The sequence below is a fragment of the Exiguobacterium sp. s130 genome (genome assembly GCF_018619055.1).
GTDB lineage: Bacteria > Bacillota > Bacilli > Exiguobacteriales > Exiguobacteriaceae > Exiguobacterium_A.
In genome coordinates this window covers 1-57671 of record NZ_JACSNI010000004.1, presented here as the reverse complement: position 1 = coordinate 57671, position 57671 = coordinate 1, and the positions used below count along the sequence as shown (strand labels likewise).

Here is a 57671-nt window from a genome sequence, read left to right as displayed (position 1 = left end):
GAGTGAAGTCGAGGGACTGTTCGATCGATTAAGTTTGTCGACGGATTTAGCAACAGCTGCACAACAAGCGGATCTCGTCATTGAGGCGGTACCGGAACAACTCAGCATTAAACAGCAAGTCTTTGAAACGTTAGAAGCGAATGCACGTCCGGACTGTTACTTTGCGACGAACACGTCGACGATGAGTCCGACGGAAATTGCCTCTTTTACGAACCGGGCGGACCGGGTCATGGCGATGCATTTCTTCAATCCGGTTCATTTGATGCCACTGATCGAGCTCGTTCGTGGTCTTGAGACGTCGGATGAGACGGTTGCTGCCTTAGAGAAAGTGGCGCGTCAGATGCAAAAGGAAACGGTCGTCATCCGTGAGTTTCCCGGTTTTGTGACTTCACGGATCAGTGCGCTCGTCGGAAACGAAGCGTTTTATATGTTGCAAGAAGGGCTTGGAACACCGGAAGAGATCGATAAAGCAATCAAACTCGGCTTGAATTATCCGATGGGACCCTTTGAACTGGGTGACTTGGTCGGACTCGATACTCGACTCCACAACTTAAAGTATCTCCATGAGAAACTCGGTGAAAAATACCGTCCGGCACCACTGCTTGAACAGTATGTCAAAGCCGGTCGACTCGGTCGTAAAACAGGTCGTGGGGTTTACGACTACACGAATCGTGAGGTGACGTCATGAAACGTGTTGCCATCATCGATGCCGTTCGGACACCAATCGGTCGCTATAACGGCGCGTTGCGTCAAGTTCGCCCGGATGATTTAGGGGCACGTGTCATCGAAGCGTTGCTGAAGCGCAATCCACAAGTCGATCCAAAGACGATCGAGGAAGTCATTTTCGGCAATGCGAATCAGGCGGGGGAAGATAACCGGAACGTCGCCCGGATGTCCGGACTGCTGGCTGGTCTACCGGTCGAAGTCGCCGGTACGACGATCAATCGCTTATGTGGATCAGGACTCGATGCTGTCATCGCAGCCGCTCGCGGAATTGCCTTAGGTGAAGGGGACATCTATATCGCTGGAGGAACGGAAAGCATGACACGTGCACCGTTCGTCCTCGCGAAGCCGGATCAAGCCAACCCGCGTGGCAATCAGACGATGTATGATACGACGATTGGCTGGCGGTTCGTCAATGATCGCTTAGCAGATAAATATGGAACGGATTCGATGCCAGAGACAGCTGAGAACGTCGCCCGTCAGTACGGCATCTCACGCGAAGCACAGGATGACTTTGCGTTTGAGAGTCAGCAACGCGCAAAACGAGCCATCGAGGCAGAGCGCTTCACGGAAGAACTAGTTGCGGTTACGCAAATGGATCGAAAAGGCAACGTCAGCGTCTTTGATCAAGATGAACACCCACGCCCTGAGACGACACGTGAGAAACTCGCGACGCTTCGTCCTTTATTCCCGAACGGTACCGTGACGGCGGGAAATGCATCTGGCGTCAACGATGGTGCGTCGGCGCTGTTATTGATGAGTGAAGAAAAAGCAAACGAACTCGGCTTGACACCGCTTGGGTATTACCGAGCGAGTGCGACAGCAGGCGTTGAACCCGCCATCATGGGCATCGGACCGATCGACGCGACGGAAAAAGTTCTCCGGCGGGCAGGATTGACGGTCGAACAGCTCGATCAGATTGAGTTGAACGAAGCGTTTGCGGCTCAAAGTCTTGCTTGTATTGAAGCACTCGGTCTACCGAGCGAAAAAGTCAACGTCAACGGCGGAGCGATTGCCTTCGGTCATCCGCTCGGCGCAAGTGGAGCGCGGATTTTGACGACGCTACTGCATGAGATGCGCCGGACGAACCGGACATATGGTCTTGCCACGATGTGTGTCGGAGTTGGACAAGGGATCGCACTCGTCGTCGATCGGGAGGGACTCGTATGATTCATTTGGAACGAGAAGGCTATATCGCGATCGTCCGGATCGATCGCCCAGAACGGTTGAACTGTCTCGATTATCCGACACTTGTCGCCTTACAGGAACAAGTCGATATGTTGTCGGTCGACTCGGAAGCGCGGGTCGTCCTGTTCACCGGAACCGGTAAAGCTTTCAGTGCCGGCGCCGATTTAAAGGAACGCGTACATTTGAATGAAGAAGAAGTCCGACGTAATGTCCTTGCGATTCGCAACGTCTTCACCTCGATTGCACAATTACCTCAACCGACGATCGCTGCCGTCAATGGGCACGCGCTCGGTGGTGGCTTTGAATGGATTCTTGCCTGTGATTTCCGCTTTCTCGTCGAGGATGCACTCGTCGGGTTGACGGAGACTAGCTTCGGAATCATTCCTGGGGCTGGCGGAACACAACGCTTGCCACGATTGATTGGGGAGACCCGGGCAAAGGAATTGATCTTCACGGCGAAAAAAATCGATGCGATGACAGCAGAACGGTACGGACTCGCGACAGCCGTCGTCGCCCGGGAAGCGTTGATGACGACCTGTCTTGAGTTTGCCCATCAAATGTTACAGAACGGACCAATCGCCTTGCGCCAGGCGAAGCGAGCGATTGATCAAGGGCGGGACGTCTCGCTCGAACAAGGACTGCAGCTCGAAACGGAAGCTTATGAAGTCGTCATTCCGACGGCTGATCGTCAGGAAGCGCTACAAGCCTTCGCTGAAAAACGACCACCACGCTTTGAAGGAAGATGAGGATGGTCGACGTTTGAAATAACCCGTATACTAACGATACACACTATGAACGACTGAAGAGAGAGTGAATACCATGAGTGCGAACACCCAATCAATGATCTTTACGATTTACGGCGATTATATCCGTCATTACGGAAACAAAATCTGGGTCGGGAGTTTAATTCGACTCGTCAAAGAGTTCGGACATAACGAACAAGCCGTTCGGGTCGCAGTATCCCGGATGGTCAAACAAGGCTGGCTCGTCTCCGAGAAGCAGGGGAGTAAAAGCTTCTATTCGTTGACGCCGCGTGGGGTGGAACGGATGGAAGAAGCAGCGCGCCGGATCTATAAATCAACACCGCACGACTGGGACGGGAAGTGGCGGACGTTAATGTACACGATTCCTGAGGATAAGCGACAGATTCGCGATGAGCTTCGTAAAGAACTGACGTGGAGTGGGTTTGGCAACTTATCAAACGGGGTCTGGATTTCGCCGAATCCGCTTGAAAAAGAGGCGGAACGATTGATTGAAGCGTACGAAATCGAAGAGTATGTCGATTTCTTCGTCGGTGAATACCACGGTCCAAAGCAAGACCAATCCCTTGTTGAGCGCGCTTTTCCACTAGAGGAATTGCAGGAACGTTACGAAACGTTCATCACGGATTATAGCCGGCAATACATCGTCCATCAGAGTCAGCTCCAACTAGGAGAAATGACGGATGAGCAATGTTTCGTCGAACGGACGATGCTCGTACATGAGTACCGGAAATTCCTCTTCACGGATCCGGGACTCCCCCAAGAACTATTACCGGATGCTTGGAGCGGACACCATGCGGCACTGTTGTTCGAGCAATATTACCGTCTGCTTGCGCAACCAGCGAGTCGGTTCTTTGAATCAATCTTTGAAGAGACACACGATGTGTCACAACGTAGCGCTTCGTATGATGCAACAGAACACCCGCTGTTTGCGGAACGATGATATACAAAAAAGCGGGACGGATCGCGCGATCCGCCCCGCATTCGTGTCATTCAGATGTGTTCTGTTCAGCTGATCCTGCGAGGATATTTCGGAAAGCATATCCTTTATCGACGTAGGAATCAATCGACTCCTGAATCATCGCGAGATCCGCTTCCGTCAGTTCACGCACGACTTTACCGGGTGAGCCGATGATCAGCGAACGGGGTGGGAAGACTTTTCCTGATGGAATCAACGTGTTCGCCCCGATGATGCATTCTTCACCGATGTCTGCATGATCAAGAACGGTCGCGCCCATTCCGACGATCGAACGACGTCCGATTTTACAGCCGTGTAAAATCGCGTTATGTCCGACCGTCACTTCATCCTCGATGACGACAGGTGCGCCTTCGTACAGATGAATCGTTGCGTTGTCTTGGATACTGCAGCGTTTGCCGATTGTAATCGGTCCTTCGTCACCGCGTAAGACAGCGTTGAACCAGATGGTAGACTCGGAACCGATCGTGACGTCTCCAATCAGATAAGCGCCAGGAGCGATGAATACATCGGATGCTACGTTCGGATGAATCGATTGATACGGAATCTTCATAACAGAACGACCTCATTTCTAGGATAAGATGAACTACTATTCATTCCCTGTCAGTATATCATGCGGTGGGAGTCGAGAACGGAGGAAAGATATGTTTCCGATTTGTGAGCTATTCAACATTCGTTATCCATTGATCCAAGGAGGGATGGGTAACATTAGTCATGCAGCACTCACGGCAGCGGTGTCGAATGCCGGAGGACTCGGAACGCTTGGGTGCGGTACGTTGTCGGTCGATGAAGTAAAGTCTCGGATTCAGGAGACACGAATCCTGACGGAGCAACCATTTGCCTTGAACATCGCGATTCGTGTATCTCCTTATACGGAAGCACTGATTGATCTCGCGATTGCAGAAAAGATTCCGGTCGTCTCTTTGTCGGCGGGAAATCCAGCACCGTACATAGAGCGACTTCAAGCCGCTGGTATCAAAACGATCGCGGTTGTCGCTTCAGTCAAACAGGCAGTAAAGGCAGAACAGGCAGGGGCAGATGTACTCGTAGCGGAGGGAGTTGAAGCGGCAGGCATCAATTCACCGCTCGAGTTGACGACACTGACCTTGATTCCGCAACTTGTCGATCGGGTCAACATTCCGGTCCTTGCAGCAGGTGGGATTGGCGATGGGCGTGGACTAGCAGCTGTCCTGTTGCTTGGTGCTGCCGGCGTCCAGCTCGGAACACGGTTGATCGCGACGGAAGATGCGAAGGTCCATCCAGTTTATAAATCGCGCTTAACGGATGCGACAGATACCGATACACGCATCATCGGGCGCTCCGTTGGATTTGTCCGACGTGTCCTTGATGGTCCTTACGTCGAACACCTCACAGCCAAGACACCTGCTGCTTTTCTCGATCAGACGAATGAGTCGTATCATATTACAGGCGCTCTTGAAGGCGATGAAGAGAAAGGATATGTCAACGCTGGACTGGTTGCCGGTTTGATTCGTGATGTGCCAACGGTTGCTGAGTTGTTTACGCGCATGATGGAGGAAACAGAGGAACAGCTGAAGCGGACGACTGCTCGTTTTGCGACATGAACATACAATGATGACCCGTAAACCCGCTTGTGGAAAGCGGGTTTTTTCATGTTTTTTTGAAAATGGGACATTTGTCCTTTTCAAGTGAGGCACGAATAAGGTCTACTCTAGTGTAGAGATTAAAGGAGGAGATGACGTGCAAGGAGTCGTGTTTGCTTTGATGAGCGGTCTGTTCATCGCCCTGCAAGGCATATTCAATGCGCGCCTTGCGACAGGCGTCGGACCGTGGTTATCCGTATTGATCGTCCACTTTGTTGGTCTGATGGGTTGTTTAGTCATTTATAGCTTCGTACGAGATCGGAAAATCGGCGGATTCCGTCAGTTACCGTGGATTTATGCGAGCGGTGGTTTGATTGGCGTGCTAGTCGTCGTAACGGAACTGACAGCGATCCAAAAACTCGGCATGACATGGGCGATGTGTTTGTTACTCGTCGCGCAGATTTTTTGTGCCTTTCTGATTGATTTAAAAGGATGGTTCGGTGTCTTAAAAAAACAAGGAAATCGTGGTCAGTGGGTTGGTGTGGGTCTCATGCTTGCAGGAGTTGCGATTTTCTCACTTGCCTAAAGGGAGGGAACGAACATGGAAACCGTCATCCAACAGTATGGACTAGATACGATTTTAACGGAAGAGACGCGCGCTTGGTTGCGTGAAGAAACCTTCCGAAAAGGAGAACTCCTCTGTACGACCGGTGCGACAATCGACCGGATGTACTTCATCGTCGCAGGCAAGGTCAAGATTTCTGCTGCTTCGTCAGAAGGAAAACAACGGATTTTACGATTCAAAACACCACTGACAGTGATTGGTGACGCTGAATTCATCAACGAACGGGAAGTGCTGAATACGGTCGAAGCAGTGACCGATGTCGATGTGTTGAGCGTGCCGTATACGATTTTACGCGAGCACAATACAACGAACGTCTTTCTGCAATTTTTACTAAGAACAATTACAGCGAAGTGGTATGCCGATTCGAAATCAGCGTCGCACCACGTACTCTATACGGTCGAGGAGCGATTTGCAGGCTACTTATTATCGATTGCGTCCGAAGCTAGTGACAGTTTGTTTTATCAGGAGATGCGGACGTCGAACCTGCATGACGTCGCTGACTGGCTTGGAACGAGTTATCGCCATCTCAACCGGATCATCACGAAATTATGTGAAGAGGAGATTCTCGTTCGACGACGCGGGAAAATCATCATCGTCGATTTGGAGCGGATTCGCGAGAAGGCGAACGGCAACAGCTATGAGTAAGGAGGAACGAACATGGTAATAGGAATCGTGTGTGCCGTGTTGGCAGGGATGTTAATCAGTTTACAGACGGTATTGAATGCTCGGATGAGTGACGCGTTCGGTGCTTGGGCGACAACGACGCTGGTCTTCTTCGTCGGTTTCATCGGAGCAAGTGTCACGTATGTTCTGTTTCGTGGTGGAACAATCGGACAGATCCAAAACGTATCGCCACTCTATTGGTTTGGTGGACTTGTCGGTGTCGGCGTCGTTTTTTGTGTCATGCGTGGGATTCAGTTGCTTGGTCCGTCCATCGCGATCTCTGTCGTTCTGATTTCGCAGTTAAGCTTTGCTCTTGCTGTTGATACGTTCGGCTGGTTCGGTTTACCACAAATTGATTTATCGTTCGGTCAGCTCGTCGGTCTCGCCGTCATGGTATGTGGGATCTTCGTTTTGAAGCGGTATCAAGTCGTCGCGCCGGAAGAGAGGGCGAAGGATCAAGTAGAACGTGTTTCATGACTTATTTTTTTCATAACAATGGAACAGGTCAGCAAACAAATGTTTACTGACCTGTTTTTTATATGCATTTTTTGAATTAGACCGTCGTCGTATCTTTCCATTCCTGCTCGATGAAAGCATCGCGACCAGAAGCAGCACGATCTTTTTTATAGTGTTCTGGATTTTTCTTATGGAAGTCTTGATGGTACTCTTCCGCCGGATAAAATTCAGAAGCGGCATCAATCCGCGTCACGATCGGTTGTTTGAAACGATTGCTTGCAGCAAGGGCGTCACGGGAAGCGATCGCTGCTTCGTGCTGTGCATCCGTATGATAGAAGATCGCTGGTGCGTACTGCGTGCCGCGATCTTGGAATTGACCTTCTGCATCCGTCGGATCCGTTTGTGGCCAGTAGAGTTCGAGCAGACGCTCGTACGGGAACAGGCTCGGATCAAACGTGATTTGGACGACTTCGAGATGTCCCGTCGTTCCTGTTTTGACTTGCTCGTATGTCGGATTGTCGACGTGTCCGCCCATGTAACCTGATACGATTCCCTCGATTCCTGGTAATTCTTCAAACGGTGTCACCATGCACCAAAAACATCCACCTGCAAATGTTGCTTTTTCCATCTGTCTCTTCCTCTCCGTGGGAAATCCCCATTGTATGTCTGACAGCGAGAAAACGAAAACGACTCCTTCGCTTGGTTGCAAAAGGAGTCGCCGCTTTTTATCAACCAAAGCTTTCGCTTTGCTGGTCGTAGCACCTTGCTATGCGCAGGTTGCTGGGACGTCATCGATCCAGATCTCTCGGTCCACTCTTGATAAGGGTATATGAAGTTGATGTCATTCGTTATCATTGTTGTGATGATACCATTCACACAGAAATAAAGTCAATCCTTAGGTTTCAAGGCACGTAAAACCGTCGCTCCGAGTGTCTTCGCACCAATCAACAACGCCTGTTCGTTAATTTCGTACTGCGGATGATGCTGTGGGTAGTTGACGCGACCGTCCGTATATCCGGAGCCAGTAAAGAAATAACTTCCCGGGACATGTGTTAGATAATGCGCGAAGTCATCCGCAGCCATCATTGGTGTGAGTGCCCGGACGGATGCTTCCGGTAAGAAAGAAGCGGCTTCCTGAACAAGTTTTGTCTCGTCCGGATGATTCCAGAGCGCCGGGTAACCAGTCGTGAAGTCGATTGAATAGGTGGCCCCAATGCCGGCACATGTCGTTTTGGCGACAAGATCGACTTCTTGCCGGAGCTGATGCCGCAGTGTCTCATTGAACGTCCGAATTTCGCCGACGATGCGTGCTTCACCCGTAACGATGTTCGGCGCCGTTCCCGCATGGAAGGATCCGATTGCAAGAACTGCCGGCTCGAACGGATCGACCCGTCGACTGACGAGATGCTGTAAGTTACAGACGAGCTGCGCTCCAGCGACGAGCGCATCTTTTGTTTTGTGCGGTGCTTGCGCATGTCCACCTTGACCATGAACGATGATTTCGAATTCGTCGATTGCACATAATGTATGTCCTTTCCGAAACCCAATCGTGCCAACCGGTAAATCATTTTCGAGATGTGTCGCGAAAATTGCATCGACCCCTTCGAGGACGCCGGCTTCGATCATTTGGATTGCTCCACCGGGAAAGACCTCTTCGCCATGCTGGTGGATGATCCGAATCGTTCCTTGCAATTGATTACGTAACGGATAGAGCGTAGCAGCGAGTGCCATCACCATCGCCGTATGACCATCGTGTCCACAAGCATGCATGACCCCGGGATGGATCGACCGGAAGGCAAGCGTCGTCTCTTCCTGAAGCGGTAAAGCATCAAAATCGGCACGGACAGCAATCGTCGGACCAGGCTGTTTGCCTTCGATCGTCGCGACGACACCACGACCTCCGACGGCTGTTTGATGAGGAATGCTTTGTTCTGCGTAAAAGGCGGCAATCCGTTCTGGTGTGCGGACTTCCTGGAAGGATAGTTCCGGATGGCGGTGGAAATCACGGCGTAATGCGATCATCGTCGGTTCGAATTGTTCGAGTGCTTCAAAAAGTTGAGTTTGCATGTTCTAGCTCCTTTAACGTGTGTCTTTTTGTGAAAATGGGTACAGATACAGGTAATCACGAAAGGGGATAATGTAACATGGGAGAAATCGTCGTTAATGCTGTACTTACCATCAAAGCTGGACTTGCGGATCAAGTCTTCCCGATTTTACAAACGGTTTATCATGCTTCACAAAAAGAAGAAGGATGCTTACGTTATTCCTTGCACCAATCGATCGAGGATGAGCATCAATTCATGCTGTATGAAGTGTATCGGGACGAAGAAGCGCTTGAAGCGCATATCGCATCCGACCACTATAAAGCCTATCGTGAACAGATCGAATTATACTTGATGGACCGACAAGTGGCGAAATACGTCGAGATGACTTTCTGACGTGTTGCGATAAGAAGAGACGAACCCGTCGAAACCGACGGATTCGTCTTTTTTATTACATCGATTTAAAGCCGAGGAAATGCTCCTGCCAACGCGGTTCGTAAATCGAGTTGATTTGAAGCTGTGAACCGCCTGCATGGATGAAGTGTTCGCTATCGAGCATGATTCCGATATGCGATGGACCATCCGTGTAGGTGTTCTGGAAGAAGACGATATCCGAGCGTTTACCACTCGAGATACTCGTCCGGCGATTCGTAAAGAAAGCACCATACCAGTAGCCACGAACATTCGTCCGACCACCGTATTTTCCAGCCTTGTTCGTCGCGTAGTGAATCAAACCGGAACAGTCAAAACCACCGTTCACGGCATCTTGCGAACCCCATGTGTATGGTGTGCCGATATGTTGGACGGCTGCTTGGATCAGCTTTTCACCACGCGTATTATTCTTTTTAACGACCCGTTTATCGGACGTGATCGTCACAGCGGATACAGGAAGATAAACAGGTGTCCAGCCTGACTGGATGACATAGAAGTTTCCGACTCGATGACGCGGATAAACGCGTTTGCCTTGTTCAACGAGTCCGCTATCTTTAGGACTAGTTGGACTTGCGAAGAACGACGTCGTCTGTTTGACGGTATAGATTTTCGCCCGGTCGATCGCTTTTTGTGTCAGTTTCATATCGGGTTTGCTCGTGCTGATATAAGGGTTGAGGACGTAACCCGTTTGACCATTTGCCAGGCGAACTTGCCAAAAATCATCATCAATTGATTTTAGACCAATTAGTTTCGTCCCTTTCTTCAAATAGGCAGCTGGGCGACTGTAAGCGACGTCAGCAGAGAAGAGTGGAGTTTGATCTAGATGAACATAAAATGTCGTGCCTTTTTTTGCTTTTGCCGTCGGCTTGTTCAGTCCGATGCGACTCGAATCGACGAAACCAAAGGTGTTTTTATATTTGACGCGTGTATAATAACCGCTTTTTCCGTAGATCGAAATCGAGGTACCTTTTTTTAGTGTGCCGATTTTTTTGCTCGAAAGTTTTGCCTGCGAACGAATGACGACATCGTCTTCCGTCACGTAGCGTTGACCAGTGACGTCATACAGATCCGGCTTTTTCGTGACGAGATCCGTCGTTTTGACGTAACCGTAGACCGATCCTTTTTTCAAGCGTGTGTAACTGCCGCTTGTGCCGTAAATCGTTAGCTTGTCAGCTCGTTTGACGGAATACATGATTTTGCTCTTCGTCGACGCAGATGTGTAGACGGACAAGTTGCGTTTCGCGTATCGTGTCCCGGTTGATGCATAAACTTTTCCAGTACCGAGATCAGCTGTCTTGACGTAAGCGTGAACTCCACGGAAGATGATCCGGCTATAGGCACCGCTTGTGCCATACACCGTCAGCAGCGTATTCGTTTGATGTTGCTTTAAGACAGGACTTGAAGATTTGGCATCCGAATAGATCGGTGTAGCACGCTGAACATAGAGGCGTGCAGTCTTCGAATAGTATTTCAATGTACCAAGATGTGCCGTCAGCACATAGGCATACTCGTCGTTTCGTTTGATTCGTGTAAATGAACCCTCGATGCCGTACGTCTGAAGCGAAGTATTCACAGGAAGCGATTGTACGACTTTTCCTTTCGTAGTCGCAGTAGCATAGACCGTCGTCTGCTGTTGGGCATAACGTAGCCCTGTTTCTGGATGGTTCACGACCGGCGCATCAGCTAAATCAGCCGTCAATACGAAGGCGTAACCCGTTTTAGTCGCCACGCGTGTAAAAGTACCGATCGTACCGAACGTTTCGAATGCTTGATTTTGAGTGACAGCTGTCTTCGCGCTCGTCGTCTTCGGCTCAACGAAAAGAGAAGTCGCTCGTTTGGCATAACGCGTTCCAACTAATTTCGGAAGTTGCTCGAGTTGTGTCGTAGAGACGTAGACGTATTGCTCGTTCCATTTCAGACGCGTGAACGTGTCGAAAGTGCCGTATGTATCAATTCGCTGATAGGCGGGAAGTGTCGTCACGACGGTGGAATCAAATGGTGAAGCAACTAATGAGAGTGGACTTTTCGACGTCAGTGTTGCTTGTTTTTGAAAGACAGGTGCTGTTTGCGTTAACGCGTTTGTTGCGACATAAGCAGCACCTTCTTGCCAACTGACACGGGTAAAGTCACCGTCCGTACCGAGCGTCTTCAGTGTCGTTCCTGCTGGTAGTTGTTGAATGACCGTTGCGGAATCAGCCGTTTGTAGCAACGCGGTATCCTCTTTCACATAAGCCATCCCGGTCGTCTCAGTGACTGTTTGTGTTTCTGCTGTCGGTTGAGCAGGTGGCGATTCAGCGAAAGCGGGTGCGGGTAAAACCGAGCTCAACATTAACGTTGCGGCAAGTCCAGCAACATGAGCAGTCCATTTTTTCATCAAGAGGTTCACTCCAATTCTTAAAATTTGTCATTATGAATAGTGTAGCATGTGATTGTTTAAAAATTGATGAAAATCAAAAAAATAGGAGATTGTCCATAAAAAAACGGTATGCCTCGGCACACCGTTTGAAGTCATATGTTAGTTATCTTCTTCGTGATCCACTTGCCATTCCCAGTCAAGCATGCCGTAAATCAAAGAATCGCGCCAGTGGTCTTCTAAATAGACCGTCTCGCGAAGCTGTCCTTCCTTTGTCATACCGACTTTTTGTAAGACACGTTCAGAAGCGACGTTCCGTGGATCACATGTCGCTGTAATTCGGTGTAATTCTAGTTTTTCAAAACCGAATTGGAGAAGGAAGGAAGCGATCGACGTCGCGTATCCGTTCCCCCATTCATCAGGGGAGAGGACGTATCCGATTTCGGCGATTTTATTCTCAACGTCTGTGATAACGAGTTCACCAGCACCGATGACGACGTCACTTGGAAACGTCACGGCAAAGACATAACGACGTCTTGGTGTCTCGAGTTCACTTTCAAGCGCATCGTGTAGGAATTGTTTCGTATCCGTTTCGGTATTCGGTCCCCATGACTGGAATTGACTGACTATGGGTTGTGAGGCATAGGCGTGAACCGCTTCTACATCTTCTGGTGTAAAACGACGAATCCGAAGTTGATCATTGATTTTATAACGCATGCAGCATCCTCCTCATTCAGATGAAGTCACTTTGATTCTATTTGACAGATGGGGAACAGATTCCTGTTTGACATGGGAAAAAGGGCATGCTAGGGTGGTTGTATCGAATGGAATAGGGAGTATCCTCTAGGGTTCCGTACGGCTGGACCGAGGGAGGAACATGGACGGTTGTCCATGCAACGGAGGGATAAAAGCCCGGGAGTAAAGCGAATCGTCTCGCTTGCTCCCGGGCTTTTTCATTTGAATTTACCTATCAGGAGGCAATTACTATGGCAAAGTATTGGATTGGCATCATCGTCGCAGCGTGTTTTGAAGTGGGCTGGGTCATCGGATTAAAACATGCGGCAACACCACTTGAGTGGGCTGCAACGATCGTCTGTATCATCGTTAGCTTTACCGTGCTCATTAAAGCGAGTAACCATTTACCAGTCGGAACGGTCTATGCTGTTTTCGTCGGCCTCGGAACAGCAGGAACGGTCGTGACGGATATCGTCTTGTTCGATCAAACCGCTTCCGTGATGAAATTAGCATTGATTGCTGTCTTACTCGTCGGCGTCATCGGTCTGAAATTAGTCAGTGGAGAGGAGAAATCAGCATGAGTTGGATTTATTTAATCATTGCCGGAATCTTTGAGATGTTTGGTGTCGTCTTGATCAATACGTTCAATCAAAATAAGAATGCGAAGAATCTACTGTTGATGGGAACAGGATTCGGACTCAGTTTTCTATTTTTGACACTTGCGATGAATGGTTTACCGATGGGAACGGCGTATGCGGTATGGACGGGAATCGGAGCAGCGGGTGGTGCGATTCTCAGCATGGTGCTCTATAACGAATCAAAAGACTGGAAGCGACTGGTCTGCATTGGTCTTGTCTTGAGTGCGACAATCGGCTTGAAACTCGTCGGCGAATGATCGTTTACATGTCAAACAGATGACGTTTTAATGGAACGCATGTTTTTTGGCATATTTTAACGCAAAAGAGGAAATACTCCTTATAGAAGTCACGCATGACAAATCGTGTTAATAAGGGGAGAACATCCATGAAAACGAAACAATATATCGGAACGTTCTATTCAGAGGAAGAATTGATCTCAAAAATGGACGAACTGCACATTCAAGGACACCGGGAGGAAGACTTCTACGTCATCGTCAAGGAGAAATCGAACATCGCACTCGTCCGTAGCCAAATGGACGCAGAAATCGCGACGACGAGACCGTCTTGGATTGATCGGATTCGTGGGAACAAAGGACGCGATCAAGAAGTCGATGATCTGTTCGGGTCACTTGATCTATCAGACAATGAAATCGAACAACGCAAAACGGAAGTCGAAGGTGGGGGCTTCGTTCTGTTACTTGAAGTCCAAGACATCCAGTTCGATCCACATTTAAATACAGACAATACGCATCCTGATGTAAAAGTCCGTTATGGTAGTGGCGAAGAGACACATACGTCATCAGATGCGAACTCCAATGCACAGCTCGGCTCCGGTAATCCGCTTGATGTTGATAAAGATTCGAAGGAAGAGCATGCAGAGATTGATTTGCACCGTGCCGGTACGGATAAGATGCCGCAAGACGAGCAGGCAATCGATCATTCAAAAAAACTCGACGGGAACCGGGAACCGGACATCGCGATGCGTCGGGATGACGATTTCCGCCGGCCGGAAACAGAACGCAAGGAAAAAGAACATGATGCAACGCAAGACGGCGAAGAACATCGCCAATCGAAACATCAATCGGATGACATCGCCAAGCAAGACCATGGAAATAATTTAGACCGCTAAAATAATAGATTAGAATCACGCATCAGGGTCATCATCAAAGAAGGTACCTTCCGGATCAATTCCGAAAGGTACCTTCTTTTTGTATGGAGATTAAACGAGAATCGTCTCGTCTTATTTATGATCCGGATTTGATCCTGTACGCACGTTGGCGTTCAATTGATCTATGGCTTGCATATCAGCGTCTGACAAGCTGAAGTCGAAGACATCAAGATTTTCGCGAATGCGGCTTGGCGTGACAGATTTCGGAATCGCGACGATATCGTGTTGCAAGTGCCAACGGAGGACGACTTGAGCCGGCGTTTTCTGATGACGATCGGCGATATCGACGATGACCGGATGCGTTAACGCGTCGCGTCCTTTCATCAACGGACTCCAAGCTTCAACGACGATACCGTGCTTGCGGCAAAAGTCTCGGATCGCTTCTTGGCTAAGGAACGGATGGAGTTCAATCTGATTGACGGCAGGAACGATTGATCCTTCGGCTAAAATTCGTTCCAAGTGCGGAATATGGAAGTTCGAAACACCGATGGCACGCGTCTTTCCTTCTGCATAGAGATGTTCGAGTGCCCGCCATGTCTCGACATAACGATCCTCTTTTGGCATCGGCCAATGAATCAGGTACAAATCGACGTAATCGACACCAAGCTTTTGCAGACTCGTCTCGAAAGCGGCAAGTGTCTCTTCGTAGCCGTGATCGGAATTCCAGACTTTCGTCGTCAGAAAGATCTCTTCTCGGGGAATGCCCGAATCACGCAGCGCACGACCGACACCTTCTTCATTTTCGTAAATCATCGCTGTATCGATTGAACGATACCCAGCGCGGAGTGCTTCGCTGACCGCTTCATATACTTCTTCTTCCGGTACTTTAAAGACACCATATCCGAGTTGGGGCATACTGATGCCATTGTTTAACGTGATCTGTTGCATCGATTCATCGACTCCTTTGTAGTGAACTGTTGTCTTTTCTAGTGTACGCTCTCCTTCTATGAAAATCGAATGATTGCCGAAGCGAGTTCTTTTGCGTATACTGAGCGATAACAAATATTAGGAGGCGATTCTGTGATTCGACAAGCTGTTTTGCAATACATACATGAGGAAAACGCGCTCGATCAACTTAAAGAAGTGATAGGTAATCGTTCAGCAGTCCTGATTCATGGACGTCAAGCCTATGAAGCAGCTGCTTTTGCTTTACCGGCATTACCACGTCTTTTATTTGAAGGGCATTGTACGGATCAACAGGTGGAAGCTTTCAAACAAGTATGTGCTCCGTACGATGTGATTCTCGCGCTCGGAGGCGGGAGTGTCATCGATACGGCAAAACAGGTCGCGTTTCAATTGAGACGCCCGATCATCATCATTCCGACGATCGTCTCGAACTGTGCTCCGTGGACTCCGCTCAGTGTCATGTATAACGAAGAGGGACAGTATATCCGATTTGATACGTTCCCCGTCGTGATTGAAGCCCTTTTACTCGATCATCGGATCATCGCAGCGAGTCCGTATGATTATTTTGTAGCGGGGCTCGTCGATACGTTAGCGAAGTGGTATGAAGCACGTGCCTTAAGCGGATCATCGGCTGAAGATCCCGTCATCGAGATGGCACTTCGGACGGCTGAACTTTGTAAGGATCTTATCTTGTCGACGAATATAACGGAAACGCGTTTTCGTGAGTATCCCGTTGAAATGCAACATCTCGTCGAAACCGTCATTCCGTTAGCCGGAAGCATTGGTGGTTTTGGTGATGCGGCGACGCGTGGTGCAATTGGACACGCAGTGCATAACGCGTTATCGCCTCATCCAGAAACGCATGCGTTCTTGCACGGGAGTAAGGTCGGTTACGGACTACTCGTTCAAGAGAAGTTACTCGGACATGATGATGATTATGCAGAGTTGCGTGACTATCTTCTTGCACAAGAACAGCCGACGGCACTCGCAGACTTCGCATTATCGCTTGATGTCGTCGAAACACTTGCTTTACGGACATCGAAAGAGGAATTGTGTCGTCTGTTGCGTCCGATCGTGTCAATGGAACAACTAGTGGATGCTATTACACGGAACGAGACGGTTTTCGTTTCGACGACTTAACATAAAAAGACGCACATGTGCCGAATAATCATCAAACGGTCCATGTGCGTATTTTTATTGTGCTTTCGCAAAGCGAGCATAAGGAGCAGGGCGACCGAGTAGGTATCCTTGACCAAGATCGAAGCCGAGTTCGCGGCAAAGATCGAGTTCTTCTTGCCGTTCGATGCCTTCCGCTAAGATTTGAATCCCCATTTCTCGTGTCAGATGACGGGCTTTTCGTAAAAAGGCTTCGTTTTCTGAGTTCGTATCGCAGTGATCGATGAAGGAACGATCAATTTTAATATAATCTGGTTGAAGCAAGGACAACATATCGAGTGTCGAGAAACCAGCGCCGACATCGTCCAGTGCTACTTGAATGCCTTGCTTTTTATACTGTTCGAAGACGTGTTTCAAATGGTTGACGTCTTCAATTTTTTCCGTTTCGACGACTTCGAAGACGAGCCGACTCGGATCGACTTGATAACGTTCGACGATCTCAAACGTATGGCGCAGGCAGTACTCCGGATTATAGATCGTCGAAGGGAGAAAGTTGATGAACGTTTTTGTTGTGCCACCGATATGATGCGTCGCACGGATGGCTTCTTCACGCGCCCGCTGATCAAGACGGGAATGAAGCCCCATCTTCGAGGCAGTGGAGAACAGGACACCCGGTGAGATCGGCGTGTTGTCATCTGCTGCGCGCAGTAAGGCTTCGTTCGCGACGAGGATATTTTGTTGAATATCATAAATCGGTTGCAGATGGCTTGTCATGACGCCGTGCTGGATAAAATCAATCGCTGACCGATGCTTTAGCTGTTCTAAGAGTGCTGAAGCTAGGATAGGTGCTGTCACATAACGCGATTGTGTGGCGCGACAGGATACCGGATAATCCGCTACACGCAAGAGCGACGTCAGTAACTGTTCGAGTTGTTCGAATGATTGATAGGAATAGATTTCTGGTGTTGGTGACTGGATATGGAGTGCTCCCGCTTCAATAAAACGGATTGATGTCGTGCATTCGGCGCAAGGATGCCACATAAAAAGATGTCCACCTCTCGATACATCAAAAGATGTATTAATTAAATTGGTTAAACTCTTTACCCTGAGAGAAAAAGAATTTAAACCTATCTTTTATAATCATTGACCTCATCCCAAAAAGAGAAGGGAACGACGGACACATTTCCGTACGTTCCCTTCTCTATCGGTCACATTATTTCATTGTGAAGTGTAAAATATCCAGAAAGCGAGATGCAACACAGCTGCAAGCGGCACCAGCCATTGGAATTTCGCTTTCCGTGTCTTATGCCGGACTGTATACATACCAATCCAAGAACCGAGCGCACCACCGAGGAAAGCAATCGTTAATAGTGTCGCTTCCGGTGTCCGGTAAGCATGTTGTCGTGCTCGACGTTTATCCTGCCACATCGAGACAAATCCGATGAGTGTCAGGAGGAGGTAATACCCTAAGATGATCCTCATGAAAAAACGACTCCTTTTCTACCGTTCGGCACCACCACCGCCGGAACTTCCGCCACCACCACGACTGCCACCATTTCCACCGCCGCCACGCATGATTGCGGAGAAGATGTTCAAAATCGCGAAGAAGAACATACCACCGGTGAACTTCATATCGAGGAACAATAAGATCAGTAATCCAGCACCAATCAGAATCTTCGTCCACAGCGGAAGCCCACCATCATTTTGAGATTTCGGAGGGTCTTGCGACTCAAGCGACTGATCTTTTGAAATGACACTGACGACAGCTTTGTATGTTTCGCTTGCTGCTTTTCCATACTGACCATTCTCTTTATAAGGGACCGCGTATTGATCGAGGATACGACCGGCCGTGATATCGGTCAGAACCCCTTCGAGTTTATAACCGACCTCGATCCGAAATTGGCGATTCTTTTCGTTCGGAGCGACGACGACGAGTACACCATTGTCTTTTCCTTTTTGACCGATTCCTTGTCGCCGGAATGTTTCATTGGCGTAAGAACTTAAGTCCTGTCCTTTTAGATCGGAAACCGTCTTCAGCACGACTTGCGCCGTCGTGTACTGTTCGAGTTCCTGACCGAGTTGCGCGAGTTCGGCTTCTTCCGACGGTGTGAGCAACTGAGCATCATCTTGAATGAAAAAGGCTGCTCCCGTTCGTTCTGAAACGGCACTAGCCGTCGGAACGAAGAGGAAGAAGACGAGGAACGCGCTCAACAGAAGTCGCGTCCACCGCCGAATCATTTCGAATCACTGTTAAAGTCGACAGTCGGATTTTCTCGGTCGCTGTCTGAAATTTCGTAATACGGCTTTTTCTCGAATCCGAATGCAGAGGCATAGAGTGCTGTTGGGAAGCTCCGACGTTTTTTGTTATAAAGCGTCACGGCATCGTTGTAATCCTTGCGGGCGATCCCGAGACGATTTTCTGTTCCTTCCAGCGTATCCATCAACGATTGGAATCGTTCGCTTGATTTTAGTTCCGGATAAGTGGTTTGCAAAGCAATCAATCCACGAAGCGAAGACGTGACTTGTTGATCGGCTTCAATCCGTTGTTCGGTTGACGCGGCGCGCGCAAGACCAGCTTGAGCTTCAGCGACTTTGCCGTACACTTTTTCTTCTTGACCCGCGACACCTTTGACCGTTTCGACGAGGTTCGGAATTAAATCCGCACGACGCTTGATCTGGTTATCGACTTGCGACCATTTATTCGATACATCTTCTTCTACATTGACGAGGCTGTTGTATTGGCCGATTGCTAAAAACGCAATCACGACGACGACAACGACTCCGATGATTAATGGGAGTTTTGATCGACTCCGACTTCTGCGTGCCATATGGCGTTCACTCCTTTAAGTATGTCTCATCCCTATATACCCTTAACCGAATGAATTAGTTTCAAAAAAAATAAAAAACCGTCAGCTAAAATAGCTAACGGTTAGAATTTACATGTAGACGATGATAGCAAGAACAGCTGCTAAGACAAGACGATAGATCGCGAACGGAACGAGTTTGATCTTGTTGATCAGCTTCAAGAAGAAACGAATCGATAAGAGGGCAAACACGAACGATGCGATAAATCCGACGGCATAGAAACCGAAATCACTCGCATGAATGTTATCCCAGTTCTTAACGAGTGAGAGGAAACTAGCACCGAACATGATCGGTACGGCCATGATGAACGTGAAGTCAGCTGCCGTCCGGTGATTCATGCCGAGGAAGACCCCTCCTGAAATCGTTGAACCAGAACGGGAGAAGCCAGGCCAAAGGGAAATACATTGGAACAGACCGACGAATGCTGCTTGGCGATATGTAATCTGATCAAGCGATGTCGTTTTAGGTTCCTTTGGTCCGAGTTTATCGGCTGCAATCATCAAGAGGGCACCGACCGCAAGACCGATGATGACAGTTTCAATCGAGAAGAGATTCTCATCGATGAAGTCCTCGAATAACAATCCGAGAACAGCTGCTGGTAGAAGACCAATCAAGACGTGACGTAGCTTTAACTTGTGTGTTCCTGATGCGTCGTGCTCTCCTTCGATCTTATATAAACCGATCAAGCTGAAGAGGCGTTTCCAAAAGACGACGATGACAGCTAGAATCGATCCGAGCTGGATGACGACCTTAAAGGTGTTCGCCGAATACTTACCAAGAAATTCTGTTGTTTGTAACCACATGTCATCCACGATGATCATATGACCAGTCGAGGAGACAGGTGCGAATTCCGTCATCCCTTCGACGAAACCGAGTAAAAGAGCTTTCAAGAGTTCAATGATGTGCATGGTAATCTCCTTCTATAATGATGTGCTATGTAAAAACATATCATGTTTTATTCTTGTGAGATAGAACCAATCGGAATATCGGGCGCAGGTCTGAGGGAACGTGACCAATCTGATCCGTGAATACGCACTTCGATCATAGAAAGCAAGAGAGACGAAATACTTAGGACAGCAACGCAAACTTCAAGACGAAGTTTGTGTGTAGGACGGCATCTTGAATAAAATCCTCCGCTTATCACACAAGGTCAGGACAACTTCAAATCGAATAATGATTCGAATGGGAATGGATAAACGAGCAGTGGAGGCTTCAATCCACTGCTCGTTGCTGTTGAGCTCAACCTAAAGCGACATCGAGAATCATCATGACCGTGAAACCGACCATTAGACCAAGTGTCGCTAAATCGGATCCGTTCTCTGCTTGTGATTCCGGAATCAATTCTTCGACGACGACGAAAATCATCGCTCCGGCAGCGAACGATAATGCATACGGCAGAAGCGGTTGAACGAAGAAGACAGCCGCCGCACCGACCATCGCAGCAATCGGTTCGACGATTGCTGACAATTGACCGTAATGAAAGGCGCGCCGGCGCGACATCCCTTCACCGCGTAACGGAATCGATAACGCAGCACCTTCGGGCATGTTTTGAATGCCAATCCCGAGTGCGAGTGTCAAAGCCCCGGCGACGGTCGCTCCGTCCATATTCAAGGCAGCGGCACCAAAAGCGACACCGATCGCAAGACCTTCCGGAATGTTATGCAACGTGATCGCAAGAAACAGCAACGTCGTTTTCTTAAGTCCTGTTGAAGGACCTTCAGCTGTTTCAAGTGGTGCGGATAAGTGCAAATGCGGTGTGACGAAGTCAAGGAGACGGACGAAAAATCCACCAGCGAGAAAACCGATGGCGGCAGGAATCCACGCGATGCCACCGTCCTGCTCCGTGAATTCGATCGCTGGGGCGAGCAAAGACCAGAATGAAGCGGCAATCATGACGCCGGCTGCAAAACCAAGCATCATGTTCATGACGCGTTTTTCAATCGTTGTAAAGACGAAAACGAGTGCCGCACCAAGTGCGGTTAATCCCCAAGTCATCATACCGGCAAGTAATGCTTGCACGACGACGGGGAGGGAAGTGAACCAATCCAACATGACTATTCCTTCTTTCCGGGCACGATTTAAAGCGGCGATCTGTATGAAAGCTTACCCGTTTTCGATCCGAACGATTCGTGTGAAGGAGATTTCTACTACAACACGACCACGCAGAAAGAGAACGGAACGTTCAGGCTCTAGCCGTTCAACAAAACCGACGACCGTCACGTAGCTACTTTCCTTATAATACGTGATTTCGAGTTCGTTTCCTTCTATTAAAGCCTCTTGAAGTAAAAAGTGCCACGATTCTTGCAGTTGTTCATCGATTTCAGGCAAGTCGAGCTGATGCATTTGGACATAATACTCCCGGAGCAATTGCAAGTGCTCCGGCATGAGAAAAGGGATCCACTTTAAATTCCCTCGATCACGATACGCTGTCATGAAGATCACCTCCTGGATGACCGCCAACGAAACGAAGCCGCCGTTTGGCGACGCTCGTATCGAGAAACGAGACAGCGAGACGAATCGTTCCTTTCCCGTAGCGGAGGTTAACGATGTCCATTGCTTTTAATAAGCGCCGCCGTTTCCAAAGTCGTGTATTATCCTCGAACAAGGATAATTGTAAGGTACCTTGATCGGCAGTCAGATGACCCACTGCGACAGATAAAAAACGAACAGGTTCTCCGTCCAGCCAATTCGGTTCGAATAATTGTAAGACATGACGCAGAATGATTCGCTCATCGGATGTCGGATAAGGCAACCGGACTTGACGCGAGAAGCCACTTCGGACGACGTTTCGAGAATAACGGACACCGATATGAACAGTCCAACCGACTTGATTCGAAAAGCGGCAACGTGCGGCAACATCCTGCACGAGTTCGTTGAGCACATTCCGGATACGTTCGAATTGATAATAGTCCTGCATCAAGGTCACACCGTGTCCGATCGTCCGTTGAGGGGCTTTCTCGAACAAATGGCGAGGGGGAAGCAGTGTCGGTGACGCGTCAAGACCCCAAGCGTGGTGCCACAATTCGGCGCCGATGACACCGAAGCGTTCATGTAACTCTTCGACGGGGCGCATGGCAAGGTCACCGATCGTTTCAATCCCCATCATCTGCAGATGTTGTTCCATGCGGTGTCCGACTCCCCACATCTTCCGAATCGGAAAATCATGGAGACGTCGTGCGACATCAGCGTATCCACATTGTGCGATGCCTTCTTTTTTCCCGATTAAGTCAAGCGTCAGTTTCGCGATGACGTTATTTGGACCAATCCCGATGCGGACATGAATGCCGGTCTGCTTCAGAATCGCTTCTTGAATCTTTTTGGCAGCTTGCAGATCGGAACCAAACAGGCGATCGGTTCCAGTCATGTCAATGAAACTTTCGTCAATCGAATAGACACGGATCGCTTCAGGTGGGGCGAATTGGTGCAGGACATCCAGGACACGAATCGACGTTTTCATATAAGCGAGCATGCGCGGTTCGACGAGTTGAATCGTACGACGAATGGCGTAGGGTAATTGCTCGATTTCGTACAGTCGACCGGCTGTCTTGATTCCAAGCGCTTTTAAGGCGGGAGTAGCGGCGAGAATGACGGATCCGCTTCGTTTTAAATCGGAGACGACCGCAAGACGTGTCGTTAAGGGAGGGAGATTGCGATACTGGCATTCACAGCTGGCGTAGAAGGAAACACTGTCAACACAAAAAATACGTTTATTCTGTGGTAAAACGACGGAAGGAAACATTTGAATCACTCCTTTACATGAAAGAACATATGTTCTTATTTTGATTTTCTTTGACTATAGCATGGTCTCAAAGTGTCTCAAAATAAAAAACTGTTGAAAAAAGAGGGATTTCGAACGATTGACCCTTATGCAAAAGGAGTTTGATACACTAAAGGAGAGAAAAAGGGGGAATTTTTATGAAAGAGATCGTTATCCGTTTACCAGAATTACCGAAAACGCTTCAAGCAGAGACGTTCGATCAAGTCGAAATCGACGATCCATATCTGAAAGGAGCACGTTATGAAAAGGAGTCGATGCCTGTCGAACTGACGGAGCGTATCGATGCCTATCAAGTATGTTTTCAAAATGTCTCGTTCGCGAACCTCACCTTTGACCGCGGTTCGTTCGAAGATATTCGTTTCGAGCAATGTGACTTAACAGGATGTCACTTCCAAGAAACCCGTTTTCACCGCGTGTCTTTCGTCGGATGCCGGATGACGGGTGTTCAGTTTGAAGATTGTACGCTTGATCATCTGACGATCGAAGAAGGACTCGCAGACTATGCCCAGTTCATTCGTAGTACTGTCCGTCATCAGCATTGGAGTGAAACGACGATGAAAGAAGCACAGTTCTTCGAAGTGAAACCGACCCATTGGAAACTCGAAGCGGTCCGGCTTACTGATAGCCAATGGATTGAAACACCATTAAAAGGTCTTGATCTCCGGCAGACGGAACTCTCTGGTATCACAATCGATCCGCGATTTTTACCGGGCGCAGTCATTACGGAAGAACAAGCAGTCGCCTTCGCTCGATTATTAGGATTGGTCATTCCATGAAAAAAGTCTCTTTTCGATGAATTTCGAAAAGAGACTTTTGATTTGTTCTTAAAATGACATCGTTTCGCCATCTTCCGGAATGAGGAAATGGGCAGAGAGGTGGAAAGCAGCTAAAAAGTCAGCAATCATGTCGCGCCGCAGGAGACAGTGATTGACGGACTCGAGGTGCGAGACGATGATCGTTGCTTCCGCTGCTGCTTCGTGTACGGCAAGGAGATCACGCTGCGACATCGTGATCGGTTCTCCCGTCAGGAACTGGGCAGCCCCACTGTTGACGACGATGATATCTGGTGTATGTTGTTCAATCGCATGCGCGACCTCGTCACACCAAATCGTATCACCTGCGATATAAAGCGTCGGTTCGTCCGGATGCGTGAGGACGAGTCCGGAGACATGTCCCATTCGTTCACCGATTTCACCGACACCATGCTGTCCACCTGTTCGATGGACCTGGATATCACCGATCGTCACACCGGAATCGAAGGAAGAGACGTTCGTGAAGCCGGCTTCTCGGATTTGCCGTGCGTCTTCTTCTTGCTGCGCATAGAATGGCAAATGCTTGGGTAGAAATTGTTTTGCAGCATCATCGAAATGATCGGCATGCAGATGCGTGACGAAGACAGCGTCAGGATCGAGCAGTGTCTTAACATCGACCGGTAAGTCGACGAGTGGATTGGCGACGGCATTCGGCGTTTGACCGAAAGGAGGTAAACTGCCTTTTTCGCCGAGAAACGGATCGATCAGTAAAACTTGATTGGCATACGTGACGACAAGCGTTGTATTACGAATTTGTTGAATATCCATTAGGTTCATCCTCTCTCAATGACTCGGATTGACTATTCCCCGTCTGGCATTCAATGAATCCTATCGTAAGCGTTTCTCCATCGCCATGACGTCGACGTATTCGCCGTTCAAGCGACCTTGTTCCTTAAATGTCCCAACAATCCGGAATCCGGAACGGATGTAGAGCTTTTGTCCGATTTTATTGAACGGGAAGGTAAAGAGGATCAGCTTATGCATCTGATGATCGCGCGCATGTTGTTCGGCAGTTTCTAACAACTGTGTCCCGATCCCTTGTCCGCGATGTGTTCGAGTAATGTAGACGGAAATCTCACCAACTGTCGCATAGACAGGACGCGGGTTATACGGATCAAGAGAAATGAAGCCGAGGACACCTGTCTCATCTTCTGCGACATATCCAGCGTAGCGATGCGTACGCTCTGCATACCACTGGGTCATGAACGATAAATCTTTTCGATCCGTCTCAAGCGTTGCGATTCGGTCTTCGATGCCTTCATTATAAATGGATAGAACAGCGGGTAAGTCATGTTCCGTTACAGGACGAATATGCATGTTGCTCACTCCCCAATCGCTTTTCCCTCATTATATCTGTTACGTGTCGATGTAGTGATATGTTTGTGAGATAAGAAAAAGCGCCGATTCTCCTTATATAGAAGAAATCAACGCTTTTGTCGTTCTTAAGAGACCGTGGATGTCTCGTTCTCGTAAATTGGAACCCAACCATCCGTCGTGACGAAAATTCGAACAGCGACGACTTTCCGATCCTCTTGGAGCGTAAAGTAGTGGCGTGTATTGACAGGAACAGAAATCAAATCACCAGGATTGAGTTCGATGTTATAGTAGCCGACTTCTTCGTCTTTGATCGCGAAGACGCCGTGACCGCTGACGATGAAACGGACTTCATCATCCGTGTGATGATGTTCTTTCTGGAAGTTGACGAGCAACTCGTCAAGGTTCGGTGTCGTATCCGAAAGTGAAATGATATCAGCTGTCTGATATCCACGACGTTCTGATACGTCTTTGATTTCTGGAGCGAACGTATCGAGAATCGTTTGTTTGTCGGCATCCGTCAGTGTGAAGTTCTCGACGAGAGGTGCTGGTAGTTTTGAGACGTCCCATTGTTCGTAAAGAACGCCGCGCGATGCGAGGAAGTCAGCGACTTCCGTTTGATCCGTATACCGTGTGTTTGTTTCTTGGAATAAGACTGTTGCCATGAGATGATTCCTCCTTTTAATAGATAGATTGACGGCATGATTGCAACGTCAACGTATAGTTGAATAAAAACTCGAAGGCTTCGAGGTGTTTCTTTGCTTCAAAGGCGGTCGGTGCCCAGACCGTGATTCCGTGATTGCGAATCAGGACGGCACCGCTGTCCGCTGTGACATGCGGTGCAAAAGCAGCAGCGAGTGTCGGGATGTCCGCGTGATTCGGAATGATCGGCACCGTGACCGTCGCATCTTCTTCCCAGTGACCGAGTGCCTTGATGATTTCTTGACCGGAGAAGGTGATACTTCCTTGATCGCCATATAACTCCGAAATCACATTGTTCGCAATCGTATGGACATGCAGGGAACATCCGGCGTTCGTTCGGTTGAACACTTCGACATGGAGCAATGTCTCAGCAGAAGGACGCCCGGATTGCTCACCGATCAATTGACCGGTCGCATCGACATGAACGAAGTCGTCAGGAGTCGTCTGTCGTTTATCTTTTCCGCTTGCCGTCACAAGGAATTCAACCGGGACACCGGATGTCCGGATGGCGAGATTGCCACTCGTACCAGGGAACCAATCGCGCGCCGCAAGCTCTTGTTTGATGGCGCGTAGCTCTTCATACCGTCGCATGAATGTCATGTTGTCACCTCCGCTCGTGTTAAATCATGAACGATATCGTGGAACGTCTCAAACGGTGTATAGGCGATATCGTTCTCTTCACACAACGTGATCAGATAATCACGGGCATAGACACGATCCGCTTGTTTTGCGAGTTCGAAGTCCGTCACCGAGTCGCCGATGACGATGATGACGTCACCGTCTTTACGTAGTGTCCGGGCAACGGACGTTTTACAACAGCCGCACCCGTTCGTGCAATGGGTATCGCAGGCGTTTGGCCAATCGATATGGACGAATGGACCACTAAAATCAGCGACGTTACAGTAAATCTGTTCTTGGTCGAGGAATGGCGCTAAGATTGGTTCGACGAAAAAGTCCATTCCACCGCTGACGATCGAAAAATCGATGCCTTGACGACGACTGTACTGCAGTAACTCCGAAAATCCGTCGCGAATGACTGCACGCTCCAACAAAAAGTCAAGATAGGCTGTTTTTCCGTCAGACGGCAGAAGTGCGAACATTTGCCCGACACCACTCTGAATCGATAACGTCCGGTCGAGTACACCGCGTTTTAACGGTTCGAAGTCACTCGCTGGCGCAAATGCCTGCATGAGTGCGATGATGTTATCCTGTGTCGTCACCGTCCCGTCGAAGTCACAAAGAATCCGTACGGTCATGACTTGATCCCCCAAGCGTCGAGGGCAATTCGTAATTCTTCATGACGCGATGCTGCCGTCGATAGGGATTCATTTGCGAGTGCCGCATCGAGTGCCTGACGGAAAGCAATGACACCAGCCGCAGCACCTTGCGGATGACCATGTACGCCGCCGCCGGCGTTGATGACGGAATCGATCCCGAAGTCTCGTACGAGTTGAGCGACGAGTCCAGGATGAATACCGGCTGAAGCAACCGGGAAGATTGATTTCGTCTGACCGAGACGGGTCGCTTCGACCGCGATACCACGGGCGACATCCTTTGGCAAAGCGACATTGCCGTAAGGAGACGGGAATAGCGTCAAGTCTGCTCCAGCAGCGCGCGGTAATGTGCCGAGTAAGACAGGAGCTGCGACTCCGTGATTCGGGCTAGCGATCAACGCACCGCTATATGCCGGATGATTGAAAATCGGAACGTTGATTTCCGGATCACTTGCCAGTTCGCGTAAGACGTCGAGTCCGTATGTGAAGGTATTCAGCAAGAAAGCAGTCGCTCCAGCATCAATCAATCGCTTGGCTTGATCCTTGAGCGTAAAGACAGGACCGCTGAGTGTGATCGCATATAACGCACGTTTACCGGTCCGTTGGAAGTGAGCATCGATGACCTCACGTCCGATCCGTGCCCGGTCAATCGTTGGTGTCAATGGATTGTCGTATAGGATCTCATCGTCTTTGACGAGATCGATCCCACCAGCGAGTTGTCCTTCGAGTTGATCACGAAGGAACGATAAATCGCGTCCGATGACTCCTTTGAAGATGCTCATTAATAGTGGGCGATCTTCGACACCGATCAAGGAACGGACCCCTTCGATCCCGAACTTTGCACCTGGAAAGTCCGACGTAAATGTATCGGGTAGTAGCAATTCCGTTAATTTGATTTCACCGTCGAGTGAGAGTTTCCCGAAGACGGTCGTCAGAATCGCAGAAAAGTCGCGCGATACGTTATGTTCCGGGTAACGAATCGTGATATATCCTTTGCCATCGCGCTCTTCGGTATGTACGACTTCCCCTTTGAACGAGGCAAGTTGTTGTTGTTCGAGATGATTCAGTTCCGTCCAAGAACCGACTGTCAGACCAAGCGCGAGTTGTTCAGCGCGCTGCTCGAGTCGATCACGGGCAGTCAATTGATAAGTAGCAGTGATATAAGCCATGTCTTTCCTCCTTCAACAAAAAAATGGTCTCTCGTCAGCGACAAGAGACCATGAATGATTCGAACGTGGACTCTTATCTGTCAGCTTAGTAGCTGCAAGAATTAGCACCGTGCCAAAAGGTCGGTTGCTGCGACATCGTAGGGCTTGTCCCTCCGTCTGCTCTTGATAAGAATTGGATGAAATTGTGAAATCTAATTGCAATTTTTACATGAGAATCGCCACTTGTCAAACTATTTTTAGAAAATTTATTTTTTTGAAAATACTCTTTCTATAGATGACTTAAAAATGATATCCGTTTCTGCTTGATTTCGATTTGACAGCGAGGAAGTCGATTGCGTAAGATTCAAATCAATATCACACACGACAACTACATACGACTCTTATCGCGAGTTGGCAGAGGGAATTGGCCCGATGACGCCGCAGCAACCGACCACTGGGCACGGTGCTACATCCAACAGACGTTTCGTCTGAGAGATAAGAGGACGCAGTGACTTTTCTGCGCCTCTTTTCGATGACGAAAAGAGGCGCTTTTTCGTGTATCACATAGGGGGAAACTGAGATGACATATAAAGCATTCACAGAACAGGACGCGATTGATTGTGTTCGGACATTAGGACTGATCGGCGATGGAGCCGTCGAAGCAGAAGAGATTGGCGACGGGAACCTCAACCTCGTCTTTCGGATTCGAGAAGGCGAACATCGCTTGATTTTAAAACAAGCATTACCATATGCGAAGGTCGTCGGGGAGAGCTGGCCGTTATCGCTCGAACGAGCGTGGATCGAGCAATCCGCACTCCGTGAATTCGCACGGCATGCCGTACCGTTCGTGCCACGTGTTTTTCATGCTAGTCATGAAGAGGCATATACGGTCATGGAAGATCTTTCACATCTGACGATCGTTCGAAGTGGTTTACTCGCAGGTGAACAGTATCCGTTGCTTGCGGAACATATCGGTTCTTATCTCGCTCGGACGTTATTCCATACATCGGACTTTGCGCTTGGTCCGGTTGAAAAGAAACGTGTCGCCCGAACGTACTACAATCCAGACATGTGCGACATCACGGAAAAATTAATCTTCACGGATCCGTTTCATGACGCGGAGACGAACGAGATTGAAGCCGGGCTTGAAGAAGAGGTGGCACGTCTATGGGCGGACGATGAGTTGAAACGCGAAGTCGCAAAACTCGAAGCGCTTTTCATCACGAAAGGAGATGCGTTGTTACACGGCGATCTACATACAGGAAGCATCTTTGCTTCGGCAACGGAAACGAAAGTCATCGATCCAGAATTCGCCTTTTATGGTCCATTCGGATTTGATGTCGGACAGTTCATCGCCCACTTATTCTTTGCAGCATACCCGGATTATTCAGCACTTCGTGATGCCCGGATTCGCGACATCGATACGTTCTGGCTGACGTTCGCTTCGACGTTCCGTGCCTTATGGGAACGCGAAGCCGTCGAACCATTCCGGACATCGGGACTCGTCGACGATGTACTGAGCACGATTCTGCAGGATGCACTCGGCTTTGCCGGTTGCGAACTGATTCGTCGGACGATCGGACTCGCACCGGTCGCTGATTTAGAAACGATTAGTTCTATGACGGAACGACTAGAACGAAAACAACATGCTTTACGTTTAGGATCGGCGTTAATCAAACGTCGGACCGAATGTCGGACATTTGATGATTTGCGAAACTTCGACGTAACGGAGGAACTTAGCCGATGAGTACATTCGTTCAAAGTATTCGTTATGAAGATCGTGTCTTGACGATTCTCGATCAGACACGTCTACCGCAGGAAGAACACTATGAAGTCATTACCGATCTTGCACAAGCGGTCGAAGCGATTAAACAACTGCGCGTCCGAGGGGCGCCTGCTATCAGTTTATTTGGCGGATTCGTACTCGTTCAAGAGGCGTACCGGTTTGAAGCAGAACTGTCGATCTATAAGCAAGCCTTGCTTGAGACATCAGCGACGTTACTCGCGACACGACCGACGGCTGTTAACTTACGAAATGTCCTTGATCAATTGAATCCAATCATTCAAGACGGGACGTCGGTAGAAGAGATCCGCGAACGGCTCGAGCAGCGAACGATTGCCTTATACGACCAGGATGCGCAGACGTCACGTCAAATCGGGATTCATGCACTGGAATTGTTCCAGTCAGGCAACCGGATCCTAACGATCTGTAATGCTGGATCGATTGCGACCGCTGCTTATGGAACAGCACTTGCGCCATTCTATATCGCAAAAGAACGCGGCATTGAATTATCTGTTTTTGCGAGTGAGACGCGACCATTACTGCAGGGAGCACGACTGACGACATGGGAGCTACAACGTGCCGGCATCGATGTCACGCTAATTACAGATAACATGGTCGCCCATACGCTGAAAGAAAAACAGATCGATGCAATGATCGTCGGGGCGGACCGGATTACACGCAACGGAGATACGGCGAATAAGATCGGAACGTTCCAACTAGCATTACTCGCTCAAGCTTTCGGTATTCCGTTTTACGTCGCAGCACCGCTCTCGACGTTTGATTTCTCACTTGTTTCCGGAGACGCGATCGAAATTGAAGAACGTGATCCGCAGGAAGTGACGACTGTCCAAGGTGTCGCGACAGCACCGGAAGGCGTCGCTGTCTTCAACCCGGCGTTTGATGTCACACCACACACATTGATCACGGGCATCATTACCGAACTTGGTGTCATCACGCAACCGAATGAAGAAACGATTGAACAATTAACAGGGCTTCAACCCCTCGGATAAGGAGATATGTCATGAAAAAATTAGCTTACGCCGTCCTAGCACCGGCACTGTTACTAGCGGCTTGTGCGAATGGAGAAGCCACGACGACGAAGGTCGTCAAGGATGTACCAAAAGGGGTTCAATCGGACGTCAAGATCGCCGTCATCCGCAACCTAGCATCGGACGACCATACGAAACAATTCCTTGATGGCGCACGAAGTGAAGGCGAAGCGCTTGGCTTTAAAGTCAGCACGTTTATTTCGGAAGGTAACGACGTCAAGTTCAAGGAGCTGGTCGCGCAAGCGATTCAGCAAGATTATGATGGGCTCATCATCTCGCATGGTAAGGAAGACTACGCCTATGACATGATTAAACCAGCGGTCGACAAAGGGCTGAAGGTCGTGACGTTCGATACGGTCACGAAGAAAAAAGGAACGGCGTTAAAAGGTGTGACGGAAACATTCCAAAACGATCATCAACTCGCGAAGCTATCGCTTGATGAAGTGACGAAGGTGACGGACAAAAAGCCGGTCCGTGTCATCAAACTTTGGTTCGGACCAGGTTTTGCCCCGCTCGATCGTCGTCAGGAAATCTATAAGACGTACGAAGCAGACGGTAAGATCAAAACGCTTGAGACGGTTGGACCGACAAACTTCCAAGATGTCCAAGGGGATATCGCAACGAAGATGAATGCGATTCTCGCGAAATATCCGAAAGGAAGCATTGATGCGGTTTGGGGAGCGTGGGATGAAGTCGCAAAAGGGGCTTACAAATCGCTCAAGGATAATAAACGTCAAGAAATCCCGCTAATCTCGATCGATGTCTCGAATCAGGATATCAACCTGATGCGTGAAAAAGGCAGTAACTGGGTCTCGACGAGTGCGGTGGATCCATTCTTGATTGGACAAACGGACATGCGATTACTGGCTAAGAAAATCGCTGGCGAGAAGACGCCGGATAGCTTTGATCTCGATGCGAAACTTGTGGAGCAGAAGGCGTTGAAGCAGGATACGACGATGTACAATCTCGATACGATTATCAAAGGATGGAGTACATCGGACAAATTCAATGAACCGTGGATGGACCGGTTGCGTGACGTCCATAAAAAACAATGACGTCTACCAATCATCACTTGAAGATGACTGGGATTTCACTGGCGTTTCCAGGAGTGCAAGCCTTAAAACAAGTCTCGTTTGAAGTGAAATCCGGTGAAATCCACGCGCTTGTCGGTGCGAATGGTGCCGGTAAGTCGACGTTGATGAAAGTCTTATCCGGAGCGGAAACGGCGGACGAAGGAACGATCCGTCTCGACGGGAAGGAGTTGTCCATCACGTCACCACGTGATGCGAAACAGATTGGAATCGACCTCGTCCAACAAGAGGTCGATGTGGCGCTTGTCCCGTATTTGACGGTCGCTGAGAATATCTGTCTCGATCTGTTGACGGACGGAACGATGACTGGCTTCGTATCCCAACGCCGTTACATACAGCGTGCCAAGGAAGCGTTAGCGACATTACAGGCGGATATTTCCGTCAAGACACGTGTCGAGGAGTTGCGGCTTGCTGAAAAGCAACTCGTACTGATTGCTCGCGCCCTCGTCCAAGAACGCCGTTTTTTGATTTTAGATGAACCAACGGCACCTCTCAGTCAGGCGGAAACAAGCCATCTCTTTTCAGTCGTGCGTCGTTTAGCCGAACGAGGGCTTGGGATCATCTTCATCTCGCATCGTTTACAGGAACTATATGAGATTTGCGACTCCATCTCAGTCATGCGCGACGGTCAACTCATCTCACGATGTCTTTTGACAGACATCACGAAGGAAGCTGTCGTTGAGCAGATGCTCGGGCGTCAGCTTACGTCTGTTGCGAAAACGTCACGGGTAAATGGAACGAACGTATTGACCGTCGAGAGTGCTACGAATGCGGACGTCCACGATATCTCCTTGACGGTTCAAGCAGGTGAAGTCGTTGGTATCGCGGGTCTTGTCGGTGCTGGTAAAACGGAATTATGCAAAGCATTGTTCGGTGATCGCCCGTTTCAGGAAGGGGAGGTTCGGATAGGTGGAAAAGCCCATCGCCTTCGCAATCCACAAGCTGCGATTCAAGCGGGAATCGGTCTCGTTCCAGAAGAACGACGAAAAGAAGGAATTCTTGTTGCCGATTCTGTCGCAGAAAATCTAACAGCAGCGGCAGCTCATGATTTCGTCAACCGTTGGGGGCTGATGGATCGTCGCAAAGAAGTTGAACAGGCATCGCAATGGGTCAAGGAGCTGGGCATTAAAGTGGCAGACGTGAAACAGGAAGTGGGTCAACTATCCGGTGGGAATCAACAAAAAGTCGCCATTGGAAAATGGTTACTGACCGATGTCTCTGTACTCGTCTTGGACGAACCGACGAAAGGTGTCGACGTCGGAGCCAAACAAGATATCTATCGTCTGATTGACGGACTCGCGCAACAACAAAAAGGGATCCTTTACGCGACGAGTGAATGGGATGAACTTTTGACCGTCACGGACCGAATCTACGTCATGTTCGATGGACGGATCGTCCATGAAACGAAGACGGCGGACACATCAGAAGAAACCTTGTTGTGGTATGCGACAGGAGGAGGGCAACGATGAATGAGGTAGTATCAAAACAAACGAACCGAGGGAAGGGGTTACGTCCTGTCCTCGGATTCTTGAACGACTGGGGGATCGTCCTCGCGATCCTTGCCCTCGTCCTATTTTTTGCGACGACGGCTCCAACATTCCTACAAGGGACGAATTTGATTAATATTTTACGAAGTATCTCCATCGTGACGATTATCGCGATCGGCTTGACCGTTTCTTTGACGGTCGATGGATTTGATTTATCGGTCGGGTCGACCGCGACGCTTGCGAGTTCTTTCGTCGTCTCGTTCTTCGTCTGGTACAGTCTACCGCTCGGTGTCTCGATTGGTTTAGCACTTCTCTTATCTCTTAGCGTTGCTCTGGTGAACATCTTACTCATCGTCTGGTTTAAGATTCCGGATTTGTTTGCGACGCTTGCAACGATGTTCATCGTCGAAGGTGTCGCGATGACGTATACCGGTGGTGGTTCAATCAGTGCCGGAATGCCGCGCCTGGACGGTACACCAACAGTCGGCACGATTCCGGAGGCTTTCGCGAAAATCAGCCAGGCGCCTTGGATCATCGTCATCATGCTCGTCGTCGTCGCTGTGACACATGTCTTTTTAAGCCATACGCGACATGGTCGTTTTCTCTATATTATCGGTGGGAATCCGGAAGCCGCACGACTGACAGGAATTCGTGTCAACCGCTACCGGGCACTCGCGTATCTGATTGCTGGGTTACTTGCTGCGGTCGGTGGGATTTTGCTTGCGTCACAAGTCGGATCGTCGCAAATCAACGCCGGTTCCGGTTATCTGATGCCAGCGGTCGCGGCGGCATTCATCGGCTCGTCGTTCGCAGGACAAGGGAAGCCGAATGCGCTTGGTACACTTGTTGGGGCTTGTCTCGTCGGGATTCTTGAAAATGGTCTCGTCATGCTGTCTGTTCCATACTATTCGTTGAATATCATCAAAGGGCTGGTCCTTGCGGTCGCACTCGCGACAACGTATGCGCGTTATCGAAAAAAATAATTAAAATTCGACGTTTCGTTTATAACATATTCGGTAATATTCAATATATGAAAGGATGGTGATGCACATGAATGATTACCAATGTAGAGGGAACGATCGCATGTCGCTTCTGAAAGAAGAGGATCACCGGACTTGACGAACGTTGTCCATTGACACGGAAGTATTCGTGTTTTACGTGCAACTGCACGGTTCAAGAACGGATCACGGCATGTGTTCGTTCCTGAAACAAATAAGGGGGAAACGCTACCGCGTTCCCCCTTTTTCGTGTGCTGGAAACTGCTCGTATTTCTTTAAAAGCGTAGCGGAATATGAGATGATATAAAAAGTCAGAAAATTCAACTACTACGAGAGCAAGGGGCCTGACAATGCGAACATACACTAAGGAGATTCAAGCGATTATCGACAACGTAGAGAAAGTCATCATCGGTAAGGAAGATGTCATCACACAATCATTGGCAGCATTACTAGCGGGCGGTCACGTTCTATTAGAAGACGTACCGGGAGTCGGGAAGACGATGCTCGTCCGTGCGTTCAGCCGATCGATCGGGTTGACCTTCAAACGTGTTCAGTTCACGCCAGACCTACTTCCGTCAGATTTGACGGGTGTATCGATGTATAATCAGAAAACAAGCCAGTTCGAATATAGACCGGGTCCTTTAATGGGAAACATCGTCTTAGCCGATGAGATCAACCGAACATCACCAAAAACTCAATCTGCCTTACTCGAGGGAATGGCGGAAGCGAACGTCACCGTCGATGGTGAGATTCATACGCTTCCGAATCCCTTTTTCGTCATGGCGACACAAAACCCGATTGAACATGAAGGAACGTATCCGTTACCAGAAGCACAACTCGACCGTTTTCTCGTCAAAGTCAAAATGGGTTATCCTGATTTCCAGCAAGAAATGAAGTTGCTCACGCGTTTTGAACGGGATGAACCAATCGAAACACTCGAAGCTGTAATTGGTCGCGAGCAATTGCTCCAGATGAAAGAAGACGTCAAGAACGTTCATGTCTCACAGCCTGTCAAAAAATATATCGTCCATCTCGTTCAAGCGACACGGACGAATGGGTCACTCTACCTCGGCGCGAGTCCTCGTTCTTCGATCGCCTTGATGAAGGTCGCGCAAGCGTGGGCGTACATGGAAGGACGCAGTTTCGTTTTGCCGGATGATGTTAAACATCTCTTGATTCCAGTCCTGTCACACCGCCTGATTTTGACAGCGGATGCGCGTTATCACGGTCAATCGTCGGAACGGATTTTGGAACAGATCAAAAAAGAGGTTGCTGTACCCATCCAACAAGACGTGGAGTCCCTATGACGAAGTGGCAAATTGGTTGGCGTTACGCTGTATTACTTTTGACGACGGCAGCCTTATGGGCATATGCGCGCGTTGATGGCGGAAATGTCGCTTCCTTGCTGTTTTACGTCATGGCTGGTTTGACCGTCTACTGGACTCTCTTCCTCGTTTGGCCCGTCACGCAGGCACTTGCGACACGCGAAGTATCGAACAAGATGCTCGTTGCTGGAACCGATATCCCGGTTTCCTTACGGGTTCGTCGACGTTTTCCGTTTCTCGTCGGAGCCGTCGAAGTGACGGAGGTGATTCCGAACGAACTCAGTGAAGAAAAACTCGATATTAGCCGTCCACTCCGAGCCCATTACCGGAAGACGGAGCAAATCGATTACACGATACCATCGATTCGTCGAGGGGTGTATCAGATTCCAGGCTGTATCGTCGAAATCACGGATCCATTCGGGTTATTCAAGCGGAAGCGGATGTTTCCGGTCGAGACGTATCTTGCGATTGAACCAGCGCGCCTTGCCGTTCAGCTTCCCCATGAGGAAGACCGTGGCGATGGGGGAATCTCACCGGTGTCACTTGATCTTCGCCAGTCGTCCTTTACCGTCGTCGGGGTCCGGGAATACGTCAGTGGGGATCGGATGAATCAGATTGACTGGAAAGCGACAGCGAAACGCCAAGGGTTGATGACGAAGACGTTCGAACGAGAGCAAGAACGGGAGACGACGATCGTCTTTGATGAGGGAACGAAGGCGGGTGAAGCCTTCGAACGTGTCATCTCGATGCTCGCAGAAACGACGGATCAGTTGAACAAACGACGACTGAGCTATCGGATCCATCTCGTCGGGCATGCCGTTCAATCATTGTCGTTACCACTTGAAGGAGCGAAACTGACGCATTACCTGATGACGGCGCAACCGAGTCGGACGCGAACGTTCATCGAGTCATGGGAATACTCGTCTAAGGCGCTTCGATTGAGCGGGAACGTCCTCTTCATCACACCGGATCTTGAATCGAACAATGAACTATGGATTTCGAAGATTAATCAAGAAGCCACCGTTCATGTCTATACACCAGAACGGAGGGGAGTGCGATGATACGACGATTAATCTGGAACGCCATCGCAGCAGCCCTTTTGACTTGTTTCATGCCACCACTTCTCGAACTGACGACATTCGAGCATCTTTGGTCCTTCTTACCGATGCTGTTCCTGCCTTTACTGTTATCGCATCTCGCGCGACGTTACTTCTTACTTGGCAGTCTCGCGGGGCTACTATTATCGTTCTACTTGATTTTGACACCGGGTTCCGCACCGTGGGGAATTTTTACGGAAATCAGCTCGGATATTCGAAGTGTCATCAATGGTGAATTACCGGGACGACCAGCCTTTACGCTGTCGATTGGTTTGATCAGTTTCTTGATCGCTTATCTCGCGCGCCGGACGTTCCCGAATCGTGGGTTCGTCTTCGGACTTGCTTTTGGAGTCATCGGGTTCATCGCCTATTGTGATACCTGGACGGATTACTCGGGAGAGACGTTCATTCTTTATCCGATCATCTTGTCTTTGGTATTGCTGTATGCGACGGAGGTCAATGAACGACCGCGTGCTTCCTACGTACGCCCACTGAGCGCATTATTCATCATGGGAGCTGTCATCGTCGTTGCTGTCCAAAGTCCTGTCATCAATGCGACATGGCAAGACAGTTGGTACGATTTGACGTCGGGTCTTGAAGGGGAAGGAGAGCCGACAAATGCGATTCAAAAGGTCGGATACGGTAACAACGATGAACAACTTGGAGGACCATTCCAGATGGACGACCGAGAAGTCTTCCAAGTCGAAAGTGAAGGAAACCGCTATTGGCGCGTTGAAACAAAAGATATTTATACCGGAAAAGGTTGGATCTTGTCGGAGTCAAACCCTGAAATCGATGGACGTGGTTTTTTCTCGACCTTCGGTACAGAGGTCAAGACCCGCGAAGAGACAGCAACATTTGAAATGGCGCGTGAATTACCATTCGTGCCATATAACGGTGACAATGTAAGGGTCGAAGTGAATCAGCAACGACAAAATGTGTTGGTTGACCTCGAGAATCAAAAAATTTCGTATCTCGACGAGGCGGATCGTCAACGAAACTATCGAATCGACTATTCGTACCCACTCTTTACGGAAGAACAGCTCCAGACAGATGAACCCGTCAATTTATCTGAGAATGAAACGGAGCGGTATCTACAACTGCCGGAAGGTTTACCGCAACGTGTCCGTGATTTAGCGAATCAAATCGTTGAAAACAAAAAAACACCATGGGACAAAGCACGGGCGATTGAAAATTATTTCGAAGAAGAAAACTTTGAATACAATACAGAAGATGTTGCTGTACCGAAAGAAAATCAGGATTACGTCGATCAGTTCCTGTTCGAGACGAAACTCGGATACTGTGATAACTTCTCGACGTCAGCCACTGTGTTACTTCGGGCAGCTGGGTTACCCGCACGCTGGGTGAAAGGATTCACGGGGGGCGAATCCGACGTCATCGGAGCTGCCGTAACGAGTTATACAGTACGCAATAAAAATGCCCATTCGTGGGTCGAAGTCTACATTGAAGGACCAGGCTGGGTACCGCTTGAACCGACAGTCAGTTTCGATGGAGTAGGACAATACACGATCGATCGGGAAACGAACAACGAGACGGAACAAGCAAATCCGCAACGTGAGACAGAAGATAATACGGAGACAACGACGCCAAATCGTCCTCAAGAAAATCTTCTTGATGAAGAACAGACGACTAGCACTGGACAGACGGAGCAGAAGTCAATTCCATTTTGGCCAATCTTCCTGACGGCACTTGCTCTCTTGTTCCTCTACTTGTTCCGAAAACCGATTATTCGGACGCTTGCGATTCTCTTCTTCCGGAGACAGATTGAACGACCGGAAGGATTCCGACGGATGTATCGGTATCTCTTGCGGCGTCTTGATAAAAAAGGATTCCATTATCAAGATGGTCGGACGCTTGCGGAACTGGCGTACGAAGTCGATGGGTACTACGAGACGTACGCGATGCGACCGTTGACGGATGCTTACGAGCGGATGGTTTATGGTGGAGAATCATTATCAGTCGAGAAAAAACGTGAATATTTCGAAAATATCATTCGTCATGTAGAGGGTTGATATTTACGAAACGATACAGGTACAATGGGAACAACGTAAATCACACACATGCAATCTCCTTTGTATATACTCGCGAATATGGCGCGAGAGTCTCTACCGGGTCACCTTAAACGACCTGACTATGAAGGAGCAGACCCTTCGTATACATTTTTTTGTGAAGCGGCCTGCTCTTTTTCCATTTTATCCATGGGCGAAGAGCGGGCTTTTTTCATAGGGTACGCATGAAATCAGAAAGGCGGGAACAGATTTGGAAGCACATTTGGACCAGGAAATGATTCTCGTCCTCGATTTTGGAGGACAGTACAATCAATTGATCACACGTCGTATTCGGGACCTTGGTGTCTACAGTGAATTGCATTCGCATAAAATCACTGCAGCAGAAGTAAAGGAAATCGCACCTGCTGGTATCATCTTCTCAGGTGGTCCACGTAGCGTCTACGCAGAGGATGCGTACCGGTGTGACCCGGAAATCTTCGACCTCGGTATTCCAATCTTCGGGATCTGTTACGGCATGCAGCTCATGTCACAACATTTCGGCGGAACAGTGGAACGTGCGGGACATCGTGAATATGGAAAAGCCACATTGACGTTACAAGACCCGTCACCGATGTATGCGAACCTACCGCTTGAACAAACGGTCTGGATGAGCCACAGCGACCTCGTCACATCTGTGCCAAACGGATTCGTCGTCGATGGAACGAACGTGTCATGTCCGATCGCTTCGATCAAGAACGAAGAGTTGAAAATGTATGGTGTGCAGTATCACCCAGAAGTAAACCATACGGTCTTCGGAAAAGAATTGCTCAAGAACTTCCTCTTTGAAGTCTGTAAATGTGCAGGCGACTGGTCAATGGAGAACTTCATCGAAATCGAAGTAGCGAAGATTCAAGAACAAGTCGGCGATAAAAAAGTTCTTTGTGCCCTTTCAGGTGGTGTCGACTCGTCTGTCGTCGCAGCCTTGATCCACAAAGCAATCGGTGATCAATTGACATGTATGTTCGTCGATCACGGTTTACTGCGTAAGGGTGAAGCGGAAAGCGTCATGAAGACATTCGCGGATCACTTCCACATGAACGTCATCAAGATTGATGCCCAGGACCGTTTCCTCGACAAACTCCGTGGTATCTCGGATCCTGAGCAAAAACGTAAAATCATCGGCAACGAGTTCGTCTACGTCTTCGACGAAGAAGCTTCGAAGCTGACGGATATGGACTTCCTTGCCCAAGGTACGCTCTACACGGATATCATCGAGAGTGGTACGGATACGGCACAAACAATCAAATCACACCACAACGTCGGTGGACTGCCAGAAGACATGCAGTTTGAATTGATCGAACCGATCAACACGTTGTTCAAGGATGAAGTCCGTGAACTCGGGAAAGAACTTGGCCTTTCTGATGAAATCGTCTGGCGTCAGCCGTTCCCAGGACCAGGTCTCGGGATTCGTGTCCTTGGTGAAATCACAGATGAGAAACTCGAAATCGTTCGCGAATCTGATTTCATTCTTCGTGATGAGATTAAAAAAGCTGGACTCGAGCGCGAAATCTGGCAGTACTTCACAGTCCTTCCTCCAATCCGTTCGGTTGGTGTCATGGGCGATGAGCGGACATACGACTATGCGGTCGGAATCCGCGCTGTTACGTCAATTGACGGGATGACTTCAGACTGGGCACGTATCCCATGGGACGTGCTTGAGAAGATCTCGGTCCGAATCGTCAACGAAGTCCAGAACGTCAACCGCGTCCTGTACGATGTGACGTCGAAACCACCGTCAACGATTGAGTGGGAATAAAAATTAGACTTGATGAGGGGATTCGTCTCATGAAGCTTGTGGTATCAACGTTTTAAAGGGGACAGGTGAAAGGAAGTCTGTTTCACCTTCAACAACTCTATTTCAAAATGAAGCTCTCTTTTGTTCACATTATTTGTGAATGGAAGGGGGCTTTTTTATGACCAAAATTACGGAACTGTTAGACGATTTTAAACTGAATCAACAAGTTCAAGGGAGGAGACCACGATATATTGACATGTGCATCTGGCGATTGATGAGGTGGCAGGACTTTATGCAAGGAGATTTAGGAGTGGAGGAAGTCGAGGATATACGAGCTATACACGTTAAACGGTATATTCAGTATCGTCAGCAACTCGGACAAGAAAAAGAGATTACGATCAATAACAACATTGCCACATTAAAAGTGTTCTTTAACTACTTGGTAGAAGAGGAGTTCATCGAGGATCTCGCTAATCCGATGCGAAGAATCAAGAGTTTGAAGGAAGAAAAACGGGTGATTATAACGTTCAATGATGACGAAGTAAAACGAATCATCACTGATGTTGAGGAAGAAACCTATTCTAATGTCCGAGATAAGCTTATTCTCATCATGCTGTTTGATACAGGTGTCCGAGTTTCAGAGTTGATTGGCATTAAAAACAAGGATGTCTCATCTAAAGCGATACTAATCCATGGCAAGGGATCACAGCAGCGTCTTGTGTACATTAGCAAAACGATGCGCAAGTATATGCGTCGCTATGAAAGTTTGAAGAGAAAGCGATTTCGATGTAAGGAACCGGATGAGATAGAAGAGTACTTCTTGTTGGATCAATCCGCTACACAGCTGCATCGCTCGAGTATAAACAAGATCTTAAAGACTCATTGCAAGAATGCTGGAGTACGTAAGGAAGTCCGTTGTTCTCCACACGATTGCCGTCATTACTTTGCTCAAAAGCAATTACGTAATGGAATAGATATCTACAGCTTAAGTCGTTTGATGGGGCACTTTGATACGCAGATGACTTCTAAATACTTGAGAGGTCTAGAACAAGAAAGCATTTTAGAAATTGGTAGAATGTACAGTCCGCTTAATGATTTCAAAATCAAATAAAGATAGAGGGGAGGAAGGTTTCAATATGGGAAAGAAACAAACACATACCTTTGGCTTTGAGTTGAGCTCAATGAAGGGGCTCTCTGGAGTATATGTTTTCCGTAATGTTAATGGCGAAATCGAGTACGTGGGAACATGTAAGGACACAGACGAGACAAAAGAGAACTGGCGATCAAGAATACGATCACATAATTCCTATAACGGAAAAAAGTTAACAAATGAAGTCACATTTATGGATGTATTCATACCAGATCAATCTATTAATAACCGTGGCTTGTTAATCTTAGAGTATCTGTTGATTTGGTATCTAAGACCGCCTAAAAACCTTCCTGAAGGGCTCAGAACGCATTGGAGGTACTTTTACTGGTCCTGGTCAGAGGAAACTGTTAAAGCGGTAGCAGAGGACAAATATGACTTAATAATTACTACTAGTATTGAAAAGTATTTACGTTCTTTTCGAATCAAGCGAATCCATAGAGAGTATGAATTGGACGGAAGCTTTAGAAGATACGGTTCTATCAGAGAAGTCGGATTCATCGATGAGCCGTGTCTTAATAACTCGGTTTGTACTTGTCTTCATTGCATAGCGAGAGAACGGCATAATGCTATCTTCAATGATGATTGATTCAAATCAAACTAAATGTCTATGAAAACGATAAAAAGGCACTGAGGCAAAGAAGCTCCAGTGTCTTTTGATTAGGAAGGATCATAAGATAATAAATCTATATAAAGCTACCAGTCTATCTCATCATCTATAGGATTCTTAGGCAAGATTAGCACTCCTAAGTACACGAAAGATGTAATTAAATTTTCGAGACGAGAAGCATAAGGAGGTGATTTAACAAGTACACATACGAATAAACCGTAAATTAAATAAGGGTTTGTACGAGAAGGATTTAATTAAATGAATAGTTATTCAAAAAAAACTTTGAAAAAATCGAAAAAAGTTCTTGGTGGCGATTTTCTTGAGAAAGAGCAGGTTTTTACTGACGAATCTGCCTCATATCGGAAAAACTCGATTTGATATGATCAGGATATCAAATTTATTAGATGCAATATAGCTAATAAAATCCCCCAAAAAACAAATCAGAAAGAGAGGGTAGAGTAGTTAGAATTTAAATTTAAATGATCTTCTACTACAATAATAATGTTTAAGAGATGTAGCAAATGTTCCATTTTAAAAAGTAAAGGTGAATACGGTGCTGATAGAAGTAAAAAAGATGGGTTAACTAGTTCTTGTCGCAAATGTATTCAGCTACGAAACAGAAAAAGAAAAGAAAATGGAGGTGATTTTAATAAAAAACAAAAAGAACAAGCATTTGAAAAATATGGGTACGTATGTCAAATATGTTTAGGAGAAAAAAATCTTCAGGTCGATCATATGTTGCCTCAGCATATTTGCAAGCCGAACAAAGCGAGCGTAGTTGAAAATGCTTGGATACTTTGTAAATCCTGTAATGCAGCAAAAGGAACTCGTATTTTGCTAGAAGTAATCAAAAATGTACCAAAAGATATTCTAGAACCAATGTTATCTAATAACTACGCAAGACCCATTGCAAACAAAGATTTTGAAAGAAAAATAGTAAAAATCGGAGGAAGTGAATTTACTGAAATTAAGGCGAAATTATCAAAAAAGGCGTTAGTAGCTAGCTAAGGTATTTTCTGAATAATACTGAAAAGTGGGTGTACTTTGTTGGATACATTAATTTTAGTACCCACTTTTTAGGTGGGTATAATTAAAACTACACCCAAAAAGTAGGTTATTTCCATTTTGGACAATAGTAGCATTTATATAAAGAATCAGAAGAAAAATTTAGACAATAGATAGAAATAAATAGAGAAAAGAGTTCAAGGAGATAGAAATATATCCCCCCCCCGCCCGGCAGAGCCGAGCGGAAAGGGGTTTAAACGAACTCAAAATTAATTAAAAATGGAGTTGTATTTATGAATAGCAAAAATCTAAGTTCGACAGACTATGAAAAATCAGAGTCTTTTATTAAATTATCAAGATCGTTAATCGAAAGTATGAATAGTAATGAAAATGCAGAATTGGACATCTATCATTTAGTTATAATTAAATCACTTGCAAACAACTTTCAAAAAGCTGCGTTTACCGGTGTAAATCATTTAATGCGATTTATAGGAATGAATATGGAGCAAAGTGCTACTAAATTGAGAACAAATAATTCTCTTGTTAGATTACAAGAACATGGACATATTGAAATCTATGAAGATATTAAAATGAAAAAAAGAGTTTACGAGCTGAAAAATTCAACAGATTATTTTATAAAACCGACAGGTAAAGATGAACATGAAAATTTTGCAAAAGTATTTTATGAGGATATTCAAAAAATTGTTTTGATGAAAACTAATTATAAATATAAAGCATTTGCAGTCTATCTTAACGTTATTTGTTACCTATATTATAATCAGACTACACATCCTTTATCGTATATCAAGATAGATACTATTGTTGACCAAACTAATATTAAAAGAAAAACAGTAGTTGATCTTTTAAAACTATTGATAAATCATGAAGTCTTGTATTGTGTAAATATTCATATTAAAAAAGGAGTACTAAGAAACTACTATACTAGATGGATTCACAGAGAATATACTCAAAATTGGGCAGTTGGAAGAGCTGAATACAGCTATAGAATTGAACAAAATAAGTTTATTAGCGAAAATATAGGTGTATCCGACGAAAAAGGAATCTTTTGAAAAGATTCCTTTTTTTATTTAATTAAGTACATATATTCCTTTTGTACGTAGTATTATGGGTAAAAAGAGGTGTTTAGATTGAAGTTAGACAAATTAACTATTAGAAATTATAAAGGAATTAAAGAAATAACATTGAACGTCGATAAAATCTCTATTATTATCGGACCAAATAACTGTAGTAAAAGTACTATCCTGCAAGCTTTAACACAATTTAGCGATAAAAGCTTAAAATTAGATCCAAAACTATATCATAACCATGATACTAGCCAACCGATTAGTTTTCATGCGACTTTTAGTGAACTTACGGATGATGAAATTCAAATGCATGGGCTTCGAAATTCAATTCACAAAGAAACAGGAAAATTTATTGTAAGAGCGATTTATAACTATGGTACGAATGTAGTACGTAAATCTAAAACATCTGGATCAGAGGAACATGATTTAGCAGAGGATCATTGGGGAGGGAACCTTGGCGGAGGAAATAATGGATCGCACTTCTTAAATGTTTTTCCTGAAATTGTTTACATACCGGCAGTGAAGGATGCAAATGATGAACTTAAAGATAATTCAGCTCATATGAAAACGTTAGTTAGTTTGTATAAAAGCGTTGTAGCAGGATTACCTGAATATATTGATGCTTATGAAAAAACTCAGCAATTACAAAGAAAAATTAATGAACATGACGATGAGAAAATCACTTATTTTGAAAATGAAGTTAAAGAATTTTTAAGTGAAGTAACCTCGACCGAAGTGAAATTTAAAATGAATGTTAATCCTGTGGAAGAAATAGTGAAGACTTCGCTTGCTACAAACTTTAATTACAATAATGGTTTAGATACTGACTTAAATCATCAAGGAAATGGCGTTCAACGAACATTTATTTTATCCGTGTTCAAAGGATTTAGAAAGTACAAAAATCGTTTTGAATCAGATAACGTAAAAAATAACAGACCTCTAATTATTGCGCTGGAGGAACCAGAGTTATATTTGCATCCGCATCTAGCAAGAGTCTTCAAAGACACCTTATACAGCTTAGCAGATGAAGGCTTTTTCCAAGTACTTGCAACCTCTCATTCACCTAATTTTGTTGATTTATCAAAATCTAATAGAACTCTTGCGAAAGTTTATGTTGATTCTGGAAGCGGAGTAAAGTTAAACCAAATTGATTCAGATATTTATGGTTTGCCCTCTCATGAAAAGGAACGTATTCAAGCGTTACTCCGATTTAATCCATATGTAAATGAAGTGTTTTTTGCAGATAAAGTGATTTTGGTTGAAGGAGATACAGAAGTAATTGCATGGAAAGTGATAGGTGAAAAACTAAAGGATGAAGGGTTAATTAGTCCGGAAGATTTTTATAAAACAAGTGTAATAAATTGCAATGGTAAAGGAACTATGTATTTGTTATTAAACGTTTTAAATAATTTTGGAATCAAATATACAGTCATTCATGATTACGACTTAACTGAAGTAAATAAAAAAAACATACGTAGGTCTGTTTCTTCATTGAAGACTACTATGACTTTAAATCATAAAATAGAAAAATTAACTCTCGTTAGAGAAAATAAAAAATTTGTACTTCAACATACTTTTGAAGCCGAAATGCCAGATGACTACGAAAAGGGATCTTCAAAATCATTTTCTGCATACGAGTATTTAAATGGGAAAAGCTTATCAGATTTACAAATAAACTTGATTGAAATCATAAAAAATTCGTATGGAGTAGAGGGATGTAATCTAGTTCATAGTAATGAACATTTACTTGATAATTACGATTGGGACGAGTTAAAAGAGGCTAAAACCGAATGGAGAGAGCCTGAAGAAAGTGAATATATAATTAAACTGTGGAATAACTAATAATACTTATTTACTAATTTGAGCGCATTATTATTAAATAATAAATTATTTGTTTTATTAATCAATATTTAGCTTACGAAAGGAAAATGACTTTTGAAAAAAATATTTATTAGCCACTCTACTAAAGATGCTGATTTAGCTACTAGTTTTTTAGATCTATTACAGAATCAATTTAGTTTGAAAAGAGAAAACTTTTTTTTGACTTCGGATGAAGAATTTTCTGCAGGTCAAAATTGGATAGAAGCAATTAAAGATTGGATGAAGGACGCAGATATTATTCTACCCATAATTACTCCGAATTATTTAGATAGTAAATTTTGCTTATGTGAGTTGGGGGCAGCATGGATTAATGAACAGTCGCTTCTTCCTGTCATAATTCCAAATCTAGATCATAGAGCACTTGAAGACACCCCATATCGGTCAGTTATTCAATCAATAACATTAAATTCGACTAAAGATTTCTTACGATTAGCAGAATCGATGAGAGAAAAAGAAATTGGTAAATTTAACTCAGTAAGTTTTACAACTAGAGCTAATAAACTTTTAGAGCATGTAGTTCTGCCTTATTCTAAATCATTAGATGATGATAGAGAGCGTATCACAGTCGAAATGATGGATGGATTGAAAGAAACGTTGAGGGAATATCAAGAAGCGTATCAAGAAGTTAATGATGAATTGGATAGACTAAGAAGAGAAAATACCTCATTAAGAACATTAAAAGATGCAGAAGAAGTAACTGCTTTTGATTTAGAAAATATGGATGAATGGGACAAATTTCTTAGTGCTGTGGAGAAAGTGAATTTAGGATTGAGACAATTGTCTATAGAACTTGTAACTGTACTTTATTATCAGTTCAAAAATGGAACTGAAGGTTTCTATTCCAACGAATATCATAATCAAAATAAGTTTCAAGATTTAGAAAGTCAAGGACTTATAAAATGGGACGATGGATGGGTTCCTGATTATGACCATCCAAAAATAAATAGAGTGACTGAATCCCTAAATGAAGTATCTAAATTAATTGATGATAATTCCTTAAATGATCAGTTTGAGATGAAGTTTGAAAGTGAATTTCAAGATATTCGCTTAGGGTTAGCATATTCACCTTTTTGGGAAGAAGTTTTCGGAACAAACATTCTAAACTTGAGTAGCTAAAGTACACGTAGACTATACTTTTTTTGTAGGTTTTCTATCCCATTCATTTTTACAATCTGGGCATTGCCACTTACGAACACTATCGAATTCCACACTCGTTTTCCCAATTTTTCGTGTGAAGTGAGTTGCTCCATAAAATTTCTGTGATTCTTCCGGAATCGGTTCTCCTTGAAGGTCAGCATTACAGTAAGGGCAATATTCTTTACTATTATTCATGTAATCACCTTATCTTTTTTATTTTTAAACTTAAATGATAATAACATAAAAAATAAAAGCTAAAAGCTAAAAGCTAGCACACGTGTTAATTAGTACTATTGATAGAAAAATAACTAATAAATAAAAGGATAAATTAATATGCATATTATTGATAGTGAAAAAAGATATTTCACAAAAAAATTGTTAATTGAAACAAATAATGCAGCAATTAGAGAAAAAAGAAATCGCCAGTTAGTTGAACATTATTTGGAAGATTTAGACGAAAACAAAGTTTACCCGATAATACTCTCTCTAGATGAGCACAATAGAGGTGAAATCAGGGTTTTGATTGTGTTCGATGAACAAGGAACAAAAGCATTTTTAGATATGTCAAAAAAAAGATACAATTTATTACCTAAAGCAATCGAAAATGAAGATGGGACAATAGAGCTTGAGAGCGAAGAATCTATCAACTCTCGAAGACTTTATCCTGAAGGTAGAGAGTATGTAGAAACAGTTGGTAGAAAATTAATCAGGGATAGCAGTTTTAGAAAGAATGTACTAACTGCTTACAATAATCAATGTGCAATGTGCGAAATTTCTAAATCATCATTGTTGGTAGCTGCCCATATATACCCAGCTTATATGTGTGGAGATGATAGTATTAACAATGGGATTTGTTTGTGTAAAATACATGATAAGCTTTATGAAGATGGTGATATATTTATAAAACCTACTGGAGAAATAACCAGTAGCAATAAAAAAGTTGTCTTAAAACAAAGTCATATTAGAATGCCTTTAAATGAAGATGATATGCCATCAACAATTAGATTGAATCAAAAATTAAAAGATTCTATTCTCAAAAAATCATAATTTTCACTATAAAGACAGTTTATTAAATCATCGTTTTATAGACGGAATACCGAGAGAGTATAAACTAACATTTATGCTCTCTCTTTTTTGTTGTTTTTGTCTATAAACTCGTCTATTGTAGTTTGTATATAAAACGTATGAGAAAAAAGAAAAGAGGTTAGATGAATGCATCGAATCATCGGGTATTGTCGTGTGAGTACGGAGGATCAAAACTTAAATATGCAAGAAAGAGCTATTGAGAAATATGCGGAGGAAAAAGGACTGCGGTTAGTGATGTATGTTGAGAAAGTATCAAGTCGAAAGAGTGAGAGAGTCGAGTTGTTGAATGCAATGAAAGCTGCTACTCAAGGAGATCTCTTCGTTGTCTATAAACTAGATCGGTTAGCTAGAAGCACTAAAGAGTTATATGAATTAACTGAGCAACTAAAAGAGAAACAAGTTGATTTTGTATCAATTAGTGATGCATTTGATACATCCACTCCGACTGGGAAAGCGATGTTTGGCATGTTGGCTGTCTTTGCTGAGTTTGAGCGTGATATTATTCAGCAACGTACAAAAGCTGGACTAGCTGCAGCTCGTAAGCGAGGTAGAATTGGAGGTAGACCTACTATAGATGAAAAAGTGAAGAAGCGTGTACGTACCCTCTTTGAAGCTGGAGAAAGTGCGAGCGATATTGCGAAAGAATACGGAATTGGAAGAGCGACTGTCTATAAAATTATTAAAGAAAATAATGAATAAGAAAGTTTAGAAGAAATCTTTTCGTTAATAGTTTAATTATGTATTTCAATCTAATAATTAATTAAATAATTATTAATGTATGTAATCCGAAATAAAGGGGGGGGTGAATATCACGTTTATTAAGTCATATTTTTGCTTAGAGAGTACGGGTAGGCATATCCACACGCATTAAAAATCATACAAATATATATTGGTAAATAGAGGTGAAACGAAATTTATATGTAATTAATTTAACATTTATAGGTTTAATTGGTTTAAAATGAAACGAAGTGTATTAAATAATAAGGAGATGATAGCATCCAATGTTAAACTTTGAAAAATTACTAAGCGACACTTTAATGTCATCCGTTACTAATCCAGTTGAAATCTTCGATCTATTACCAAATAAAAACGAGAAATATAATGCGTTATTGAGACATCCTCAAGTAGAGGTTCTTGAAAAGTGGCATCTACAAAAGTTTGATGAGGACAATACAATTATTAAAATGAACACAGGCAGTGGTAAAACTGTAATTGGTTTGCTTATCTTACGATCGTATCTCAATGATAGTAAAGGTCCGGCAGTATATGTTGTTCCTGATAATTATTTAATTGAACAAGTTGTGCGTGAAGCAAATGATTTGGGAATTAAAGTTACAAAAGATCCTTCAGATCCAGATTTTGAGACAGGAGAATCTATATTAGTTATAAATATACATAGAATTATAAATGGTAAATCTACATTTGGAATAAACGAAATTAAAAAAGAGATTGGTTGTATGGTAGTGGATGATGCTCATGCTTGTATGAGGATTGCTAAATCTCAATTCGCCGTTACTATACCTAGAGACAATTCTCTATATGATGAAATTTTTGATATTTTTAGAGACTCGATTAAGCATCAAAGTGAGAATAGATTACTAGAAATAGAGGATGGAGACAGAGGTGTACAACAATTAATTCCTTTTTGGAATTGGCAAGAAAATGTTTCTTCCATTACAAAGCTTCTTCATTCTAAAAGAGAAGATAATGGTGAAAATAATAAAAGCTTGTTTTATAACTGGGCATTAATAAAGGATAATTTAAATTTAGCAGACTGCGTTATTTCATCAGAAGAGATTGCGATTAATTTAGATTTCTTGCCAGTAGAAGTAATTCCTAGTTTTAATGAATGTTCGAGAAGAGTTTTTATGAGCGCTACGATTGAAGATGATACTGTTTTAGTTTCACATTTTAATATTGAAAGTACTAGTGTTCAAGAAGCAATTTCACCAGAGAAAGCAAATGATATTGGTGAGAGACTTATTGTGATTCCGCAAGATATTAATGCTGAGATTACAGATGAAAATTTAAAAAGTTACTTTAAACAGTTATCATTAGACAATAATGTTGTAGTTCTAGTTCCTTCTGAATATCGTTCGAATTTTTGGAATGATGTGGCTGATGTTATTGTTAAGAATCACGAAGATTTAATCAGAACGACTAGCAGCCTTAGACAAAGGCATTTAGGATTAGTAGTTCTTATTAATAGATATGATGGTATAGATTTGCCTCGAAGTGCTTGTCAAATATTGGTTCTAGATGGTTTGCCGGATGCGAGAAGTACATTTGGGAAATTTGAAGAAGTAGCTTTAAGCGGTAGTAAACAAAGCTTATTTGATAAAATACAAAGAATTGAGCAAGGAATGGGACGTGGAGTAAGGTCTAAAGAAGATTATTGTGTAGTCTTTCTTATGGGTAATTCTCTTGTGAAAGCTTTGTACGCTCCTGGAGCTAGAGATGCTTTTACAGAAGCTACTAGAAAGCAAATGGATCTTTCTAAAAATATCAACAAACAGATAATCAATGGAGAAATAGAAGAAATCGATGCTACCATTAAATATTGTTTAAAAAGAGATCCTAATTGGATTAAACTACACAATGCGACAATTTTAAAAGTAAAGTATAATTCCGAACTGATTTTTAATAGTGATACTCTTGAACAAAAAAAAGCATTTGATTTAGCCAAAGCAAGAGACTATGTAAAAGCATCAAAAATCACTCAAGATTTAGTCAATAATGCTGGTGGAAAAGCGAAAGGCTATCTTAAATACAAATTGGCTAAGTATACGAATTTTTATAATAATGTAAACGCACAAGAGCTGGTTATAGCATCTAAAACTTTGAATAGTGCTTTACCTTACCCTATTAGCGGAATAACATATAATAAGTTACAATTTCAAAATACAAACCAAGTTGATAGAATTATCGACTTCAATATGGAAACATACTCAAATACAAATGAATATATTCTAGGGTTCAACGCAGTTTTAGAAAAACTGCAATTTAATAATTATTCGGCTAATAACTTCGAGCAAGCTGTTAAAGACTTAGGTAATCACTTAGGTTTTGTTTCACAAAGACCTGAGAATGATTTTAACAAAGGACCAGACAACTTGTGGGCAACTGGAGAAAATTCAGCGCTTATAATTGAATGTAAAAATGAAGCTGAAACAAAAACGATTTCTAAAAGGTACTGCAATCAGTTAAATGGGTCTTTGATCTGGTTCGAAAATCAATATAAGTTAATTTCTAAAAAAATTCCGATTATGATTCATCCTTATAATTGTTTTGAGTATGCGGCTTCACCACATCATTCTATAAGAATCATAAACAAGGAAAAATTAGAGGATCTTAGACGTAATTTAAGTATTTTCATTACTCAAGTAGCTTCTTGTTCATATGATAAACCTACTGTGTCCCAATTGATAAAAAGCTTTCAGTTAGAGCATGATTCATTTGTTGAACGGTATACTGTTGACTTTACTACTGCATCGGGAAAATCTAAGTAAGTATGAAATACTCTAATACGCCCGACTAAAACAATAAGTATATTGTTAGGAAGCTTGGGACCTGCTACAATTGTATAAGGAAATAATGTGAAAAAATGAGCGGAATCTTAAGTTAAATAGATTGATAAACCCTTTAATACCAATGTTTTTGAAGCGTCCTGTACGATGTGACGTCGAAACCACCTTCAACGATTGAGTGGGAATAAGGACTAGACTTGCTGAGAAAATTCGTCTCATGAAACCTGTCGTACCAACGTTTTAAAGGGGATAGGTGAAAAGAAGTCTGTTTCACCTTCAACAACTCTATTTCAAAATGAAGCTCTCTTTTGTTCACATTATTTGTGAATGGAAGTGAGCTTTTTTCGTAACCAATCGCATCGAACTGTTGGATGACATTAGACAAAATCAATTTATTCGAGAGATTCAATTAAGATGTATCGAGATATTTTGTTAGTTTTTACTGGAATATATAATAAATCATTAAACGGATAGGATGCACGCTCTCATAATAGATTGGGCATGAGCTGAAGTCGATCGACTAGATTATGGTTTAGTCATAAATTTGACCATGCTATGATGTGGCTGTGTTTGTTTTTCATATCAATAAAAAATATTATCGTATAATTCCGGGGACAGGGTTTGAAAGACTTTACAGTAACACCGTAATGATTTCTACTATGGCGCACATACAACATCGTACCTTTATTGAAACGGCTTTTACTTCTTAGGTAAGGGTCTTTTCTTGTTGCGTAGCATGACTAAAACGTTTTAAACAGGAAAAATTTTAATAATGAACATGCTCTAGTAAACAGGATCAATACATTCCAAAGAGCCTTCAATAATTAAAAAAGATGTACAAAAAAATCAGGTTTAATCAGAAAAAAAGTAGGGGAAATTCAAACTGTTGGCATATAAGATTGATTTTCAAGAGCTAATTATTATTTTTCGTGGCATTTATTAAAAAGGAGGAAGAGATCATGACGAGAAAAGAAGATACATTTATCCAAGTATTTAATACCCAAGCGGAAGTACTGAGTAAAGTAAACGAATTGAAAGCGCAGGGATATGACGAAAGAGATATGTATGTCGTGGCTCAAGATAAACATTCCTTCTCCATGGTAGAGAATCAGACAAACGTCAATGTAGATACTGCCGGTGAACAAGAGCACCAAGGATTTATGGGGAAATTCATGGCTGCCTTTTCAGACGACTCTTCTACGGAAGCATTCCGCGGAATGGGCTTATCGCATGATGAATCAGAAGAATACCGTCGTCAGGTAGAAAGCGGCAAGCTGGTTTTATATGTAGACAGCGACTATGGCGATTCTTACGAAAAGCATAGTCAAAGCTACAACCAAACTTCTGGAGTAAACGATAATCAATATGATCGCACGGGAGTCGAAGCAAATCGGGATCACAACGACCATCTCTCTGATAACGGCTCTCTTTCCCGCACAGATCGAGACCAAGGCTACGACAACACTTTAAGTGCAGACCGAAGCCAAGACTATGACGATACTCTAGGGGTCGATCGGTCTGGTGCAGATCGGACTGGTGTTACTGAAACGAACAGTGATACAGAAGAAGAACGCCTTCGCCTGCATGAAGAACGGTTAAATGTAGATAAAGAAAGAGTGCAAACAGGGGAAGTAAACGTCAGTAAACACGTAGTCGAAGATCAACAATCGATCGAGGTGCCGGTAGAGAGGGAAGAAGTTTATGTGGAACGGCGTAAAGTGGATCATAATGCGTCGGGAACAGATGCTTTTGTAGATGAGAACGACTCCATTCACGTACCGCTTTCAGAAGAAAAGGTAGTAGTATCAAAAGAAGATGTAGTCTCTGAAGAAATTGTTGTTGGAAAACGTAAAGTGCGAGATACAGAAACTGTATCTGAAACGGTACGACGCGAGGAAGCAGATATTGATGAAGGTACGGATACGAGAACGGACGTAGACCGTGACGATCATAAACGACTGTAATGGACCAAACTAAGAGGGAGATAGCGATCAGCTATCTTCTTTTTTACTGCAAATTAAAGACAACTCAAAAATAACGCTTACAAAACCGAACGTTCGGATAAAATAAGTGGTTAAATTTCGTTTTTATGGTTGACCCGTGAATTTGAGCATGCTACGATGTGTCTGTTCTTATTTTTCATACCACTAAAAAACATAAATAATGCCGTATAATTCTGGGGATAGGGCCCGGAAGTCTCTACAGGAACACCGTAAAGGTTCCTACTACGGCGCACACGCAACATCGTGCGCTTATTGAAACGGCTTTTACCGCTTAGGTAAGGGCCGTTTTTCGTTTTCAAGGAGACGGCTTATTTGGAAGGAAGGCAATCATGAGCACACAATTGAAACAGCCACACCAACCGAAAGCAAAAGAAAATGCGATTGCGCGTTTCTTTGATTTCAATGGGCTTGGTACGAACATGCGTACAGAGTTCATCGCCGGCATGACGACGTTCTTCGCCATGGCGTACATCTTATTCGTCAACCCGAACACATTAGCAGAGGCAGGCATGGATGCGGGAGCGGTATTCGGTGCTACAGCGCTCGTCGCAATCATCGGTTCCATCACAATGGGAGTATTTGCGAATTATCCAATTGCGCTTGCACCGGGTATGGGTTTAAACGCCTTCTTCGCATATAGTGTCGTCATTGGAATGGGTATTCCATGGCAAACTGCACTTTCGGGCGTTCTCGTCTCAGGTCTCGTCTTCATGGTATTAACGGCTTCAGGCATTCGTGAAGTGATCATCAATGCGATTCCAGAGCCGTTGAAAATGGCAGTCGCAGCAGGTATCGGTTTGTTCATCGCCTTTATCGGCTTGAAAACAGGTGGTCTCGTCGTTGCGAATGAAGCGACACTCGTTTCACTCGGTGATTTAAGTAAAGGAACAACACTTCTCGCGGTATTTGGTCTTGTCGTATCGGCGATCTTGATGACACGCGGTGTCAAAGGCGCGATCTTCTTTGGAATGATCGTGACGGCGATTGCTGGAATGATCTTCGGTTTGATTCCAGTCCCAACAAGTCTTGGTGAAATCGTTTCAGCACCACCAAGTATCGCACCGACATTCGGACAGGCATTCCTTCACTTCGATGAAATCTTCACGGTTCAAATGATGATTGTCATCCTGACTTTCTTCTTCGTTGATTTTTTCGATACAGCAGGTACGTTGGTTGCAGTAGCAAACCAAGCGGGTCTGATTAAAGAAAATAAAGTACCGCGTGCGGGTCGCGCATTAATTGCTGACTCAACAGCGACAGTAGCAGGTTCGATTCTTGGAACATCAACAACGGTTTCTTACGTTGAATCCAGTGCAGGGGTCGCAGCAGGTGGTCGTTCAGGGATGACCGCAATCGTCACAGCATTGTTCTTCGGTCTCGCTTTATTCTTCTCACCATTACTTGCAATCATTACAGCACCGGTCACAGCGCCTGCATTGATCATCGTCGGTGTATTGATGGCAGCTTCACTGCTTCAGATTGATTGGAAAAAATTCGAGTACGCTGTTCCGGCTTTCTTGACCGTCATCATGATGCCATTAACGTATTCGATCGCAACAGGGATTGCATTCGGTTTCCTCTTCTACCCGGTCACGATGATCGCGAAAGGACGAGCAAAAGAAGTGCATCCGATCATGTACGTGTTGTCACTCGGCTTCCTCGGTTACTTCATCTGGTTGCATTAATCCAAACTACGTCTTTCTTCTATATAGAAGAAAGACGTTTTTTTGTTAGGGAGAGGGTAAGGGAGAAGAGAGAGGATGATTCAGATGTTACAGCAGATTACTGGACCTGTATTCGAGTACTTGGCTGAAAATAAGTTACTGATTCAATTAGCCAGAAAAGTCGGGTTACCACTTGGTGGAACATTGTTCGTCGGAGGGCAGGGCGCGGAAGAGACACTCGACACAGTCAAACAGTTCAATCAAGATGGACGAGCGGCGACAGTAGATTGTTTAGGCGAATTCATCGAGACTGAACAGGACGCGGTAGAGATTGCGAACGAATGCATCAAAGTCATCGGACAAATCAAAGCATATGATCTAGATGCACAAGTATCTTTAAAACTTACTTCAATCGGATTAAGGATTGATCCAGATATCGCCTATCAACAGTTGAGACGTATTGCGGAAGTTGCAGATCAACAAAACATGCGTGTGACAGTCAATATGGAAGAAGCGATGATGGTCGAGTCAATCGTTCGAGTATTCGAACGCGTACATGAACATTATCCAAACGTCGGAATTGCATTACAGGCAAATGTATACCGCAGTCGTTTTGATCTAGAACGTCTTCAGGCAACAGTACGTGTCGTTAAAGGCGCATACGATGGAGACGATGAAATCTATATTCAACCTAAAAAGACCGTCGATGAGACGTACCTTCAATTAGTGAAGATTAATTTGTTAGAAGGCAACTACACGCAAATCGCGACACATGATGAACAAGTTATTCAGCAAATCATTGACTTTACTCAAATGGAACAAATTGATCCATCACGGTTTGAATTTCAAATGTTTCAAGGCATGCGACCAAAACGACAACAAGAGTTAGTTCGACAAGGTTATCGTGTCGTCATCTACGTTCCACATGGTTTGGACTGGTATACGTATTTGATGAGAAGGCTAGCAGAACGCCCAGCGAATATCGCGTTTACAGTAGGCGCTATGTTAAGAAGGTAAAGGCTTTGCGAAGAGGATTTAAACTCTTTGCAAAGTTTTTTTAAAATAATGCTTGTGTTTGTCGAATTTTGTTGTTATATTAATAAATGTTCCAGCGAGACGCCTTTTATAAACGGTTCGTTGGGGCTGAAAAGTTTATTAAAAAGCATGGTTGACATAAACAAAACAACCTGTTAATCTATTAAAGTCGCTAAGGCGACAGACGAACTTTGAAAACTGAACGATGAGGCAAAAATCGTATTCTACGGAATACGAAAACGAATGAAGCGCAAGCTTCGTCAATCGTGACTCCGGTCACAACAACGAGCAAGTCAAACACTTCATGGAGAGTTTGATCCTGGCTCAGGACGAACGCTGGCGGCGTGCCTAATACATGCAAGTCGAGCGCAGGAAGCTGACGGAACTCTTCGGAGGGAAGGCAGTGGAATGAGCGGCGGACGGGTGAGTAACACGTAAGGAACCTGCCTCAAGGATTGGGATAACTCCGAGAAATCGGAGCTAATACCGGATAGTTCATCGGACCGCATGGTCCGTTGATGAAAGGCGCTTCGGCGTCACCTTGAGATGGCCTTGCGGTGCATTAGCTAGTTGGTGGGGTAACGGCCCACCAAGGCGACGATGCATAGCCGACCTGAGAG

Annotated in this window: 55 protein-coding genes, 1 rRNA gene and 6 riboswitches (1 of these 62 running past the window's edge); of the genes, 36 read left to right on the top strand and 20 right to left on the bottom strand. The window is 45.2% G+C overall.

What is annotated here, in order from left to right:
* The 4 genes from HZS85_RS11325 to paaX all read left to right on the top strand — a co-directional run.
* Positions 1–688 carry the 3' portion of a 3-hydroxyacyl-CoA dehydrogenase gene (locus HZS85_RS11325; protein WP_214856070.1) on the top strand. The gene continues 179 nt to the left of window position 1, outside the view, so the window shows 688 of its 867 coding nt (coding positions 180–867); the start codon falls outside the window, past its left edge; the stop codon is at positions 686–688.
* Positions 685–1893, top strand: coding sequence for an acetyl-CoA C-acyltransferase (locus tag HZS85_RS11320; protein ID WP_214856069.1), 1209 nt, complete (start codon positions 685–687; stop codon positions 1891–1893). Before HZS85_RS11325 ends, HZS85_RS11320 begins: the two co-directional genes overlap by 4 nt.
* Entirely contained in the window at positions 1890–2657 is a 768-nt protein-coding gene (locus HZS85_RS11315) for an enoyl-CoA hydratase-related protein (RefSeq protein ID WP_214856068.1), read from the top strand. The genes HZS85_RS11320 and HZS85_RS11315 overlap by 4 nt, the downstream gene beginning before the upstream one ends.
* Before the next feature lie 73 nt (positions 2658–2730).
* Positions 2731–3615 (top strand): phenylacetic acid degradation operon negative regulatory protein PaaX, encoded by an 885-nt coding sequence (gene paaX / locus HZS85_RS11310; RefSeq protein WP_214856067.1) that lies wholly within the window; start codon positions 2731–2733, stop codon positions 3613–3615.
* A gap of 46 nt (positions 3616–3661) precedes the next feature.
* Here paaX and HZS85_RS11305 read toward each other — a convergent pair whose 3' ends face one another.
* Complete coding sequence (locus tag HZS85_RS11305; RefSeq protein ID WP_056063771.1) at positions 3662–4201, bottom strand: gamma carbonic anhydrase family protein; 540 nt, start codon at positions 4199–4201, stop codon at positions 3662–3664.
* Between the two features lie 91 nt (positions 4202–4292).
* On the opposite strand from HZS85_RS11305, the gene HZS85_RS11300 reads away from it, so the two are divergent.
* The 4 genes from HZS85_RS11300 to HZS85_RS11285 all read left to right on the top strand — a co-directional run bounded on the left by HZS85_RS11300 (position 4293) and on the right by HZS85_RS11285 (position 6975).
* Positions 4293–5231, top strand: a complete 939-nt coding sequence (locus tag HZS85_RS11300) for an NAD(P)H-dependent flavin oxidoreductase (RefSeq protein WP_214856065.1) — start codon at positions 4293–4295, stop codon at positions 5229–5231.
* A gap of 136 nt (positions 5232–5367) precedes the next feature.
* Positions 5368–5796: a DMT family transporter gene (locus HZS85_RS11295; RefSeq protein ID WP_214856064.1), complete on the top strand. Its 429-nt coding sequence runs from the start codon at positions 5368–5370 to the stop codon at positions 5794–5796.
* Between the two features lie 15 nt (positions 5797–5811).
* On the top strand, positions 5812–6480 hold the full coding sequence (locus HZS85_RS11290; RefSeq protein ID WP_214856062.1) for a Crp/Fnr family transcriptional regulator: 669 nt from the start codon (positions 5812–5814) through the stop codon (positions 6478–6480).
* A 12-nt stretch (positions 6481–6492) separates the two neighbouring features.
* On the top strand, positions 6493–6975 hold the full coding sequence (locus tag HZS85_RS11285; RefSeq protein WP_214856060.1) for a DMT family transporter: 483 nt from the start codon (positions 6493–6495) through the stop codon (positions 6973–6975).
* 76 nt (positions 6976–7051) lie between these two features.
* On the opposite strand, the gene msrA is transcribed toward HZS85_RS11285, so the two are convergent.
* Together msrA and HZS85_RS11275 are read right to left on the bottom strand one after the other, a co-directional pair.
* Positions 7052–7582 carry a peptide-methionine (S)-S-oxide reductase MsrA gene (msrA, locus tag HZS85_RS11280; RefSeq protein ID WP_023467010.1) on the bottom strand — a complete coding sequence of 177 codons (531 nt, stop codon included), beginning with the start codon at positions 7580–7582 and terminating at the stop codon, positions 7052–7054.
* A 94-nt stretch (positions 7583–7676) separates the two neighbouring features.
* Positions 7677–7780, bottom strand: a riboswitch (SAM riboswitch).
* 62 nt (positions 7781–7842) lie between these two features.
* Positions 7843–9021 carry a M20 metallopeptidase family protein gene (locus tag HZS85_RS11275; protein ID WP_214856057.1) on the bottom strand — a complete coding sequence of 393 codons (1179 nt, stop codon included), beginning with the start codon at positions 9019–9021 and terminating at the stop codon, positions 7843–7845.
* A gap of 77 nt (positions 9022–9098) precedes the next feature.
* Between HZS85_RS11275 and HZS85_RS11270 the strand changes: the two genes are divergently transcribed.
* The gene (locus HZS85_RS11270; RefSeq protein WP_035411012.1) at positions 9099–9392 is read left to right on the top strand and encodes a putative quinol monooxygenase; all 294 of its coding nucleotides are present in this window, start codon (positions 9099–9101) and stop codon (positions 9390–9392) included.
* A gap of 55 nt (positions 9393–9447) precedes the next feature.
* On the opposite strand, the gene HZS85_RS11265 is transcribed toward HZS85_RS11270, so the two are convergent.
* A complete protein-coding gene (locus HZS85_RS11265) occupies positions 9448–11802 on the bottom strand; it encodes a C40 family peptidase (protein ID WP_251137967.1) in 2355 nt (784 codons plus the stop codon).
* Between the two features lie 141 nt (positions 11803–11943).
* Entirely contained in the window at positions 11944–12498 is a 555-nt protein-coding gene (locus HZS85_RS11260; RefSeq protein ID WP_023467014.1) for a GNAT family N-acetyltransferase, read from the bottom strand.
* 269 nt (positions 12499–12767) lie between these two features.
* Here HZS85_RS11260 and HZS85_RS11255 point away from each other — a divergent pair, with 269 nt between their 5' ends.
* The 3 genes from HZS85_RS11255 to HZS85_RS11245 all read left to right on the top strand — a co-directional run bounded on the left by HZS85_RS11255 (position 12768) and on the right by HZS85_RS11245 (position 14283).
* Entirely contained in the window at positions 12768–13097 is a 330-nt protein-coding gene (locus HZS85_RS11255; RefSeq protein WP_035399004.1) for a DMT family transporter, read from the top strand.
* Positions 13094–13411 (top strand): DMT family transporter, encoded by a 318-nt coding sequence (locus tag HZS85_RS11250; protein WP_023467016.1) that lies wholly within the window; start codon positions 13094–13096, stop codon positions 13409–13411. Before HZS85_RS11255 ends, HZS85_RS11250 begins: the two co-directional genes overlap by 4 nt.
* Before the next feature lie 128 nt (positions 13412–13539).
* Positions 13540–14283 (top strand): general stress protein, encoded by a 744-nt coding sequence (locus HZS85_RS11245; protein WP_214856055.1) that lies wholly within the window; start codon positions 13540–13542, stop codon positions 14281–14283.
* 111 nt (positions 14284–14394) lie between these two features.
* On the opposite strand, the gene HZS85_RS11240 is transcribed toward HZS85_RS11245, so the two are convergent.
* Positions 14395–15210, bottom strand: a complete 816-nt coding sequence (locus HZS85_RS11240; RefSeq protein WP_214856053.1) for an aldo/keto reductase — start codon at positions 15208–15210, stop codon at positions 14395–14397.
* A gap of 132 nt (positions 15211–15342) precedes the next feature.
* Here HZS85_RS11240 and HZS85_RS11235 point away from each other — a divergent pair, with 132 nt between their 5' ends.
* On the top strand, positions 15343–16368 hold the full coding sequence (locus HZS85_RS11235; RefSeq protein WP_214856052.1) for an iron-containing alcohol dehydrogenase: 1026 nt from the start codon (positions 15343–15345) through the stop codon (positions 16366–16368).
* A 54-nt stretch (positions 16369–16422) separates the two neighbouring features.
* Here HZS85_RS11235 and HZS85_RS11230 read toward each other — a convergent pair whose 3' ends face one another.
* The 8 genes from HZS85_RS11230 to HZS85_RS11195 form a co-directional block, all read right to left on the bottom strand.
* Positions 16423–17385: an EAL domain-containing protein gene (locus tag HZS85_RS11230; RefSeq protein ID WP_214856051.1), complete on the bottom strand. Its 963-nt coding sequence runs from the start codon at positions 17383–17385 to the stop codon at positions 16423–16425.
* Positions 17386–17562: 177 nt separating this feature from the next.
* Complete coding sequence (locus tag HZS85_RS11225) at positions 17563–17826, bottom strand: DUF1294 domain-containing protein (RefSeq protein ID WP_251137966.1); 264 nt, start codon at positions 17824–17826, stop codon at positions 17563–17565.
* 18 nt (positions 17827–17844) lie between these two features.
* Entirely contained in the window at positions 17845–18582 is a 738-nt protein-coding gene (locus HZS85_RS11220; RefSeq protein WP_214856050.1) for a TPM domain-containing protein, read from the bottom strand.
* A complete protein-coding gene (locus HZS85_RS11215; protein ID WP_029340715.1) occupies positions 18579–19172 on the bottom strand; it encodes a LemA family protein in 594 nt (197 codons plus the stop codon). Before HZS85_RS11215 ends, HZS85_RS11220 begins: the two co-directional genes overlap by 4 nt.
* Positions 19173–19280: 108 nt before the next feature.
* Positions 19281–20117, bottom strand: a complete 837-nt coding sequence (locus HZS85_RS11210) for an undecaprenyl-diphosphate phosphatase (protein WP_214856049.1) — start codon at positions 20115–20117, stop codon at positions 19281–19283.
* A gap of 331 nt (positions 20118–20448) precedes the next feature.
* Positions 20449–21261 carry a ZIP family metal transporter gene (locus HZS85_RS11205; RefSeq protein ID WP_023467025.1) on the bottom strand — a complete coding sequence of 271 codons (813 nt, stop codon included), beginning with the start codon at positions 21259–21261 and terminating at the stop codon, positions 20449–20451.
* 51 nt (positions 21262–21312) lie between these two features.
* Positions 21313–21642: a YolD-like family protein gene (locus HZS85_RS11200; RefSeq protein ID WP_214856048.1), complete on the bottom strand. Its 330-nt coding sequence runs from the start codon at positions 21640–21642 to the stop codon at positions 21313–21315.
* Positions 21626–22948: a Y-family DNA polymerase gene (locus tag HZS85_RS11195; RefSeq protein ID WP_214856047.1), complete on the bottom strand. Its 1323-nt coding sequence runs from the start codon at positions 22946–22948 to the stop codon at positions 21626–21628. Before HZS85_RS11195 ends, HZS85_RS11200 begins: the two co-directional genes overlap by 17 nt.
* A 176-nt stretch (positions 22949–23124) precedes the next feature.
* On the opposite strand from HZS85_RS11195, the gene HZS85_RS11190 reads away from it, so the two are divergent.
* Positions 23125–23763: a pentapeptide repeat-containing protein gene (locus HZS85_RS11190; protein ID WP_035410976.1), complete on the top strand. Its 639-nt coding sequence runs from the start codon at positions 23125–23127 to the stop codon at positions 23761–23763.
* 48 nt (positions 23764–23811) lie between these two features.
* Here the strand turns inward: HZS85_RS11190 and HZS85_RS11185 are convergent, their stop codons facing one another.
* The 6 genes from HZS85_RS11185 to HZS85_RS11160 all read right to left on the bottom strand — a co-directional run bounded on the left by HZS85_RS11185 (position 23812) and on the right by HZS85_RS11160 (position 28258).
* Positions 23812–24567, bottom strand: coding sequence for an MBL fold metallo-hydrolase (locus HZS85_RS11185; RefSeq protein ID WP_214856046.1), 756 nt, complete (start codon positions 24565–24567; stop codon positions 23812–23814).
* A 60-nt stretch (positions 24568–24627) separates the two neighbouring features.
* Positions 24628–25116 (bottom strand): arsinothricin resistance N-acetyltransferase ArsN1 family A, encoded by a 489-nt coding sequence (locus HZS85_RS11180; RefSeq protein WP_056063724.1) that lies wholly within the window; start codon positions 25114–25116, stop codon positions 24628–24630.
* A 125-nt stretch (positions 25117–25241) separates the two neighbouring features.
* On the bottom strand, positions 25242–25778 hold the full coding sequence (locus HZS85_RS11175) for a 1,2-dihydroxy-3-keto-5-methylthiopentene dioxygenase (protein WP_035410968.1): 537 nt from the start codon (positions 25776–25778) through the stop codon (positions 25242–25244).
* A 16-nt stretch (positions 25779–25794) separates the two neighbouring features.
* Positions 25795–26415, bottom strand: a complete 621-nt coding sequence (locus HZS85_RS11170; RefSeq protein WP_214856045.1) for a methylthioribulose 1-phosphate dehydratase — start codon at positions 26413–26415, stop codon at positions 25795–25797.
* Positions 26412–27071, bottom strand: a complete 660-nt coding sequence (locus HZS85_RS11165; protein WP_214856043.1) for a 2-hydroxy-3-keto-5-methylthiopentenyl-1-phosphate phosphatase — start codon at positions 27069–27071, stop codon at positions 26412–26414. Before HZS85_RS11165 ends, HZS85_RS11170 begins: the two co-directional genes overlap by 4 nt.
* A complete protein-coding gene (locus HZS85_RS11160; protein ID WP_214856041.1) occupies positions 27068–28258 on the bottom strand; it encodes a 2,3-diketo-5-methylthiopentyl-1-phosphate enolase in 1191 nt (396 codons plus the stop codon). The genes HZS85_RS11165 and HZS85_RS11160 overlap by 4 nt, the downstream gene beginning before the upstream one ends.
* Before the next feature lie 70 nt (positions 28259–28328).
* A riboswitch (SAM riboswitch) is annotated at positions 28329–28430 on the bottom strand.
* 205 nt (positions 28431–28635) lie between these two features.
* A riboswitch (SAM riboswitch) is annotated at positions 28636–28739 on the top strand.
* A 78-nt stretch (positions 28740–28817) separates the two neighbouring features.
* On the opposite strand from HZS85_RS11160, the gene mtnK reads away from it, so the two are divergent.
* From mtnK to HZS85_RS11045, 22 genes are all read left to right on the top strand, one after another.
* Entirely contained in the window at positions 28818–29984 is a 1167-nt protein-coding gene (mtnK, locus tag HZS85_RS11155; protein ID WP_214856039.1) for an S-methyl-5-thioribose kinase, read from the top strand.
* Entirely contained in the window at positions 29981–31030 is a 1050-nt protein-coding gene (gene mtnA / locus HZS85_RS11150; protein WP_214856037.1) for an S-methyl-5-thioribose-1-phosphate isomerase, read from the top strand. Before mtnK ends, mtnA begins: the two co-directional genes overlap by 4 nt.
* A gap of 11 nt (positions 31031–31041) precedes the next feature.
* Entirely contained in the window at positions 31042–32124 is a 1083-nt protein-coding gene (locus HZS85_RS11145) for a sugar ABC transporter substrate-binding protein (RefSeq protein ID WP_029340727.1), read from the top strand.
* On the top strand, positions 32121–33629 hold the full coding sequence (locus tag HZS85_RS11140; protein WP_214856035.1) for a sugar ABC transporter ATP-binding protein: 1509 nt from the start codon (positions 32121–32123) through the stop codon (positions 33627–33629). Before HZS85_RS11145 ends, HZS85_RS11140 begins: the two co-directional genes overlap by 4 nt.
* Positions 33626–34630 carry an ABC transporter permease gene (locus HZS85_RS11135; RefSeq protein WP_214856034.1) on the top strand — a complete coding sequence of 335 codons (1005 nt, stop codon included), beginning with the start codon at positions 33626–33628 and terminating at the stop codon, positions 34628–34630. The genes HZS85_RS11140 and HZS85_RS11135 overlap by 4 nt, the downstream gene beginning before the upstream one ends.
* 365 nt (positions 34631–34995) lie before the next feature.
* Positions 34996–35952: an AAA family ATPase gene (locus HZS85_RS11130; RefSeq protein WP_035410946.1), complete on the top strand. Its 957-nt coding sequence runs from the start codon at positions 34996–34998 to the stop codon at positions 35950–35952.
* The gene (locus HZS85_RS11125; RefSeq protein ID WP_214856033.1) at positions 35949–37031 is read left to right on the top strand and encodes a DUF58 domain-containing protein; all 1083 of its coding nucleotides are present in this window, start codon (positions 35949–35951) and stop codon (positions 37029–37031) included. Before HZS85_RS11130 ends, HZS85_RS11125 begins: the two co-directional genes overlap by 4 nt.
* Positions 37028–39100 carry a transglutaminase TgpA family protein gene (locus HZS85_RS11120; RefSeq protein WP_214856032.1) on the top strand — a complete coding sequence of 691 codons (2073 nt, stop codon included), beginning with the start codon at positions 37028–37030 and terminating at the stop codon, positions 39098–39100. The genes HZS85_RS11125 and HZS85_RS11120 overlap by 4 nt, the downstream gene beginning before the upstream one ends.
* A gap of 40 nt (positions 39101–39140) precedes the next feature.
* A riboswitch (purine riboswitch) is annotated at positions 39141–39242 on the top strand.
* Positions 39243–39371: 129 nt separating this feature from the next.
* A complete protein-coding gene (gene guaA, locus HZS85_RS11115) occupies positions 39372–40892 on the top strand; it encodes a glutamine-hydrolyzing GMP synthase (RefSeq protein WP_051353615.1) in 1521 nt (506 codons plus the stop codon).
* Positions 40893–41049: 157 nt separating this feature from the next.
* A complete protein-coding gene (locus HZS85_RS11110) occupies positions 41050–41982 on the top strand; it encodes a tyrosine-type recombinase/integrase (RefSeq protein WP_214856031.1) in 933 nt (310 codons plus the stop codon).
* Positions 41983–42007: 25 nt separating this feature from the next.
* The gene (locus HZS85_RS11105) at positions 42008–42607 is read left to right on the top strand and encodes an excinuclease ABC subunit UvrC (protein ID WP_214856030.1); all 600 of its coding nucleotides are present in this window, start codon (positions 42008–42010) and stop codon (positions 42605–42607) included.
* A gap of 522 nt (positions 42608–43129) precedes the next feature.
* On the top strand, positions 43130–43636 hold the full coding sequence (locus HZS85_RS11100; RefSeq protein ID WP_214856028.1) for an HNH endonuclease: 507 nt from the start codon (positions 43130–43132) through the stop codon (positions 43634–43636).
* A 290-nt stretch (positions 43637–43926) separates the two neighbouring features.
* Complete coding sequence (locus HZS85_RS11095) at positions 43927–44703, top strand: hypothetical protein (protein ID WP_214856025.1); 777 nt, start codon at positions 43927–43929, stop codon at positions 44701–44703.
* A gap of 78 nt (positions 44704–44781) precedes the next feature.
* A complete protein-coding gene (locus HZS85_RS11090) occupies positions 44782–46560 on the top strand; it encodes an ATP-dependent nuclease (protein ID WP_214856022.1) in 1779 nt (592 codons plus the stop codon).
* A 93-nt stretch (positions 46561–46653) separates the two neighbouring features.
* Positions 46654–47715: a toll/interleukin-1 receptor domain-containing protein gene (locus HZS85_RS11085; RefSeq protein WP_214856019.1), complete on the top strand. Its 1062-nt coding sequence runs from the start codon at positions 46654–46656 to the stop codon at positions 47713–47715.
* A 354-nt stretch (positions 47716–48069) separates the two neighbouring features.
* Complete coding sequence (locus HZS85_RS11080; RefSeq protein ID WP_214856017.1) at positions 48070–48783, top strand: HNH endonuclease; 714 nt, start codon at positions 48070–48072, stop codon at positions 48781–48783.
* 165 nt (positions 48784–48948) lie between these two features.
* On the top strand, positions 48949–49521 hold the full coding sequence (locus HZS85_RS11075; protein WP_214856015.1) for a recombinase family protein: 573 nt from the start codon (positions 48949–48951) through the stop codon (positions 49519–49521).
* A gap of 302 nt (positions 49522–49823) precedes the next feature.
* Positions 49824–52331: a DEAD/DEAH box helicase family protein gene (locus HZS85_RS11070; protein WP_214856013.1), complete on the top strand. Its 2508-nt coding sequence runs from the start codon at positions 49824–49826 to the stop codon at positions 52329–52331.
* A 596-nt stretch (positions 52332–52927) separates the two neighbouring features.
* A riboswitch (purine riboswitch) is annotated at positions 52928–53029 on the top strand.
* Between the two features lie 279 nt (positions 53030–53308).
* On the top strand, positions 53309–54313 hold the full coding sequence (locus HZS85_RS11060) for a DUF2382 domain-containing protein (protein WP_214856011.1): 1005 nt from the start codon (positions 53309–53311) through the stop codon (positions 54311–54313).
* 182 nt (positions 54314–54495) lie between these two features.
* Positions 54496–54597, top strand: a riboswitch (purine riboswitch).
* Positions 54598–54732: 135 nt separating this feature from the next.
* Complete coding sequence (locus HZS85_RS11055) at positions 54733–56037, top strand: NCS2 family permease (RefSeq protein WP_214856338.1); 1305 nt, start codon at positions 54733–54735, stop codon at positions 56035–56037.
* A 75-nt stretch (positions 56038–56112) separates the two neighbouring features.
* The gene (locus HZS85_RS11050; protein ID WP_251137964.1) at positions 56113–57033 is read left to right on the top strand and encodes a proline dehydrogenase family protein; all 921 of its coding nucleotides are present in this window, start codon (positions 56113–56115) and stop codon (positions 57031–57033) included.
* Positions 57034–57352: 319 nt separating this feature from the next.
* Positions 57353–57671: ribosomal RNA gene (locus HZS85_RS11045) — 16S ribosomal RNA — on the top strand; the annotation flags it as partial.

Bases quoted from the DNA above. Each gene is read 5' to 3' on its own strand.
- HZS85_RS11220 (WP_214856050.1), bottom strand. From the start codon at position 18,582: ATGATTCGGCGGTGGACGCGACTTCTGTTGAGCGCGTTCCTCGTCTTC.
- HZS85_RS11305 (WP_056063771.1), bottom strand. From the start codon at position 4,201: ATGAAGATTCCGTATCAATCGATTCATCCGAACGTAGCATCCGATGTA.
- HZS85_RS11215 (WP_029340715.1), bottom strand. From the start codon at position 19,172: ATGGCACGCAGAAGTCGGAGTCGATCAAAACTCCCATTAATCATCGGA.
- HZS85_RS11210 (WP_214856049.1), bottom strand. From the start codon at position 20,117: ATGCACATCATTGAACTCTTGAAAGCTCTTTTACTCGGTTTCGTCGAA.
- HZS85_RS11160 (WP_214856041.1), bottom strand. From the start codon at position 28,258: ATGGCTTATATCACTGCTACTTATCAATTGACTGCCCGTGATCGACTC.
- HZS85_RS11285 (WP_214856060.1), top strand. From the start codon at position 6,493: ATGGTAATAGGAATCGTGTGTGCCGTGTTGGCAGGGATGTTAATCAGT.
- mtnA (WP_214856037.1), top strand. From the start codon at position 29,981: ATGAGTACATTCGTTCAAAGTATTCGTTATGAAGATCGTGTCTTGACG.
- HZS85_RS11270 (WP_035411012.1), top strand. From the start codon at position 9,099: ATGGGAGAAATCGTCGTTAATGCTGTACTTACCATCAAAGCTGGACTT.
- HZS85_RS11260 (WP_023467014.1), bottom strand. From the start codon at position 12,498: ATGCGTTATAAAATCAATGATCAACTTCGGATTCGTCGTTTTACACCA.
- HZS85_RS11245 (WP_214856055.1), top strand. From the start codon at position 13,540: ATGAAAACGAAACAATATATCGGAACGTTCTATTCAGAGGAAGAATTG.
- HZS85_RS11265 (WP_251137967.1), bottom strand. From the start codon at position 11,802: ATGAAAAAATGGACTGCTCATGTTGCTGGACTTGCCGCAACGTTAATG.
- HZS85_RS11230 (WP_214856051.1), bottom strand. From the start codon at position 17,385: ATGTGGCATCCTTGCGCCGAATGCACGACATCAATCCGTTTTATTGAA.
- HZS85_RS11250 (WP_023467016.1), top strand. From the start codon at position 13,094: ATGAGTTGGATTTATTTAATCATTGCCGGAATCTTTGAGATGTTTGGT.
- HZS85_RS11075 (WP_214856015.1), top strand. From the start codon at position 48,949: ATGCATCGAATCATCGGGTATTGTCGTGTGAGTACGGAGGATCAAAAC.
- HZS85_RS11120 (WP_214856032.1), top strand. From the start codon at position 37,028: ATGATACGACGATTAATCTGGAACGCCATCGCAGCAGCCCTTTTGACT.
- HZS85_RS11290 (WP_214856062.1), top strand. From the start codon at position 5,812: ATGGAAACCGTCATCCAACAGTATGGACTAGATACGATTTTAACGGAA.
- HZS85_RS11175 (WP_035410968.1), bottom strand. From the start codon at position 25,778: ATGGCAACAGTCTTATTCCAAGAAACAAACACACGGTATACGGATCAA.
- HZS85_RS11240 (WP_214856053.1), bottom strand. From the start codon at position 15,210: ATGCAACAGATCACGTTAAACAATGGCATCAGTATGCCCCAACTCGGA.
- HZS85_RS11195 (WP_214856047.1), bottom strand. From the start codon at position 22,948: ATGTTTCCTTCCGTCGTTTTACCACAGAATAAACGTATTTTTTGTGTT.
- HZS85_RS11145 (WP_029340727.1), top strand. From the start codon at position 31,042: ATGAAAAAATTAGCTTACGCCGTCCTAGCACCGGCACTGTTACTAGCG.
- HZS85_RS11300 (WP_214856065.1), top strand. From the start codon at position 4,293: ATGTTTCCGATTTGTGAGCTATTCAACATTCGTTATCCATTGATCCAA.
- HZS85_RS11060 (WP_214856011.1), top strand. From the start codon at position 53,309: ATGACGAGAAAAGAAGATACATTTATCCAAGTATTTAATACCCAAGCG.
- HZS85_RS11180 (WP_056063724.1), bottom strand. From the start codon at position 25,116: ATGCATATTCGTCCTGTAACGGAACATGACTTACCCGCTGTTCTATCC.
- HZS85_RS11080 (WP_214856017.1), top strand. From the start codon at position 48,070: ATGCATATTATTGATAGTGAAAAAAGATATTTCACAAAAAAATTGTTA.
- HZS85_RS11225 (WP_251137966.1), bottom strand. From the start codon at position 17,826: ATGAGGATCATCTTAGGGTATTACCTCCTCCTGACACTCATCGGATTT.
- HZS85_RS11170 (WP_214856045.1), bottom strand. From the start codon at position 26,415: ATGACATTCATGCGACGGTATGAAGAGCTACGCGCCATCAAACAAGAG.
- msrA (WP_023467010.1), bottom strand. From the start codon at position 7,582: ATGGAAAAAGCAACATTTGCAGGTGGATGTTTTTGGTGCATGGTGACA.
- HZS85_RS11185 (WP_214856046.1), bottom strand. From the start codon at position 24,567: ATGGATATTCAACAAATTCGTAATACAACGCTTGTCGTCACGTATGCC.
- HZS85_RS11110 (WP_214856031.1), top strand. From the start codon at position 41,050: ATGACCAAAATTACGGAACTGTTAGACGATTTTAAACTGAATCAACAA.
- HZS85_RS11275 (WP_214856057.1), bottom strand. From the start codon at position 9,021: ATGCAAACTCAACTTTTTGAAGCACTCGAACAATTCGAACCGACGATG.
- HZS85_RS11050 (WP_251137964.1), top strand. From the start codon at position 56,113: ATGATTCAGATGTTACAGCAGATTACTGGACCTGTATTCGAGTACTTG.
- HZS85_RS11100 (WP_214856028.1), top strand. From the start codon at position 43,130: ATGTTTAAGAGATGTAGCAAATGTTCCATTTTAAAAAGTAAAGGTGAA.
- HZS85_RS11070 (WP_214856013.1), top strand. From the start codon at position 49,824: ATGTTAAACTTTGAAAAATTACTAAGCGACACTTTAATGTCATCCGTT.
- HZS85_RS11200 (WP_214856048.1), bottom strand. From the start codon at position 21,642: ATGACAGCGTATCGTGATCGAGGGAATTTAAAGTGGATCCCTTTTCTC.
- HZS85_RS11190 (WP_035410976.1), top strand. From the start codon at position 23,125: ATGAAAGAGATCGTTATCCGTTTACCAGAATTACCGAAAACGCTTCAA.
- HZS85_RS11255 (WP_035399004.1), top strand. From the start codon at position 12,768: ATGGCAAAGTATTGGATTGGCATCATCGTCGCAGCGTGTTTTGAAGTG.
- mtnK (WP_214856039.1), top strand. From the start codon at position 28,818: ATGACATATAAAGCATTCACAGAACAGGACGCGATTGATTGTGTTCGG.
- paaX (WP_214856067.1), top strand. From the start codon at position 2,731: ATGAGTGCGAACACCCAATCAATGATCTTTACGATTTACGGCGATTAT.
- HZS85_RS11205 (WP_023467025.1), bottom strand. From the start codon at position 21,261: ATGTTGGATTGGTTCACTTCCCTCCCCGTCGTCGTGCAAGCATTACTT.
- HZS85_RS11165 (WP_214856043.1), bottom strand. From the start codon at position 27,071: ATGACCGTACGGATTCTTTGTGACTTCGACGGGACGGTGACGACACAG.
- guaA (WP_051353615.1), top strand. From the start codon at position 39,372: ATGATTCTCGTCCTCGATTTTGGAGGACAGTACAATCAATTGATCACA.
- HZS85_RS11140 (WP_214856035.1), top strand. From the start codon at position 32,121: ATGACGTCTACCAATCATCACTTGAAGATGACTGGGATTTCACTGGCG.
- HZS85_RS11130 (WP_035410946.1), top strand. From the start codon at position 34,996: ATGCGAACATACACTAAGGAGATTCAAGCGATTATCGACAACGTAGAG.
- HZS85_RS11095 (WP_214856025.1), top strand. From the start codon at position 43,927: ATGAATAGCAAAAATCTAAGTTCGACAGACTATGAAAAATCAGAGTCT.
- HZS85_RS11135 (WP_214856034.1), top strand. From the start codon at position 33,626: ATGAATGAGGTAGTATCAAAACAAACGAACCGAGGGAAGGGGTTACGT.
- HZS85_RS11125 (WP_214856033.1), top strand. From the start codon at position 35,949: ATGACGAAGTGGCAAATTGGTTGGCGTTACGCTGTATTACTTTTGACG.
- HZS85_RS11320 (WP_214856069.1), top strand. From the start codon at position 685: ATGAAACGTGTTGCCATCATCGATGCCGTTCGGACACCAATCGGTCGC.
- HZS85_RS11105 (WP_214856030.1), top strand. From the start codon at position 42,008: ATGGGAAAGAAACAAACACATACCTTTGGCTTTGAGTTGAGCTCAATG.
- HZS85_RS11315 (WP_214856068.1), top strand. From the start codon at position 1,890: ATGATTCATTTGGAACGAGAAGGCTATATCGCGATCGTCCGGATCGAT.